Raw genomic sequence first — 57,671 nt, 5'->3', positions numbered from 1 at the left:
CACCGGGCGCGACCTGGATCGATACACCGTCGACCGCGGTCAGGCCGCCGAAACGGACCCGCACGTCGTTCGTCCGCAGCATCGGCCGATCCGCGGGGAGTGGCTCGCGGGGGACGGTCCGGGTAAGTGCCTTGGCCGGGGCGATCTCCGGTTTGCCGGCAGGCTGGGGGCCGAGCCGTTTGTCGGCGAGGCGCAGGAGGGCGTCACGGGCGGCGTAGCCGATCTGGACGAGGCCGCCGGGGAAGTAGAGCAGCAGGATCAGCAGGCCGAGACTGGAGGTGAGCAGCGGGACGATGTCGTTGCCGGGGAAGATCGCCGGCAGGCCGATGACCCAGAGCGCACCGAGCACCGGACCGTAGATCGAACCAAGACCACCGATGACGACGATCGACACGAGGCTCAGCGAGTCAGCCGACAGGAAGTACCTGTCGGAGTACGGCACGTTCTGGACCGCACCGGCAAGCAGGCTGCCCCCGAGACCGGCGATCCCACCAGCCAGCGCGAACGCGCGCAGCTTCACCCGGGTCGCCCCCACGGTGTAGGCCGCGGCGGTCGCCGCGTTGTCCCGCACCCCGATGGTGGTGCGGCCGATCCCGGAACGGCGTAACCGGGCGACGACGGCCAGCACGATGGCCAGCACGGCAAGGACCAGGTAGTAGTAGGCGCGCTGGCTGGTGATGTCGATACCGAACGCGGTGTCACGGGTGAACGACGCCGTGTGGGCGCCCTCGTCCTGGAACACCTCCCGGCGGTAGAGGTACTGCTCGGCGGCGATCCCGAACGCGAACGTACTGACCGCGAGCAGCAACCCGCGTACCCGTAGCGCGCCCGCCCCCACGATGGCGGCGAGCGCGGCGGCGACGAGGCTCGCGAGCAGGACCGCCACCGGGAACGGCAGCGCGTTCAGGGCGAAGGTGCTGCCCCCGATCTGGATCTGCAGGCCGCGGTTCAGCGCCGCGGCGGTCAGCGCGCCGAGCCCGGCGAACGCCATCTGGCCCAGCGAGAGCTGCCCGGCCCAGCCGGTGAGGATGGTGACCGAGGCGGCACAGATCGCATAGCCGAGAATCACCGTGTAGAGCAGCTGCCGCGACGCCTGCGGCACCAGCAACGGCAGGACGATCGCCAGCACGCCCAGGAAGAGGAGCGGCGCGCGCTCCAGCTGGCGGACCCACCACAGATCACGCAGCCGTTCGGGAATCGGCGCGGCCTTCGGGGCGAACGAGAACGACGAGGTCTCGGTGTCGCGGCCGCGGCTGACGAGGAACACCGCCGCCAGGACCAGCAGGAAGATGACGAAGTCGGTCAGACCCGGCTGGGTAAGCCAGTTGAACTGGATGAGCGACTGCAGCAGCCCAAGCACGACGCCCGCGAGCAGCGCGATGCGCATGGACACCATCCGGGCGATCACCGCCGCGGCCAGCGCTCGCACCAGCGTGGTCGGGCCCAGGGTGGTGACCTGGGTGAGGGTCTTGGTCTGCGCGGAGATCAGGATCAGGCAGATCGTCCCGATCAGCCCGGCCAGCGCCCACATCGCCGTGGAGACGATCTTCGGGCTGATGCCCTGCAGCCTCGCCAGCTCTGGGTTGCTGGCCGACGCCCGCACGGTGCGGCCGAGCACGGTGCGGCTCAGGAACAGGCCGAGCAGGAGCGCGACGAGGGGAACCGTGACCAGGACGCTCAGCTGCGCTCCGGTGATCCGCAGGCCGTCGACCGGCGACCATGCCCCACCCCACGGCACCGGATACGACTCGCTCGCGTAGTCGTCGAGGTCGGGAAGGCCGGTGACGATGGTGAGCGCCAGCTGCGCGACGCCGATGGTGGCGACCAGCAGGATCACCCTCGGTGCCTGGAACAGCCGACGGACCACGGCGAGATCGACGAGCGCGCCGAACAGCGTGCCGACGACGAGCGCGATGACCAGGGCGATCCAGTACGGCACGTTCCACCGCACCACCAGCAGCGCGAACAGCACGGAGCCGACAAGACCCATGTTCGCGACGGCGAAGTTGATGACCCGCGTCGAGCGGTGGACCAGCACGATGCCGATCGCGAGCAGACCGATGACCAGGCCACTGACACCGCCATCGAACAGCAACTGGGTAGTAGGCATCTCCATGACCGTCAGCCACCTTCCCGGCCGAGGAACACCGCGCGGGCCAGATCGTCACGTTCGGCCAGCTCACGGGCCGGGCCGGTGAACCGAACCTGCCCCTTCTCCAGGAACACCGCCCGGTCGGCGACGGCGAGGGCGATGTTCAACGACTGCTCGACGACGACGATCGTCAGCCCGTCGGCCTTGAGCCGCTCCAGGATCACCAGCAGGTCCTGCACGACCGCCGGCGCCAGCCCCAGCGACAGCTCGTCGATCAGCAGCACCTCGGGGTCGTGCAGCAGCACCATCGCCAGCGCCAGCATCTGCTGCTGCCCACCGGACAGCGACCCGGCAAGCTGGGACTGGCGGCCGGCGAGATCCGGGAACAGGCCGAGAACGTAGGCGAACCGGCGGTCACGGTCGGCCCGGTCGCGGCGGATCCGGAACGCCGCCATCTCGAGGTTCTCCCGGATCGTCATATCCGGAAACACACCCTTACCGCCCGGCAACAGATGCACGCCGTACTTCCCACGCTGCTCCGGCGCGACATAGGTGATCGTGCGGCCGTTGAGGCGCACCACACCCCGCGACGGCGTGCCGAGCCCGCAGATGACCTTCAGGATCGTCGACTTGCCGGCCCCGTTCGTGCCCAGCAACGCCAGCGTCTCGCCACGGCGGACCTCGAACCCGACGTCGAACAGCACCTGCACCTGGCCATAGGAGAAATCGACGGCATTGACCTGCAACACCGGGACGTTCTCCGGGTCGGCGCGCTGCCGGTCCCGCTCGGCGAGCTCCTCCCGCAGGTCCGCGACCACCAGCGACAGATCGTTCTTCACGAACGACGCGCCCCGGATCATCATCAGCCCGCCGACCAGGGTCGCCGGAATGCCGATGACCAGCACCGCGACCCGGGGGTCGTAGGCGTTGCTGATCAGACCGGACAGCAGGGCGCCGCCCGTGGCGCCGACGAAGAACATGTAGACGGCCGCAAGCGCGATTCCGAGACCGCGCAGCCGGTAGGGCACCACCGACTGCACCACCGGACCGACCATCGAAAACGCCACCGACGCGAAGACCGCGCCCGGAATGCTCAGCAGCATGAACCCGACCCAGCCCGGCATGAACCACTGGACCGGCAGTAGCACCGCGCCCGGTAGCACGCACAGCCCCAGCAGCTTCACCGCCCGCTCGGGGTCGCGATGGTAGAGCCGGTCATAGCGCGGAGCGACGATCGGCAGTGCCACGACCAGGGCGGCGCCACCGAGGGAGCCCATCAGGCCCCGCTGGAAGGTCGACATCCCGTAGTGGTCATCCGCCCACAGGTTCGCCAGGATGCTCGTCGTGAAAAGGCTGAAACCGAGCGCCGAGAACGCGATGATCGCCGTCTTCACCGTGCGGATCCGCATCAGCCGGGCGAACGCCGCCTCGATCGAGATCGGCATCGCCTCGGCGTCCTCGACCACCTCGCCGAGCACCGACTTCATCTCGTGCTGGCCCCGCGGCGGCTCCGGCAGCCGGAACGCCACCACCGCGACCAGCAACGCCGGCAGTCCGAGGATGAAGAACGGCCAGCGCCAGCCGTCGTCCCCGCCCGCCAAGGTCGCGATCCCCGCGACCAGCAGCGGGCTGAGGGCGCCGGCGGCGCGCGCGGCGCCGTATACCGATGCCGACAGCCGGCCGCGCACGCCGATCGGATAGGTGTCCGCGATCAGCGAGCCGTGCACCGTGTTGTTGCTCGACTTCGCCACCCCGACCCCGAACCGGGCCAGGAAGAACAGAAACGCGTTCGCCGCCAGTCCCGACGCGAGCACCATCACCGAGAACACGACGCCGGCCCAGCCGATCACCCGACTACGCCGGAAGTGGTCCGCCATCCAACCCATCGGCAACGCACCCAGCACCAGGAACGCGCCAGCCGCCGCCGAGATGAACACGATCGCGCCGTCGGACAGCCCGAACGCGTCCCGAATGTCGGGAGCCAGCACCGACAGCGCCGCTGACTCCAACTCGTCCAACGCGTTCAACAACACCAAAACCAGGAACGTCAGGGAACCGCCCGCCGCCAGCCCCTGGCGCAGCGACAGCGACTCACCGCCGACGCCCGGCAGTAACTCGTCCGCGAACAGCACCTCACGCCGTGCCTGAGCCTGCTGCTCCTGGCGTTCCGCCTCCGCGTCGATCAGCCCCGCGGCCAGCCCAGCTACCGAGGATGCGGCGCCGGGCGCGGCATCGGTGGGGGTGCTCACGACTGCACCCGGTCGGGGGGCGCTGGCCGGAACTCGAAGATGTCGGACACCATTGGCCTACTTCCGGGCGTTGTCGGCGACGCGGGCGACGCGTCGCGGACGGTCGTGCTGGACAGGTATGAGCGACGGCCCTCGAGGACGGCCACGTCGCCGACGACCTCGAAGGCGCCGCGCAGCCGGATGTCGTCGGACGAGCCGCCCACGAGGACCTGGACGGGCCCGGGCTCCAGCACGAAACGTCCGTCGAGGCCGACGTAGCCGAGCTGGCTCATCGCCACGGCGAACTCGACGGTCACCGCCGCGCCAGGGGCGAGACTGATCCGGGTGAAACCGACCAGCTCCTGCGCGGGCCGGGTGACACCGGTCGCCTGGTCGGTGACGTAGAGCTGCACGACCTCGTCGCCGGAACGTTCACCGGAGTTCCGCACGGTCAGGCGGACCCTCACCGCCGCATCGACATCGACGGCGGCCTCGACGTCCGACGGGCTGATCGCGACATCGGTGTAGTCGAACGTGGTGTAGCTCAGGCCGTGACCGAACGGGAACAGTGGGGTTGACGGCAGGTCCAGGTAACCCTGATGCATGTCCTGGTCGGTGCGCCGGTAGCCCGTGCCGGTCGGCTGACCGGAGTAGACCGGCGCCTGCCCGGAATGGCGGGGAATCGAGATGGGGAGCTTCCCACCGGGGTTGATGTCTCCGAACAGGGCCTCGGCCAGGGCGATGGCGGCGTGCTGGCCGCCGTAGTAGCCGTACAGCAGCGCCGGCAGGTCGTCGACCACCTCGGTCAGCGCCATCGGCCGGCCGGTGAGGACGACGCCGACGCACGGGGTGCCGGTGGCGGCGACCGCCTTGACGAGCGCGACCTGGTTCGCCGGGAGGTCGAGGTTCGCGGTGTCGCTGCCCTCGCCTTCGGTGATGCCCGGCGTGAACCAGCCTCCCCGCCCGCCGAGGGCGAGGATCACCACGTCCGCGTCCCGGGCCGCCGCCACCGCCGCCGGGATGTCGGCCGGTTCCCCGTCCAGGACGCCGCACCCGGCGGTCACTGTCACCTCGGCGCCGGGGGCGGCGGCGCGGACGGCCTCGGCGAGTGACCGCGCTCCGTACATCTCGCGCAGGTAGTCGTCGATCGACTTCCCCAACGGGCCGGAAAGCTCCTCGATCATCATTCGGACGGTGTCGTCCGAGATCGTTCCAGCCATCTGCTCGGTGCCGGGAATGTTGACCCGCTCTCCCCGGAACCGGGAGGCCAGCAGTTGCAGCGCGCCCGGATAGGTGTAGGCCGGGAACGCGACCGCGACGCCGTCCGCGTGCGGGCCGACGACCGCGATCCGCCGATGGTCGCGGGAGAGCGGCAGCAGGCCGTCGTTCTTGAGCAGGGTGACGGACTGCTGGGCGAGACGGCGGGAGAGCTCGACGCCGTCGCGAGCCGTCGCGTTGATGACGACCGGGTCCTCGGGGACGAAGGGCGTGTCGAACAGGCCAAGGGCGAACTTGTCCCGCAGCACCCGCCAGCACGCCTGGTCCAGCTGCTCCACCGGGACCTCGCCGCGATGAACCGCCTGGGCAAGGACGGGGCCGTAGCCGTCGGGAATCGGCAGCTCGACGTCGAGGCCGGCGGCCAGCGCCAGCCGGCCGGCCTCCTCGGCGTCGCGGGCGACCCGCAGCCGCCGGTGCAGGTGACCGATGGTGTCGTAGTCGGAGACAACGGTGCCAGTGAAGCCGAGGCGGTCGCGCAGCAGGCCGGTAAGGATCTCACGGCTCGCGCCGGCCGGGACGCCGTCGACGGTGCTGTACGAGTTCATCACCGACGCCAGCCCGGCCAGCCTGATCGCGGCCTCGAACGGCCGGGCGTACACCTCGTACAGCTCGCGCGGGCCGACGGTGGTCCGGGCCATGTTCTGGCCGCCCTCGGTGGCGCCGTAGCCCAGGAAGTGCTTGCCGGTCGCGATGGCGCCCTCGCGCAGGTCGGTGCCCTGCATACCGCGGGTGAACCCGACGCTCATCGCGGAGACCAGATACGGGTCCTCGCCGTAGGTCTCGTGCACCCGCCCCCAGCGGCCGTCGCGGGCCACGTCCATCACGGGCGACAGGACGAAGGGGTGGCCGATCGCACGGACCTGCCGGCGCAGGACGCCCGCCATCTCCTCGACCCCGGCCGGGTCCCAGGTGGCGGCCAGCCCGATCGCCGTCGGGAACGACGTGAACCCGGGTGACACCACCCCGTTCAGCGCCTCCACGTGGAAGATCGCCGGAATGCCGAGCCGGGTACGGGTGACCAGGAACCGCTGGATCTCGTTGACGGCCTTCGCCACCTGGTCGGGCGTCTTGTGGCCCAGCATTCCGAGCGCCGCGACGTGACCGATCCCCAGCCCCAGGGCGCGCTCCGCCGCGTCCTGGAGCAGGCCGTCGACGCCGAGAAGCCCGGTCGGCATCGTCGAGGTGACCTGCTGCGCCTTCTCCTCGACGGTCATCGTCCGCAGGAGCTCGGTCGCCCGATCCGCTGGACTCGAGGTGGCGTCCAGGCTCATGCGTGGCTCCTTGCCGAGTTCGCCCGGCCGTCCAGAGAGCGTGTCCGTCATCGCGGTTCCTCCGCCCGGCTCGCCGGCACCGCCTCGAGGCGGGCGGCGACGGGTGGACAGCCATCGGCCGTCACGGTCACGGTGATCGCGCCGGGCGCGGTCGGGCGGATGACAGCGAGCGCCCGCCCGTCGAAGGTCGTCCGGATTGTGTCGAAGAAGTTCTCCTCCGACCGCGGGTCCGCGCTGCCGAAACCCGCCAGCACCCCCGGCCCGGCAACCTCCACGACCACCCGGCGGTCGGCCGTGTTGTAAAGGTTGCCTTCGGCATCGACCAGGCTGACGGCCACGAACGCCAGGTCGCGGTCATCAGCCGTGATCCGGGCCCGGTCGACCGTCACGTCCAGCCGGACGTCACCGGTTGCCGACCGCAGGGACATCCGGCCGGTCTCGTGCCCGTCGGCGTAGGCGACGGCGGTCAGCTCACCGGGCTCGTAGACAGTGTCGAACGCGGCGATGAACCGGTTCTTCTCCCCCGCCGGCGCCCTGCCGACCGAACGGCCGTTGACCAGCAGCTCGACCTCGTCCGCGGCCGAGTAGACGTCGACCCGGACCGGCTTGTCCTCCCGGCCGTCCCAGCTCCAGCTGGCGAGGGAGTCACTCCACGACCACCACGTCGCCAGCCGGACCGGCTCGCCATACCGCTCGGGGCGGTGGACGGCGATGAAGGGCTCGGCCCGCAGCCCGAAGACGATCTCCCGGTAGTAGGAGGCCGGACGACGATGACCGGTGATGTCGATGTCACCGCACCACGCCGCCAACCACGGATAGGGGCCCTGATGACCCAGCATCGCGCCGGCCGACGCCTCAGGGTCGCTCTGGTACTCGACCCGGCCGATCCCCGGCTCGCCGAGGTAGTCCCAGCCGGTCCAGGTGAAGTCTCCGATGACGTGGCTGTTGTCCTGGACGAGCCGCCAGTTGCGATCGATGTCCGACGGATACGTCTCGGTACCGACGATCACCCGGTTGGGAAACAGCGTCCGGTCCAGCTGATACCTGGAGTCGAGATAGTTGTAGCCGGCGACATCGAGGTACGCCATGGACTCCGCGGTCCGCGTGGTGACGATCTCGGAGGTCATCAACGTCGGCATGAACTCACGAAAGCGAGTCATCAGGTCGTTGACGTCGCCGGTCGTGTCGCCCGTTGAAGCGGCGTCTGCACTGGGCTTCTCCGCGGACCCAGTTCCGCCGCCGGCCATGACCGAGAACAGGTCCGGCCCGGCGGCCAGCAGGCCATTGACGGCGTTCGTGACGAACCGGGTGCCGTCGAGCTCACGGACCTTCTCGGCGAGCCGGCGACCGAGCACCGCCCCGGGCGCTGTGCCCACCTCTGGAATCTCGTTGCCGATGCAGTAGAAGACGACACAGGGGTGGTTGACGTCCTTCGTCACCATCGCCCGCACGTCCGACTCCCACTGGCCGGCGAAGTCGTCGGCGTAGTCGTGCGCGGACTTCGACCGGGTCCAGACGTCACTCAGCTCGTCCATCACGAGCATGCCGAGCTGATCGCACGCGTCGAGCAACGCCCTGCTGACCGGGTTGTGAGCGCTACGGATCGCGTTGAAGCCGGCCTGCTTGAGGATCTCCACCCGACGCCACTCGGCCCGGTCAATGGTGGCCGCGCCGAGCACGCCGTTGTCGTGGTGAATGCAGGCGCCGCGCAGCTTCACCGGTTCACCGTTGATCCGCAGGCCCCGGCGGGCATCGACCGTCAGCGAGCGGATGCCGAAAGGCGTCGCCTGTTCGTCGAGACGATCAGAGCCGGCGGTGACGGTCGTCCTGCACGTGTAGAGGTAGGGATGCTCCACACCCCACAACCGAGGCCCGACCACGGTCAGCCGCTGGCGCAGGACGGCTTCGTCCCCGGGAAACACGGTGACCGGCGCGACGTCCCTGGCGACGACCTCGCCATCGGCGTCCACGATCTCACTGGCCACCTCGACCGTCCGCGTCACAGCCGACTCGTTCTGGATCTCGGTTGCCACCACCACGATGGCCAGGTCGTCGTCGACGACCGGGGTCGTGACGCGCACGCCGTCGAGCGCCAGGTGCAGTAGGTCGGCGACGATGATGCTCGTGTCGCGGTAGATGCCTCCGCCGGTGTACCACCGGCTGTCGTCCTGGCTGCGCGCCTCTACGCGCACCTCGTTGTCCGCCCCGTACCGCAGCAGATGGTCGGCGCGGACGCGGAAGGTGGAGTAGCCACTGGCGCACTGCCCCGCCAGGTCGCCGTTGAGGTAGACCCGGGCATGGCGGTAGACGCCCTCGAACTCCAGCGTGACCCGCCGCGCGCGGTACTCCACCGGCACAAAGAACGTCTTCGTGTACTCATAGCCATCCGCCGGGAAGTAGCCGCGGTGACCCGCCTCCGGATCCGAACCGTCCCGCTCACGGCACACCATCGCGTCGTGCGGCAGCCGGACCGCCTCCCACCCGTCATTCGCCCGGCCGAGCAGCGCCTGGAACGCGTCGGGCTTGCGGCGGTACGACCAGCCGTCGTTGAACGATCTACGGATCAATCCAGCTCTCCCGGTCGTGTGCCAGGCTTGGCTGCCACGAGAGGTGACAGCCGAAGGCAGGTCGGCCCTACGGCGGGCAAGGGCATGAGGCGGCGAACCTGGCCGGACGACACACCTCGTGCCCAACATCACTAGCGGGTGCTAGTGATGTGGGATGTAAGCTAGCATTGGCGACTAGCGCGCACAAGTCCAACGTGTTTCGGACCAACGTGACGGGAGGGCGGGCGGTGGCCGTGCCAGAGCCGACCACCAGTCGGCGGGTGACCGCCTTGGACGTCGCCCGCGAAGCGGGCGTCTCGCGGGCGACCGTCGGGTTCGTCCTGAACAACACCCCGGGCCAGACGATCCCGGAGAGCACCCGCAAACGGGTGCTACAGGCCGCCGAACGCCTCGGCTACCGACCCAACAGCGCCGCACGCGCCCTCGCCAGCGGACGCAGCCGCATCATCCTGCTCGTCCTGCCCGACTGGCCGGTGGAGTTCCGGATGCAGGACTACCTGGACGAGGTCTCCCTCGCGCTGGACAAGGCCGGCTACTCACTGGTGACCTACACCCGCCACCCCGACCAGGCAGCCCGGCCACTCTGGGAGTCTCTCAGCCCTGATCTTGTGGTTGGTACCATCCCGTTCAACTCACCCGACGTCGCGTCCATGCTCGCGTGCGGAGTCCGGCAGATCTATCCAGATCCCGACCGCCCGGACCCTCCTGATGTCTCACTCGCGATCAGCGCCGGGCCGGAACTCCAGGTCGACCACCTTCACGAACGCGGCCACCGCAATCTGATCTTTACTGCCTTCGCCGAGGCCCGAACATCCTCAATGGTCCTCGCTCGACACCAAGCCGCATCCGACCGAGCGCGCTTTCAGGGTTTGGCGGCACTCGGCCTGGAGCGCATCAACTACCGCGATGACTCCCCTGACGACGCGGTCCGCCGATGGATCGACGCCGGCATCACCGGCGTGGTCGCCTTCAACGACGACGTCGCCGCCGCGATAGCCAGCGCGGCGGTCCGCGCCGGCCTGCGAATGCCCGCGGACATCGCGGTCATCGGCCACGACGACTCCCCGATCGCGACGATGTTCGTACCCGCGCTGTCCACCATCCGGATCGACACCGCCGCCCTGGGACGCGGCTTCGCCGACTTCGTGCTGCACCGGGTCGACCGTCGCCCACTGCCCGCCTCGCTTACCTTGCCGAATCTCACCGTCGTGCGACGTGAGACCACCTAAACCGCCGACGGGCGAAGTCGGGCATCCTGACAGCACGCGGATCCGCACCACGCTTGCCGCCAAGCTGCGCGACACGACCGAGTCTCGCCATCCGCGCGGCCTCGGGTAGTCGCAAGGTCTCCGCCAATCCGGTCACGACCTACGACGGCACGGCCGGAGCGCGAGCCGACAGCCGTGGCAGTCGTCCCCGGTCGACCGACCATCGAGGAACTAGCGCGTGCTAGCCTGAGGCGCCATGAACGTCAATCCGATCCTGCCCGGCTTCCACCCGGACCCGTCGATCTGCCGGGTCGGCGCGGATTACTACCTCGTGACCTCGAGCTTCGAGTACTTCCCCGGGGTACCGATCTTCCACAGCACGGACCTCATCGGCTGGGAACAGCTCGGCAACGTGCTCGACCGCCCCGCCCAGCTGAACGTGGCCCCGGGGCTCGCCTCCGCCAGCACCGGGATCTTCGCGCCGACCCTGCGCCACCACGACGGCAGATTCTGGCTCGTCACGACGAACTTCACCGACGTCCGCAGGGGCCACCTCATCGTCCAGACAACCGACCCGGCCGGCGCCTGGACCGACCCGGTCCACACCGGCGGCGCGACGGTCGGGATCGACCCCGACCTGGCCTGGGACGAGGACGGCACCTGCTACCTGACGTGGTGCTTCCCCGGCAAGATCATGCAGGCCGCCGTCGACCCCGAGAGCGGGAAGCTGCTCTCCGAGCCCCACGGCCTATGGAGCGGGACTGGGCTCGCGCACCCCGAAGGCCCGCACCTGTTCCGCCGGGACGGCTGGTGGTACCTCGTCATCGCCGAAGGCGGCACCGACCGCGGCCACGCCGTGTCGATCGCGCGCTCGCGCTCGATCACCGGCCCCTTCACCGGCAACCCCGCCAACCCGATCCTCACCCACAGCGGCACCGAGCACCCGGTCCAGAGCACCGGCCACGCGGACCTCGTCGAGCTTCCCGACGGCGAATGGGCGATGGTGCACCTCGGGGTACGCCCACGCGGCACGTTCCCCAAGTTCCACGTCAACGGTCGTGAATCGTTCCTGACCGGCATCACCTGGGCCGACGGCTGGCCAGTGGTGGCGGAGGACCGGTTCACGGTGCCGGTCCGGGCCAACTCCTTCGCCGACGAGTTCCTCACGCCGACGCTGCACCCCCGCTGGATCTCCCCCGGGACCGACCCTCAGACCTTCACCCGCCACCGACCCGGCGGCGGCATCACCCTCGCCGCGGGCCGGGCACCCGACGTGGGCGAAGCGAAGCATCTGCTGGCCGTGCGCGCCCAGGACCCGCACTGGCAGGCCACCGCGACTCTCCCCGAGGGTGACGTCTGCCTGACCGTCCGGATCGACGACGCGCACTGGGCCGCCGTCGAACGGCGCGGGGACGTACTCACCGCCAGAATGGTGCTCGGCCCGCTCGACCAGACCCTCGCCACCACCGCCGGGATCAGCGCGGACGACGCACTGGCCGTTCGCGCCGTAGCGCACGCCGACGCCGCCACCTTCCGCGCCGGCCCCGACCAGCTCGAGCTCGGCCACATCACCGGCGGCGAATTCCGACCACTCGCCAGGGTCGACGGACGCTACCTCTCGACAGAGGTCGCCGGCGGTTTCACCGGACGCGTCATCGGGGTCGAAGCGATCGGCACCGACGCCGTACTGGCGCGATTCGAATACCTCACCCTGGAACCGGGCACGCCCTGAGCCGGTCAACCGCGGCTGGAACCGTCGGAGGCGGGCCGCGGAGCGGAGGCGGCCAGGTGGGGGCCTCGCCCTCATCGCCGCCGGCCGCCCCGCAGGACCTCATCTCCTGCTCTATGTCACGCGACTGCCTGCTCGCGGCAGTAGGAGCGGTACGTCGACGACGAACGAAGCAGCGAAGTATGGGTGCCGATGTCGCCGACTCGTCCCCGTTCGACAACCACGATCTGGTCGGCCTTGCGGATGGTGGCGATGCGATGGGCGATGACGAGTGACGTCCGGTTGGCGAGGAGCCGGTCGAGGGCGCCGAGCACGAGACGCTCACTGGTGGCGTCGAGTGCGCTCGTCGCCTCGTCCAGGACGACGATCGCCGGGTCCTTCAGCATCACCCTCGCGATGGCGAGGCGTTGTCGCTGGCCGCCGGAGAGCGTGACGCCGCGTTCGCCGAGCTCGGCATGGATTCCGCTGTCCCACATTCTTACGAACTCCCAGGCGTTCGCCGCCTCCAGCGCCGAAATGATCTCCTCGTCGGTGGCCGTCGGCTTGGCCATTCGAAGGTTGCGTGCCAGCGAGCCGCTGAGCAGGACGGAGTCCTGGAAGACGACACCCACGGCGGCGCGCACCGAGGCCTGGGTGACCTCGCGGAGATCATGACCGTCGATCGTCACGCGGCCGCCGGTCGGGTCGAAGAACCTAAGCAGCAGCTGGGCGACGGTGGACTTCCCCGCGCCGGACGGGCCGACGAGCGCTGTTGCCTGACCGGGTTCGATGGTCAGGTCGAACTGGTCGAGGACCAGGCGTGACTCCCTTCCCGGGTAAGCGAACGAGACCTGTTCGAAGGCGACGCCGCCGCGGGTGATGGCCAGGGCAGGTGCGTGGGGGCGGTCAGCCACCGCGGGCCGTTCGTGAAGCAGCTCTGCTGTGCGTTCGCTCGCGGTCAGGCCGGCGATGACCTCCGGCAGGGTGGTCATGACCTGCGTGAGCGCGTTCGACCCGCGCAGCCAGAAGCCCCAGATGGCGACCACGTCACCGATCTCGAGCGTGCCTGTCGCCGTGCGCCAGGCACCGATGAACAGGAGCAGGAAGGGCGCGACGAACGAGAGGTGGAAGCCGAGGGGGTCGGCGTAACGGTGCTGGAGCCGTGCGAAGATCTCCGAGCCGATACGAATTCGTTCGGTTCCGCCGCGGACCTGGTCCAGGGCGTCGTCCTCGGCGTTGAACGCCTTGAGAAGCGCGTTCACGCCGAGCATTTCGGCGAGTGTCCCGGACGTCCTGCCCAGCTCGTCTCTGATGTCGCGGCTGTGGCGGCGAAGCCGCGGAAGGACCAGCAGCGTCCACACGACGGCCACAGCGAGCAACCCGAGCGCGAGCAGCGCCATCCACAGGTCGACCCACGCGATGAGCCCCACCGAGATGACCAGCAGCGCCGCCGCCCACCACAACACCAGGCCCTGCCAGACCGCCAGCTCCAGGCGCTCGGTGTCCTGGTTGATCAGGGCGGCGACGTCGCCGACGCGCGAGCGGTGGAAGAAGTCCATCGACAGTCGCTGCACATGCTCGTACAGGGCGCGCCGCAGGTTGTTGGCCCACCGCGCGGCTCCGCGGCGGGTCCAGGTATGCGCGAGGTAGGCCGCGACGAGGAAAGTCGTGGCTATGGCGATCGCGCCCAACACGGGTCCCTGCCAACCCGCGCGGACGAACTGGTGCGGATCACGTTGGATGCGGTTGAGCACGACCCGGAACACGGCAGGGGTGAGACTCTGCGCGACGGCGTCGACGAGAATGAGCAGGTAGCCGCCGACGAGGAGCCGCCCGCCGTCACCGGCGTGCGCGAACAATGTGCGCAGCGCGTGCGGTTCCCGCGCGCGGCGGTCAGGTTCCATTGAGGTGTTCGCGGTGCCCTGTCACGGCCGGCCACCTTGTTCGAGAAGAATCCGGGATACCCGTTCACGCAGCTCGGAGAGGGCCCGGGCGCCCTCGGCGTCCGTCTCGCGCCGAGCGAGCGAGAACCCCGTGTACATGACCCGGCGTTCCTGGACGAGCGGCGGCGTCGACTCGTGCAACGTGCAGCTCAGGTGCACCGTGACATCGCCAGGATCGGTCGGGATGGCGACGACGGGCAGGTAGGGCCGGGTTTTGGCGATCTCCACCGGCATCAGCACCCGGTGCGAACCGGCGATGACGCGTAGCTGCCCGTTCGCCTCGCTGCTGGCGGTGACGGCGATGCCCACGACCGTGCTGGAGCACTGGTAGGCGTGCCGGCCGAAGTGGCAGTCGCGGTGGAAGCTCACGTCCGACGCGCCGGCCACGACATGTCGGGGCTTGATGAGCGCTTCCAGTGCACGGCTGTCGTCCTGCTTCTGGACGAGATCGTCGCTCCCGGCCAGGGTGCGACGCAGCTGGTCCCAGCGGTCGCCGCGCAGAATCGACGCGGTCGTCGGGGACCGGCCGACGAACTCCTGGAGCCGGACGCACAGTCGGGTTCCGTCGGCCACGGTCGCCCACCAGGACCGGCCGTCATCCTCGTGGTAGTCGGGGAGTGCCCGGTCCATGTCGTCCGAGACCGCCCGCATGTCAGTCGGGTCCACCCAGCCTCGCAGATGGAGAAAACCGGCCTCGCGCAGGAAGTGCGCGACGTCCGCCGGGTCGTCATCCGGGGTGAAGACACGGCCGAGGTCCAGGGACGCGCCATGACGGTCAAGGAACTCGATCCCGTCGTCGACGAGCGGCCAGCCCTCGAGCAATGCCAGCCACAGCGAGTCCCAGACCGACACGTCCCGCTCGCTGCCGCCACGATAACGCAGCTCACGCGCGACGATCATGGCATTGAACGAACGCTGGTTCTGCACCCAGTCGGAGAACGCGTCCTCGTCGAACGACACGACGAGCGCGCCGTCGGCGATACCCGGCGACACGGCCAGGCCGCCGCCGGTGCCCGAAAACGACCAGGACCGGTCGCCGACCTCGACAGCGAGCGGCGGCGCGTCGAACGCCTCGATCCCTTGCACCACAAGAGCACCGTTACGCGCGGCGAGGTCGGGGAACTCGCTCGCGAGAAAGTCCTCCATCCCCATCTTGCGCACGTCGGCGTCGAACCGGGTACGGCGATCCAGAGCTATTGGCATACGTCTCCCACTCCCACTGTTCTCGGGGATCAAGAATTACCGAATCGTCACCATCCGAGGCGTCCCCCGCCAGGCGTGGCCGGTGTCGCCCGTCAGGACGCCCCTGTCGATCACGTCCGCGCTCAGGTCGGGAAGATGGAGCGCACCAGAGCACGGGACGATCCGGAGGCGGCCACGAGGTCAACATCGCGTCCGCGCCGGCGCGCATACGGCCCAGGCAAACGGATCAGCACGCGGTCTCCCCTCGGCGTTCGGGTCCGGCTGACAGGCGGGGCCCGGCCTGCGCGCCTGGCACACTGAGCCAGGACCGGAGTTCCATCAACATAGATGTATCATCCCTGATGTAAGGATGCCATGGATGGATTCGAGCTGTTTCAGTTGGGTCGCAGGCTGATGAAGCTCGGCGAGCAGTCGATCCCGGAGGTCGGCATCCTGCGCCTGTCCGGCCCCACCCGGGCAGTCGTGTTCGACGTCTTCGAGAACCCTGGCAGCTCCATCTCGGAGATCACCGCCCGCGTCCAGTTCCCTCAGAGCCAGATCTCGGCGTGCGTGGCGCGGCTACGCGAGGCCGGTGTCGTCGAGACGATCAGCGACCCCGAGGACCGGCGCAGGACCCTGGTCCAGCCCACGGCCGACGCGAGGGACCGAGCGCGGCATCGTCCCGTCGCAAAGATCGACCAGGCCATCATCACGGCGATCGGCACCAGCGACCCGTCCGAGGTCCAGCGCGTCAAGGACGCGCTGGATGCCGTGGCGGACCTGCTCCGGAGAGACGATCACGACGGCGCCTCGGCCGCCTCGCATGGGCAGGCGGAACCCTGATGCTCGTCGGCGCGGGTCAACTGTAGACCGGTAAGCGCTTTCCCGAAAGGGTTGACCAAGGGAAGAGCTCTGGTTAGCGTGACGCCCACCCTCGCCGCCGGAGCCAAGGGAGCACCATGCCCGACGCGCTGTTCGCGCTCGCACCTTCATTCCTGCCAGGCCTGTTCCCGCCGCCGGTCCTGCGTCAGCTGCGGGAGGCCGTGCGCATCGACCCGGCGCTGGCGACGATGAACCTCGCCGACCCAGCGGTGGCACCCCTCCTGGCGGAGGCGGAGGTCCTGGTCACCGGCTGGGGCTGCCCAAGGCTCGACGAGACGGTGCTCGCGAGAGCCCCGCGGCTGCGCGCGGTGCTGCACGCCGCCGGGAGCGTGCGCAGCCTGGTGAGCGACGCCTGCTGGGAACGCGGCGTGGAAGTGTCGAGCGCGGTGGCGGCCAACGCGCTGCCGGTCGCGGAGTACACCGTGGCGGCGATCCTGCTCACCGGCAAGAACGCGTTCGGGCTGCGCGACAGCTACCGCGAGGGCAGCTCCGCACCCCACACATCTTGGGCTCGGCCGGCAACGAGCTCGCCCGGCTCGGCCAGACCGTCGCGCGGGAGGCCGCGCGGTTGGCCGCGGGCCTCCCGCTCGCGCATCCGGTGCGGCGCGACGACCTCGCGCGGATAGCCTGACGTACATTCCGACGCGAGCACCCGGTGACGGGCACCCACCCGACATGAGGCCGCCGAACGGAGAGCGTGCTGGCGTGGTCACACTGGCCGATGTCGCCGCCGAGGCGGGCGTGTCGCTGGCCACCGCGTCGCGCGCGCTGAACGGCAGCAGCCGGCGGGTGCGCGAGGATCTGCGGCTGCGGGTCGCCGAGGCGGCGCGGAAGCTGAACTACGCGGCCAACGCCCAGGCACAGGCGATGGCGCGCGGGCGCAGCGAAGTGGTCGGCCTGCTGGTACACGACATAGCCGACCCGTACTTCTCGTCGATCGCCGCCGGGGTGATGCAGGCGGCCGAGGAGCACCGCCTGCTCGTCACCCTGGTGAGCACGCAACGCCGCTACGGCACCGAGGCCGAGCACCTCACCCTGCTGCGCGGGCAGCGCGGCCGGGCGATGATCCTCGTCGGCAGCCGGACCCGCGACCGGGACGTCACGGAGGCGCTGCGGCGCGAGGTCGAGACGTTCACCGAGACCGGCGGGCACGTCGTCGCGGTGAGCCAGCGGGCGTTGCCGATCGACACCGTGGTCGTGGAGAACCGCGCCGGCGCCCGGCAGCTCGGCCAGGAGCTCACCGCGTTGGGGTATCGCCGGTTCGCGGCGCTGGCCGGCCCCCCGGACCTGCTCACCGCCCGCGACCGGCTGCAGGGCTTCAAAGACGGCATCGCCCGCGCCGGGGGCGACCTTTCTCCGGCCGCGGTGGTGACCGGGCCGTTCACCCGCGACGGCGGGTACGCGGCGATGACCGAGCTGATCGCCCGGGACCTGCGGCCGCAGTGCGTGTTCGCGGTCAACGACGTGATGGCGGTGGGCGCGATGGCGGCCTGCCGGGACCATGGCATCGAGCTCCCGGGCGACCTGGCGGTCGCCGGGTTCGACGACATCAGCACCCTGCGCGACATCACGCCGGGTCTCACCACCGTCCGCCTGCCGCTGGAGCGGATGGGCGCGCTCGCGATGGACCTGGTGGTCACCGCCGAGCCCGGTGGGTCCCCGCGTATCCGGCGGGTCCGTGGTGAGGTCGTGGTGCGCGCCAGCACTCCCGGGCGCTGAGGGCCCTCGTCCGACGACGAGGACGGCCAGGACAGCGAGGGGCCGGCAGGATAGGACGCCGGCGGGAGCGGTCAGCACAGCCAGGAGCGCAGCGTGCGGGCGGTCAGTCCGCCGGCCTCGGTCGTCGCTCGCACCGCACGCAGCGCGGGCAGGTCGCCGGGCGGGGCGTGCCTGTCGGCTCCCCACTCCACGACGCCAAGACCCGCCTGGGCGGCGAGCTCCACGACCTGGCCCACCGGCAGGGCACGGTACGTCACGGAGCACGGGCCCACTCCGGCCGCGGACGACGTCACAGGGCACCTCACTTGGCAAGCGCTTCCCAAAGCATAGTCACAGCAGCAAGATCGGACGACTCGGTCGATTGGAGGCGGCCCAGAACACGTTGCCATGCGCCCCCCGGGCGTCTATTTCTTGGAAAGCGCTTTCCCTTGGGGGTGAATGGCCACGCAGCGTATTGGTGTCGTGATGAACGGCGTGACCGGCAGAATGGGGTATCGGCAGCACCTGCTGCGGTCGGTCCTGGCGATCCGCGAGACAGTGAGCCTGGTCGCCCGGCGCTTCGCCGAACATGTCGCCTAGCGCTGCCGGGCCTCAGAGCGCGGGCACCGATGCCGGCTCGAGCCGCAGGCACCCGAGATCCCCGGTCAGCCGTCAAGGACAGGAGGCCGCCGGGCACGTGGCCGGCGTCGTGAACCTGGCCCGTTCACGAAGCCGGTGACACGCCGCCAGCGAGCATCGAGCGGGTCTGGGCGCGGACAGCGCCGACCAGATCGGCATCGTCTGACAGGGCCGGGTCGAGGGCCGCGAGCACCCTCGGCACCGCGTCGGCGAGGCCGCCGGCGGCGGCCAAGGGCAGGAGCTGGGCGGCGCGAACGTCCGTCACTGGGGGGCTCGATCCGCGCAGGTGCGTCACCCAGGCGGCGAGCGCGGTGACGGCGGGGGCGGGCAGCCGGCCGCGCTCGCGCTCGCGGCGTAGCACGGGTAGCAGGCGGGCGGGCAGCTTCTGCGAGCCGTCGGCGGCGATCTGCGCCAGCTCGTGGCGGATCCGCGGGTTGGCGAACCGTTGTAGCAGCGCCTCCCGGTATGCCGCCACGGCCGCCGCCGGCAGCGCCAGGTGGGGAACGCAGGTGTCCCACCACTCCCCCAGCCACCCACGGCAGACCGGGTCGGCCACGGCCTCGGCGACAGTGGTGTGCCCCCGGGCCGGGGCCGCGTAGGCGAGCAGCGAGTGGGCTCCGTTGAGCAGCCAGAGCTTGCGGTCCTCGAACGGGGCGACGTCGTCGGTGAACACCGCTCCGGCGCTCTCCCAGGCAGGCCGCCCGCCGGGGAACTCCCCGGCCAGCACCCACTCCGTGAACGGCTCCGTCACCACCGGCGCGTGGTCGTCGACCCCGGTGGCGGCGAGCACAGCCCGCCGGTCGGCGTCGGTCGGCCGGGGAGTGATCCGGTCGACCACCGTCGACGCCACGTGGACCTGCCCGTCCATCCACCCGGGCAGGTCCATGTCGACGGCGGCGGCCAGCTCCCGCAGCACCGCGGCCAGCACGGATCCGGCACGTGGCAGATTGTCACAGGGCACGAGGGTCAGCGGCCCGGCGTCCCGGGATCGTCGCGCCAGCAGGCCGGCCACGAGTCGGGCGGGCGCCGTGACGACCAGGGCGCGGGGGTCGGCGCGCAGCGCCGCGATGTCGGCGGCGACACGTGGGTCGGCCGTGTCGAGCCCGCCGCCCGCGCCGCGCAGGTAGCCGGCCTCGGTGATGGTCAGGGTGACGACCCGCACGTCCGGACAGCCGAGGTGGCCGAGCCACGCCTCGTGGTCGGAGCCGGCGTGGGCCCTCGAGACCGAACGGACGACCGCGAAATCGTCGCTGCCGACACCGCGGGTGACCACGGTGTAGAGGCCGTCCTGGGCGGCGAGCGCCTCGGCGAGGTCCGGGCGCCGACCGGTGAACGCGGCGATGCCCCAGTCGTCCGCGTCGCTCGCCTGGTCGGTGTACCAGGCCTGGTGGGCGCGGAAGAAGCCGCCGAGCCCCAGGTGCACGAGCCGGACAGGCGCCGCCGGGTCCCGCCTGCGCAGCCGTCCAGCCGGGCTCACAGCCGGAACACCTCCCGCGGCCGGCTCGCCACCAGGTCGGCCACGATTTCGAACGCCTCGTCCTCGTCGAGCCGGTGCTCGGCCACCAGCCGCGCCAAAAAGCCGCTGTCGAGGCGGCGGGACATGTCGTGGCGGACGGGGATCGAGCAGAAGCCGCGGGCGTCGTCGACGAAGCCCGCGGTGCGCGTGAACCCGGCGGTCTCGGTGACGGCGGCGCGGAAACGCAGGACCGCGTCGGGCGCGTCCAAAAACCACCACGGGGCGCCGAGGTAGACCGACGGGTAGAAGCCGGCCAGCGGGGCGAGCTCCCGCGAGTACGTCGTCTCGTCGAGGGTGAACAGCACCAGGCGCAGGTTCGTGTGGGTACCGAATCGTTCCAGCAGTGGCCGCAGCGCGTCAGTGAACTCGACGCGGACCGGGATGTCGTGTCCGGTGTCCGGGCCGTGGACGGCGAGGGTCGGCCCGTGGTGGCCGCGGCGCACCGCCGGGTGCAGCATCATCACCAGCCCGTCGTCGCATGACATCCGCCCCATCTCCAAAAGCATGTGCCGGCGCAGGGCCACGCCCTCCGCCTGCGTGACGTCCCCGGTCAGCGCCGCCCGGTAGAGGCGTTCGGCCTCGGCCGCCGCCAGCGGCTCGGTGCCGACGTCGTCGTGGCTGTGGTCGGTCGACGTCGCCCCGTGCTCGATGAAGTAGGCCCGTCGCCGTTCCATGGCCCGTACCCAGCCGCCATAGCTGCCGGTGTCCACGCCGGCAACCTCGCCAAGGCGGGCCACGGCCGCCGCCCACCCGCACCGGGCCGCCTCCAGGTAACGGTCCGGGCGGAACGCGGGCAGGACCCGGCCCGCGAACGTCGGGTCGGCGGCGAGCCGCGCGTGGGCCGCCAGGTCGTCGCACGGGTCGTCGGTCGTGGCGAGCACCTCTATGCCGAACCGGTCGAACAGCGCGCGCGGGCGGTGCGTATCCCTGGTCAGGCACGCGGCTATCTGGTCGTAGATCGCATCCGCATTCTTGGCGGACGGCCGTTCCTCCACGCCGAAGACCTCGGCGAGTTCCGCCTCGAGCCAGTACCGCACCGGCGTGCCGCGAAAGACCTGCCAGTGCGCGCAGACCCGGCGCCAGACCGTCCGGGACTCCTCGTCCGGCAGTCGGCCACGCCCGACGCCGAGATCGTGCAGCGGCACGCCGCTGGCGTGCAGCAGACGCGTCACGTAGTGGTCCGGCGTGACGAGCAGGGCCGCCGGGTCCGGGAACGGCGAATCGTCGGCGAGCAGGCTGGCGTCAACGTGGCCGTGCGGCGAGAGGATCGGCAGGTCGCGCACGGAGTCATACAGCCGCCGGGCTATAGCGCGGACACCCGGTTCTGCCGGCAACAGTCGGTCGGGGTGCCGAGCGAGGACTACGGAGGCGGACATAGCGGTCATCGTTGGTGCGCGCCGACGTAGGTGGCAATCGATTGCCACCTGTTGCCTCTACCGTGACGGTCCGGTGTTGCCATCTCTTGCCACCACGTCCTTGTCCAGGGCCGGGGTCGGGCGCACGGTACAAGGCATGGCCTGGACCAATATCCCCATCGCGGATGCCGAGGCCGGCCACGTCGCCGGTCCGTTCGCCGACACGGCGGACCAGGCGACGATCATCGGTGGCCCAACCGATCTGCTCGCCGACGACCACGTCGCCGCATTCATCCATGAGCAGCTTGCCGCGCACAACGTCGACGGCCGAAGTGTCTGCGTCATCGTCCCGGACGGGACCCGCAGCTGCCCGCTGCCGCTGCTGCTCTCGGCCGTGCACGGAGCACTGACCGGCCGGGCGAGCCGGCTCACCACGCTCGTCGCGCTCGGCACCCACGCCGCGATGACCCAGACCCAGCTCGCCAGGCACCTCGGCCACCCGGCAGGGAACCCTGGTGCCCGCTACCCGGGCATGGAAATCCGCAACCACGAGTGGCGGGATCCCCGGACGTTCGTCTCGCTCGGAACGATCCCCGCGGAGCGGGTGGCGGAGATCTCCGAGGGTCGGCTACGCGAGAACGTAGCGGTCCGGCTCAACCGCGCCGTCGTCGAGCACGACGTCGCCCTCGTGGTCGGCCCGGTCTTCCCACACGAGGTCGTGGGCTTCTCCGGCGGCAACAAGTACTTCTTCCCGGGAGTCGCCGGCCCGGAGGTCATTGACCTCTCACACTGGCTGGGCGCCCTGATCACCAGCGCCGGCATCATCGGCAGGCCGGGCACGACACCAGTCCGCGCGCTCATCGACGAGGCCGCGGCACTGATCCCGGCCGAGACCCTGGCGCTGTGCGTCGTGGCGCGGTCCGGCAGCGGGGCGCTGCACGCGGCGGCGTTCGGCGAGCCCAGGGCGGCCTGGGCGGCGGCCGCGAAGGTCTCCGCCGCGACCCACGTGAGCTACCTGGACGCGCCGGTCCGGCGGGTGCTGTCCGTCATGCCCGAGAAGTATGACGACATCTGGACCGCCGCCAAGGGCTTCTACAAACTCGAGCCCGTCGTCGCCGACGGCGGCGAGGTCATCCTCTACGCCCCGCACATCACGCAGGTCGCCGGCACGCATCCCGAGATCCTGGATATCGGCTACCACTGCCGCGACTACTTCATGAAGCAATGGGACCGCTATCGGCATGTACACCGCAGCGTGCTCGCTCACTCCACCCATCTGCGGGGTGCCGGCACCTACGACGAGCGCGCCGGAGAACGATGCCGAGTACGGGTGACCCTGGCCACCGGCATTCCCGAGGACATCGTCCGCGCGGTGAACCTCGACTACCTGGACCCGGCCCAAGTGGACGTCGCCGCCTGCCAGGCGGACCCCGAAACGTTCGTCGTCCCCGACGCAGGCGAGATCCTCTTCCGGCTTCGATAGTGTGCGCGGTCGCTGAAAGTGAGCCAGGCCGGTTGGTCATGCGGCGGTCGGTATGGCCGGCCACGCAAGAACCCCGTCGCGTCAGCCCGGCGGATCACCTGGACAGCCGTCGTGCCCCGAGCCGGGCTCAGGGGCGGCAACAGTAGGCGCCCGCCACCGCTTGTGGCAACCGGTTCCCAGCGCCACCCCGAGACGGAGCGCCTCCCAGGCAACTGATGGCAACCGATTGCCCTGGCATACAGACGTGTGACCTACTGCGCAGATGCCGTGGCCGGACGGGCCGGGACTGGCCGTGCCGACCTCGACGCGGACCGGGCACCCGCAGCGGTCCCGAGTCTCCATCCCGGAAGGACACCGATGCTGCGCCCCCAGGACAGTGCCACCCGCGAACGCCGACGCATCGAGGGACTCTGGCTGTTCCGCCTCGACCCCGAGACCCGCGGCCACGAGGACGGCTGGTGGCGCGGCCGGCTGGCCGAGGCGTGGGAGGTTCCGGTACCTGCCAGCTACAACGATGTGTTCGCCGACGCCGCAACGCACGACCATGTCGGTGACGCCTGGTATCAGACGACGGTGCGGGTGCCCCGCGGCTGGGCGGGGCAACGCGTGGCGCTGCGGTTCGACGCGGCCACCCATCGCGCCGTCGTCTGGGTCGACGACGTCGAGGTCGCCCGGCACGAGGGCGGCTACACCCCGTTCGAGGCCGACATCACCGAACTGGCACGGCCAGGCCACGAGATCCGGGTGACGGCGGTGGTCAGCAACGAGCTGACCTGGCAGTCGGTTCCACCGGGCGTCGTCCAGGACACCCCCACCGGCAGGCAACAGGTCTACTTCCACGACTTCTTCAACTACGCCGGCCTGCACCGGCCGGTCTGGCTGTACAGCACCCCACCGGCCCACATCAGCGACGTCACCGTCGTGACGGGCCTCGCGGGCGCCGGCGGCACCGTCGACTACCGGGTCGACGTGACGGACGGCGACGCCCTGGCCGTCCGCGCCGTCCTGACGGATGCCGAAGGAACCGAGGTGGCCAGGGCCGCTGGGACAGCCGGCGTCCTCACCGTGGCCGACGTACACCCATGGCGACCCGGTGAGGGCTACCTGTACGACCTGCTCGTGGAGGTCATCGACGGCGCCGAGGTGGTCGACGCCTACGCGCTCCCCGTCGGCATACGCACCGTGGAGGTGCGGGAAACGAAGTTTTTGATCAACGGCGAACCGTTCTACTTCACCGGGTTCGGCCGGCACGAGGACCTGCCCGTCCGCGGCAAGGGCCACGACGACGTCTTCATGGTCCACGACTTCGCACTGATGGAATGGACCGGCGCGAACTCCTTCCGCACCTCGCACTACCCCTATGCCGAGGAGGTTCTGGACTACGCCGACCGGCACGGCTTCGTCGTCATCGACGAGACCGCCGCGGTCGGCCAGAACACCGCCATCGCCAGCGGCATCGTCGGTGGCGGCCGCTCGTTCTCGACCTTCTCACCCGAGACCATCAACGACGCCAGCCGTGAGGTCCACGCCCAGGCAATCCGCGAACTCGTGGCCCGGGACAAGAACCATCCCAGCGTCGTGCTGTGGTGCGTCGCGAACGAGCCGGAGTCGACCACACCAGCCTCGGTGGAGTACTTCGAGCCGTTGTTCGCCCTGACCCGCAAGCTCGACCCCACCCGGCCGGTCGGCTACGTGAACATGCTGCTCGCCACACCGGACAAGGACCTGCTCAGGCCCCTGACCGACGTCATCATGCTCAACCGCTACTGGGGCTGGTACCTCAACACCGGCGACCTGGCCGGGGCCGAGACCAACTGGCAGGCGGAACTCGAGGCCTGGGCCGCCCATGGCAAGCCCATCATCGTCACCGAGTACGGCGCCGACACCGTCTCCGGGCTGCACACCATGCCAGCGACACCGTGGAGCGAGGAATACCAGGTCGAGTACCTGGAGATGAACCACCGCGTCTTCGACCGGATCGACGCCGTCGTCGGCGAACACGTGTGGAACTTCGCCGACTTCGCCACCAAGCCCGGCATCATGCGGGTCGACGGCAACAAGAAGGGCGTCTTCACCCGCGACCGCCGGCCCAAGTCCGCCGCCTTCGCCCTCCGCCGCCGCTGGCGCCCGGCTACCTGATGCGCGTGCTGGTCGTCGAGGACGACGCGCCGCTCGCCGACGCGGTCGCCCGTGGCCTGCGGCGGGAGAGATTTGCCGTGGACGTGGCGTACAACGGCGAGGAGGCGCTCGACAAGATTGGTGTCGTCGAGTACGAGATCGTCGTACTCGACCGCCATCTTCCCGGTGTGCATGGTGACACCGTGTGTGAAAAGATTGTGGGCGAGAGAGCAGCCACGCGCATCCTGATGCTGACGGCCTCGGACGACGTCTCCGAACGCGTCGAAGGGCTGATGCTGGGCGCCGATGACTATCTTCCGAAGCCGTTCGACATGCGCGAGCTGGTCGCCCGGCTCCGGGCGCTCGGCCGACGTAGCCCACACGCCGCCGGACCCGTATTGGAGTGGCGGGACATCTCCCTCGACGCCGCCCGACGGACGGCCCAGCGCGGCGGTCGCGACCTGCGGCTGACGAACCGCGAGTTCGCGGTACTGGAGACGTTGATGCTCGCGGACGGGGCGTGCCTCAGTGCGGAGCAGCTGATGGAGCGGGTGTGGGACGAACGGCTGGACCCGTTCAGCAACGCGGTGCGGGTCACGATCCTGACCCTTCGCCGCAAGCTCGGGGACCCGCCAATGATCGTGACCACGCCGGCGGTGGGGTACCGCCTGGCATGAAGATCCGCACTCGTATCGCCCTGATGATTGCCTTGAGCCTGGTTGTTGCCGGGTCGTTCACGCTGGTGGTCAACACCTTTGCGTTCCGGAACGTACCGTATCCGTCGGTGTACTCGTTCCACAGCGCGCTGATGGCCGAGATGGGAGTCCGTCAGGAGACAGGCCTCAGCTACATCGAGGCTCATCCCGAACAGCTGTTCTCGACGAAGTTCGACGATACGCGGCTGCGGAACGGCAAGACCGTGGACGAGGTCGCCCGGGAGGTGCAACAACGTCGTCTCGACCAGGCTCTCGGCAACGCGCGCCGCTGGTCGTTCGTCGGGTTGCTGGTGGTGCTTGTCGGCGCGGTGGCCACCGCCTGGATGCTGTCGGGGAGCATTCTGCGACCTATCCGGAAGATGACCGACCGGGCCCGCTCGGCATCCGCGTCCGACCTCGGTGACCGGGTATCCATCGATGGCCCGGACGACGAGGTGAAAGAGCTCGCCGACACGTTCGACGCGATGCTCGACCGGCTGTCCGTGGCGTTCGTCGCCCAGCGCCGCTTCGCCGGACAGGTCGCTCACGAGCTGCGCACCCCGCTGGCCACGTCGCGGGCCGAACTCGCGATGCTGCTCGACGACACGGCCGACGCCGACGTCCAGCGGCGGCTGCGGACCGTCTCGGAGGCCGTGGACCGCAGCCAGCGGCTGGTGTCGCAGCTGCTCGTGCTGTCCCGGACCGACCTGAACGACCTGGAGAAGACGACGTTCCCGCTGGACGAGCTCGTCGGGAACGTGCTGGGCCGGGTCGTCGAGACGCCGTCGTTCACCCGGATCCGACTCGACGTCGACCTGCGGACCGCCGAGGTCGCCTGTGACCGGGCGCTACTGGAGAGCCTCGCGCGCAATCTGCTGGACAACAGCGCGCGGCACAACCGACCGGACGGCTGGGTCACCGTGACCGTCGCCCCGGGCGACGACGGCCGCACGGCGTCACTGTGCGTCGCAAACTCGGTTCCTGACCTGACCGACGACACGGAGTCCGTCCCGGGTAGGCCGGGAGTGGGGCTGTCCATCGTGCAGGCGGTCCTCCAGGCTCACGGCGGCACGATCAGGTGGAGCCGTCGGCCCGGCGAGGTGACCGCCCGCGTCGAGCTGCCCCTCGCTGTGAGCTGACGCCACGCTCGGTGGCTTCTCGCCGGATTCCCCTCAGTGATCCTGGGGACAACGGCCGCCGGGCGTGCGAAGGAAGATCATTTTCGCACGCCCTTTGGCCCTCTAGAAGGTGGCGGTGGGGCGGACGGCTCGTTGGACGTCGAGGAGGTCTCGTGCTTGTCGTTGGAGTCTGGTGCCGAACTCAAGACGTTCGGACTGAAGATCGCCTTCGAAATCAATCCCCGCACCGTTGAGACGGGAACCGGGTTTTGTCAGTCCATCCATGCCGACGGTCAGCGCCCGTGGCGCCTGGTCGGTGATGTCCATGCAGAGGTTCTCGTTGTTGGTGACGGTGACACCCCAGTGCACCATACGGGCGCCGAAATAGGGGCCGGCGTTCAGCGCGCCACCCGGAACCGCGTCCTTGTTGGTAACCGTGATGTTGGTCCGGAGGTTCTCGAAGGACATCGCCCGGTGTGAGTCGAAGGTGCCGGTGTGCAGTGTTCCGCGTCGCCAGACGTTGCCGCTGGAGAGCGCCTCGACGCTGAGTCCGTGCAGGTAGGAGCCCGGGACGGCGGGGATCGTGAAGTCCTCGAGGACGAAGTCCTGGATGAGGTTGTCGTGTGACGCCACACGGGAGATGGTGAAGTGGTGGAGTGATCGACCTCCCGCGGAGATCCCGGTGAGGGTGCAGGATTTCGCGGAGGTCATCCCGTAGGCCATGTCGGCGTTGAGCACGTGGATGTCCTTGGCCCAGCAGTCATAGACGGCCTGGAAACACACGCCGTTGGAGCCCGGATTCTGGTTGTGTTTGGTCTGGGTAAGCAGCGCGTTCTCGATGGTGAGGCCCTCGACGCCGCTGTCATGCACGGTCGGCCCGAGGGTCACCAGACGCGCCGGGGTTGACTGGCGGATAGAGATCCGTAGCGGCTGCTCGATCCGGACCGTCCGTGACGAGAGGACGTCCGTCACGACGACCGGCCAGGTCCAGGTCGTTCTGTTCAGCCCAGGAGCGCGTTTCGCCCAGTCATAGCTGGCCGCTCCGGGCACGTCTCCGGCGATCTCACGGAGTAGCTGGTTGTCGGCCGGATCGTCGACCTCAAGTACCACCATCTGCCCCGGCTTGACAGCGCTGGTGTCGTCGACGAGGAGTACCTGGGTGCCGCGGACGGCGGGCGCGACGTTGGCAAGCCGTGGGCCGGAGAGCCAGCCCTCACCACGGCCCTGGCTTTGGTCAGGTGACCGCAGCGCGGCGAGGCGCTCCCGGGCGAGGAAGAAGATCTGCCCGCCGGTCCAGGACCAGGCGGTGGTGTCCCGGATGGTGTCCCGAAGAGGCCGCTTGAAGAAAAGCGTGGTGCGGTTCTTGCCCGCTCCGGCGAGCACGACGTTCGAGTCGTGCATGAACAGCGGGTTGTCCAGGACATAGCGGCCGGCGTCGAGACTCAACACGCCTCCGCCCGCGGCCCCAAGGTCGCTCAGCGCCTTCTGGAGCCGCCCACTCACATCCTCCGACCCGCCCGGCCTGATCCCGACGGAACTTGCCGCCACGATGTGATCAGGCCTCCGCGGCTCCGCCGCGCCGCGACGGTAGCCGACCCGCCGCCAGTCACCGATGAGCGGATGCGATGACGGTTCCCTCGCCCAGGAGTCCACCACTTTTGTCAGCGACGCGGGCAGGCCCGGCACCCTGTCCTCCGCGTCGTTCCCCACCGCGCGCGCAGGCGTCGACTGGTCGAACCCGCGTGGCACCAGAAATCCGGCGGCGGTTGCCGCCGCGCCCAGCGAGACACCAGCCACCATGCCGCGCCGGCTGAACCGCCTCGGCGCCCCGCCGGCCGGAGAATCCGGCTCCTCCGCCAACGCTGGCGAATTGTCATGCTGCATTCTTGTATCCATTCCCATCGGCCGGCGCCCAGCAATGACGCTCGGTCTACGCCCGGGCACCCAGGACAGAAGGGACCCCCGCCGCACTGTGTCATGGGTTCCTCGCCGACCCGGTCGCGGCTTCGTCCAGAGGCCAGCGGGAACATATCGGGAAGCCGCGTAAGTAGAGCGTTAGCTGGACGCCGACCCGACGCGACGGCGACCACGGTGGTCGCCCACCCACTGGCGCGGCGACAACGCGGAGCCTCGGAGGTCTATTCGGAGTGGACGAGTTGTGGGGCGGGTAGGTCGACGTCGGGCATGCGTGGGTCAGAATCGGGGGGGATGACATCGGCAGTAGTCATCAGCCAGTGCAGCAGCGCCTGGCTCAGGCGGCGTTCCACCTCGGAGTGTTCTGGGCGTCCGGCGAGGTTGTGTCGCTCGTCGGGGTCGGTGACTCGGTGGTAGAGCTCCGGGGGTTCGTACAGCCGCCATACGTAGGTCCATTCCCGGTCACGTACCGCGGTGGCCTTGCCGACCAGGTCGGGCTGGCGGTGTTGCAGTGCCGTCTTCAGGTCGTAAGGAAAGACCGAGTGCTCCAGTTGGGATTCCTCCTCGATGGTGAAGCCCCCCTCCGTGAACGCGTACTCGCGGTGTTCGGAGCCGGGGTCGTGCAGGACGGGCACCAGGCTGCGCCCGAAGTGCCGGTGCGGCGCGGGGATGCCGGCCAGGTCGAGCACGGTGGGCAGGACGTCGACGAGTTCCACCATGCCGTCGTGGACCTGGCCCTCGGGCAGCCCGCCGCCGGCGATGACGAGGGGATCGCGGGTGATGCAGGGATGCATCGCCGAGGGCCATTTCTCGATCAGCCCGAAGTCCCCGAGGTACTCGCCATGGTCGGCGAAGAACATCGTGACCGTGTTGTCGGCCTGCCCGGTCCGCTCGACAGCGGACAGGACCCGCCCGAGATGGTCGTCCATACGCGAGACCATGGCGTAGTAGGTGGCGATCACCTCGCGCCACATCTCCGATGTCACCCGTTCCAGCCCGTGCAGGTCGCGGAGCGCCGGAACGTACCGGGGTTCGGTGTCGCCCGGCGGAATCGGGTCGGGCATCGCGTCGCGGTCATACATCGAGAACCACGGCTCGGGCGCGCGGAAGGGGCAGTGCGGGGCGATGACGGGCACGAACAGCACCCACGGTTTGTCCGGAGGCGCGGCCAGCCTCTGCTCGGCGGTGCGGATCGAGGCTTCGTCCTGGTCGAGGTTGCCCGCCGTCCGGCCGAAGTAGAACAGGCGCGCCCACAGATCCCCGCCGGGCCAGGTCGCCAACTCGGGCCGGTAAGCGCTGACAGGGGGCGGTTCGGTGTACCCGTACTCGTGCACGCTGGTCTCGGTCACCCCCGGGGCGAACGTGTCGCCGCGGCGACCGGCCCAGGTGACGTGATATCCGGCGTCCTTCAGGATGCGCAGCAGGTTCGGCTCGTGCCCCCGCAGCAGGTGGTTCTGGCTGCGATGGCCCGAGGTATGTGGATACCAGCCGGTCAGGAACGAGGCACGGCTAGGAACGCACACCGGATGCTGCACGTAGGCGTTGGTGAACCGGGTACCCCGGGCCGCCAGCGCGTCGAAGTTCGGAGTGCGGACGTGCCGGTTACCGAATGCGCCGAGCGCGTCCGCGCGGAGCTGATCGGGGATGAAAATCACAAAATTCGGACGGGTATCCACCATGAATACGCTCCTCGTGCGTGAACAAGCGTGAGTGGGGTCGAAGCTCGCCGGTAACACGTGTCACCAGTTATAGTGACACGTGTTACCCGCCCGAGGGAAGTCCGTGTCGCCGGGCAGGGCAGGTCCCGGCCGTCCGCACGACCGTAGGAGGACCGCATGAGCGCCGTGTCGCGGCCGACCAGTACCGACGTGGCCCGCCGGGCGGGAGTGTCGCGGGCGACGGTGTCTCATGTCCTCAACGGCACCGACCACCCGATCAGCGAGGCGACCCGGCAACGGGTCCTGGCCGCGGCGCGGGACCTGCACTACGCGCCGAACGCGTCGGCGCGGGCGCTGCGGGCGGGCCGAAGCAATATTGTGCTGCTGCCCATGCCGCGGTCCGGGTCGCTGCCCGGCCAGGACGTGTTTCTGGCCCATCTGGGCCGCGAGTTGGCCGGGATGGGCCTGGACCTGCTGCTGCATGGCGACCACACCGCCTCCGGGGTGGAGGGCGCCCGTATGTGGGCAGAGCTGCGCCCCGCCGCCGTCTTTCTCGACACGTCACGGGGGACCCAGCCGGCTGTCGCGCTGCTACGGCAGGCAGGCGTGCAGGCGGTCCTGCTCAGCGGCGTCCCGGCCGGACCGTACGCCCCGAGCGTGCCGATCGACCCGTCCGCGGTGGCCCGCGTCGCTACCCGGCATCTACTGAGTCAGGGGCATCGTCGGCTGTCCTGTCTGGTGCCCGGGGGCGAATGGGCGGCCCTGGCCGAACGGCGCTTCGAGGCGGTCGTGGAGGCCGCGCAGATTGAGAACGCCCTCGTCGAACGCGTGGACTGCAGCCTCGCGGTCAGCTCCATAGCCCCGGCCGTCGCCCGCTGGCGCAACCCGGCCCACCGGCCCGACGCCGTCTACGCCTACAACGACGAGTTCGCCCTTATGCTCATCTACGCCCTGCGCGAGGCTGGCCTCGACGTCCCGAGGGACATCGCGGTGGTCGGATCCGGCAACCAGCCATTGGGGGCCATCCTTCGCCCCACGTTGACCACCACCCATTTCCTCGTGCCGGACCTCGCCCATGCCGTCGCCTCCTCCCTCCGACGGCTGCTTGACGGCCGCGAGCTCGATCCCGCCCTGGCGGCAGCGGTGCAGCCACGACTGATCGTCCGAGAGTCCGCCTGACATGGCCGGGAGCTCCGTGGGAATGGCGAACGGTAGCCCATGGGGTCGAATGACACCGATGATCCGGGCCTCGTCACGGTAGCCCGCCGGACGCCGGTGAGGGCATGGATGTGTTATCCGCGGTCGCCACGGCAGCTTTTCACGAATGGTCCTCCGTTCGAGGGCGAACTTCCCGCGCGGCCTCGAACTCGGAATGGTGGCCGCGGGCGCGGGCGAGTACGCGTGTGAGCCATCGCTCGCGGGCCGCGAGAGTGTCAACGGTAAGTAGGGCGTTGGGCGCGTAGCCCTCGTAACCGTGGAATCCGCCGGACCAGACATGAAGCTCGGCGTCGCCTCCACACGCCCAGATCGTGGAGGTGAAGGCAACAGCCTCGTCGCGGAACAGGTCGACGGAGCCGACGTCGATGAACGTTGGCGGGAGCCCCGACAGATCGGTCGCCCTGCCGGGCGCCGCATAGGCGGAGACGTCGTCGGTGCCGGCACGGTCCCCCAGCAACATGCGCCATCCGGTCTCGTTGCTGGTCCGGCTCCACGACAGCACGCCGGTCATGTGAGCCGAGGCCGTCTGCATCCGGTCGTCGAGCATCGGGGACAGGAGAAGCATTCCGGCGAGGGTAGGGCCGCCATCGTCGCGTACGCGTAGGGCTGTACCTGCGGCGAGGCCTCCGCCGGCGCTGCCGCCGGCGAGGATGAGCGCGGCCGGATCGATCCCCAGCTCGGCGGCGTGATCCGCGGTCCAGAGAAGCGCGGCGTAACAGTCGTCGACGGGCGTGGGGTCGGGGGCTTCAGGAGGCATCCGGTATTCGACCGACACGACGACGCTGCTGGACGCCACCGCGAGCCGCAAGGCCGACTCCGCCCCGAAACGATGGCCGGCCACCATTCCGCCGCCATGCAGCCAGACGATTCCAGGGCCAGTTCCGGGATGATTCCGCGGCGTGAAAACCGAGACGATGATCTCTGCATCCGGCCCCGGGACTGAACGCTCCTCCTCAGAGACAGGGAATTCTTTGAGCACCGTCTCACGGGTCGGCAGCTTGTATGCGCGGGCCAGCGGGACTATCTCTTCGGTGATCTCAGGGACAACTCCGCCGAACTGCGTGTCGATGAGGAACCGCCAGGTCGCAGCACATTCCTCGTCCATGGGCGGCGCCGGAGAATCAAATTTCCCCATCTTGCCCTCGCATTCCCGACTGTTGATGGCACGCGTCGGGCACTCGACCGCCTAACCGGAGCAGGCTCCGTTTTCGCCTTCCACGGAGCGGCATCACCAACGCGCCGGCCCACTTTCGCCGCGACGCCACTAAAACGATCTTGCGTCTTCGGGTGCAAAACTACCACCACGGCGCTAGCGCGCGCAAGTCAGGAACCCGAGGAAGCTACGGCCGTGGCGTTCGTAGCGGATGGTCAGGCGGCGGTAGCCGCCGAGCCACACGGTCGTCCTCTCGATCTTCTACCTGTGCCGGCCGAGACGGTCGGCGCGCTCCACGCCGCGCCGGGCGATGCGTGGGGTGATGCGTTGTCGGCGTAGGTAGCGGCGTAGGTCCGGGAAGTCGTACGCCCTTGTCGGCCCGCAGCTAACGATGGCCTGATCCGACAGGACAGCCGTGTCGCTGCGGGCTGCCCGCGAGCGAGCGCTCGACCCAGCGTGCACCTGTGTCGATCCTGCCTTGACGCGGGCCGCTCCGTGGCCTCGACCCGTTTCCTACGACATTCCCGTGCCGTTCGTCGGTCGGATCAGCGGCTGGCTCGTGGATTTCTGGCCGCATCGGGGGCGGCGGTCAGGTTTTGGGTTGCTGCCCAGCTGGTGAGGAGGCGCAGGGCGTCGGCGTTGGGCGAGCCGATGTCGGCGTGGAAGGCGATGAGGGTCAGGCCGGGGTCGGCGGGCAGGTCGAGGACCTCGAAGTTCAGGTGAAGGTCACCGATGGCGGGGTGGTGGAGGTGTTTGCGTCCGGTGCGGTGGAGGCGAACGTCGTGGGTTGCCCAGCGGACGCGGAAGGCGTCGCTGCGGGTGCCGAGTTCCCCGACGAGGTCGATGAGGTCTCTGTCGTGCGGGTCGCGGCCGGCTTCGGTGCGCAGGGTGCTGACGCTGTCGTCGGCGGCGCGGTCCCAGTCGAGCCAGAAGTCGCGGGCGTGGGGGTCGAGGAAGGTGAACCGGGCGTGGTTGACGGGCTGGCCGGCCGGGCGGACAGGGCTGGTGTAGACGGGCGCGAACAGCGTCCGGCCCAAGGCGTTGGCGGCCACGGTGTCTAGGCGGGCGTTGTTCACGATCGCGGGGATCTCGGTCATGAGGTCCAGCAGGCGTTGGATGCTGGGCCGGACCTGCTGGGTCGCGGGCCGGCGGCGGGTGCGGGCGGCGGGGCCGGCAGCACGCGCGAGGTCGAGCAGGTGAGCGCGCTCGGCGTCGTCGAGTTGCAGGGCTCGGGCCACGGCGTCGAGCACGCTGTCGGAGGCGCCCGCGAGGTTGCCGCGTTCGAGCTGGGCGTAGTACTCGACGCTGACGCCCGCCAGGTCGGCGACCTCGCTGCGCCGCAGTCCCGGGACCCGCCGGCCGCGGCCGTGGCTGGTCAGCCCGGCCTGCTCGGGGGTGATCTTCGCGCGGCGGGACGTGAGGAACGCCTTGACCTCGCCCTGGTTACCCACCGGTCCAGGCTAGGCACGAACTCGCAGGCGAGGGGTGGGCTGTCAGTACACCTGCCAGCGGTGACTTCTTCGCACGCCCGCGATCGGGTTGCATCAGTGTCGCCACCCGAGGAGCGGGCCGCGACGGACCTCGGGCGGCCACGGGAGACCAGGTCTGACCTGGAAACGGGACCGGGACCGGGAACAGCTGGCCAGGTCCCGAACGACACCGGAAGGACGAACCTGATGAAGAACGCCCACCTCGGGACCCTGGAGGTCTCCCGCATCGGCCTTGGCGCGATGACCATGGCCGGCACTTACACCTCCGAGGGTGCCCTAGATAACGACGAGTCGATCCGCACCATCCACCGCGGGTTCGATCTCGGCGTGACGCACATCGACACCGCGGAGATCTACGGACCGTTCCTCAGCGAGGAGATCGTCGGACAGGCGATCAAGAATCGCCGCGACCAGGTGAAGATCGCCACGAAGTTCGGCCTGTTCTCGCACACGGGCGGTGGCCCTGGTGTCGTCGACAGCAGTGCGGCGAATGTGAAGGCCGCTATCGAGGGATCGTTGCGGCGTCTGGGCACCGACCACATCGACCTCTACTACCAGCATCGAGTGGACCAGAGCACGCCGATCGAGGAGACCGCGCAGGCGGTCGCCGACCTGATCGCACAAGGCAAGGTGCTGCATTTCGGGCTCTCCGAGGCGTCCGCGACGACGATCCGGCGCGCTCACGCTGTGCAGCCGGTGTCGGCGCTGCAGACGGAGTACTCACTGTGGACCCGCGACGTGGAAGCGGAGATCCTGCCGCTGCTGCGCGAGCTCGGGATCGGATTCGTGCCGTACTCGCCGCTCGGCCACGGGCTGCTGACCGGGCAGATCCGCTCCGTCGACGACTTCGCCGACGACGACTGGCGCAAGACCAACCCGCGCTTCACCGGCGAGAACTTCCAGCGCAACCTGGCCATCGTCGACACCGTCACGGCGATCGGCGCGGAGATCGGCGCGACCCCGGCGCAGACCGCCCTGGCCTGGATCCTCACCCGCGGCGACGACATCGCACCCATACCCGGCACCCGCCGCGTCGCCCGCGTCGAGGAGAACACCGCCGCCGACGGCATCGAACTCACCGCAGACCAGATCGAACGGCTGAACACCCTCGACCCTGCCGCCGGGGAGCGCCACGACGAAGCCAACATGACCACGATCGACCGCTGACCCGCCGCACGCGACAAGGAGAACAGCATGGGCAGTCACGGGGGATGACGCGTGCGCCCGGTAGGAAGCGGTTCAGCCCGTCTGGTCGCGTTGGCTGGTGGGGCTGCCGGCCTGCTCCCACCGCGCGACTAGCGTCGCCAACGCAGAGACTGCTTCCTGTCGTTCCGTCTCCGGTCGGCCCCGTCCGCCGAGCGCGAAGGACGACGGTCATCCCGCGCGCTCGGCTACCTAGTCTCCGATTAGGTCCGCAAGCAGAGCAGTGACTGCGTCTGACCAGGCCGACCGAGACCGAGCCGGGTCCGCGTCCTACGGCGCCGCTGGGTCGGCCTGACCATCGAGCGCGAAATGGGTGTCGGTGCGCAGCTGGGTGACCAAGCCGCGGGCGGTGCCGGTGGCGACGGCTGGACATCACGGCCATGGAAACAGCGACTGACCGCATGCGGCGCGTCGAGGACGAGCACGAGATGGCGCGGTGCGATATCGCGTTCCACGACGCCGTCTTCGCCGCCGCCCACCACCGGCGCCTGCGGGAGGCCTGGGAGGCGATCCGGTCCCAGGTCCACCTGTTCCTGCTGACCCGGATCGCCCAGGGCTCCGAGGACTACCTCGCACACATCCCGGACGAACACCGCGAACTCGCCGCCGCCCTGCGCGCCCTGCGACCGAACCGGACAGCGGCTGGGCGCCTCGCGCCGCAGCCGGCTGCCGGTTCTCACCAACCTGGTCGGGTAGCCGCCAAGGCTGTGAGCATCGCCGGCGGGGTCGTCAGGGACGCAACACGATCTTCCCGCGGGTGTGCCGGCGCTCCAGTTCCCGATACGCGTCGCGCACCTCAGCCAGCGGGAAGACCTTCGCGATCGGGATTTCAACGACGCCTTTGTCGATCAGAGCGGCGACTTCCGCGAGCACCTCGGCCGTTCCCGCGGCGGCGTTACCTTCCGTCTTGACGGCGTACCTCTCCGCCGCCGCGAAGTCGATGACTGTGTCGATCCGTTCCGGACGCACCCCGAGGTCGATCGCGAGGTCGACGTAGCCACCGCCGAAGGCGTCGAGGAACGCGTCAACCCGGCCGCCCGAGGCGTCCCGGATTCGGTCCGAGACCCCGTCGCCGTATACGACCGGGATCACGCCGTGGCCGGCGAGCCAGTCATGGTTGGCCGGGCTGGCCAGGCCGATGACGGTAGCGCCGGCGGCAGTGGCCAGTTGTACGGCGATGGAGCCGACCCCGCCCGCCGCGGCCGACACCACGAGCGTGTCGCCGGGCGCGAGGGATACCGCCCGGACGGCCGCGTACGCCGTCGTCCCGGCCACGTAGAGGGAACCGGCCGCCTCCCAGGGGACACCGGACGGGCGAGGCGTGAGGTTCCCCTGCTCGACAAGGACGAACTGGGCGTGGCTGGCACGGTTGTCGGTGAACCCGATCACCTCATCGCCGGCCATGACCCGCGTCACGCCCGGGCCGACTTCCGCCACGATCCCGGCGAGGTCGCTGCCCTGCCCCGAGGGGAACATCGCCGGCCAGCGCTGTGCGAAGGCGCCCGCACGGATGGCCGCCTCGCCTGGGTTGATCGCCGCCGCCTTCACCTCGACCAGGACCTGACCGGACCCGGGACCGGCCGGGGTACCTACACCGCGCCACCCGGCACCGGCGACATCGACCACCTCGAACTGCTGCGAGTCGTGGGCTCCGAGCAGTTCGTACCGGATCGGTAGACCTCCCCTCGCGCAGCCAGAAGGATCAGAAGGCGTTGACGAGGACGACGCAGACGGCAGTGCCGATCCCGACGCTCAGGATCGCGCGCTCCGCGGCCACCATTCGTCACGCTTGCTGGGCGCAGTCGTTCGGGCCCGGAATACCCATCGCCGCGTCCCACCAGGTGGGGTAGACAGGTGCCAGCGCGCTGGCCGCGTGCAGGGCCGCGAGCTCGTCGGCGTCGAGCTCGAGCGTGCCGGCGGCAAGGTTGTCGTCAAGCTGCTCCAGCGTGCTCGCGCCGACGATGACCGAGGTGATGCCCGGTTGCGCCAACACCCAGGCCAGTGCGACCTGCGCCATGGACACGCCACGAGACGCGGCGACCTTGCCGACCGCGTCGAGAGCGCGTGCGCCGAGGCCGGGGGCGACGGGAGGGAACGTATGTGCACTTAGGCGCCCGCCGTCCCCGCCGTCGCGGTAGCGCCCGGTGAGGTACCCGCCCGCCAGCGGGCTCCACACGATGACCCCGACGTTGTCGGCGCGGCACTGCGGGATGAGGTCATGTTCGGCCTCGCGCCCGACGAGCGAGTAGTAGAGCTGGGCGGCGCTGAACGGTGTGCGGCCCAGGGCTCGCTGGTTGGCCACGGCCGCGGCGGTCTCCCAGGCCCGGAAGTTGCTGGTGCCGACAGCGCGGACCAGCCCGCGTGCCACGAGGTCGTCGAGCGCGCGGAGAGTCTCCTCGATGGGCGTCGTGCGGTCAGGGCGATGGAGCTGGTAGAGGTCGATCCAGTCGGTGCCGAGCCGGCGGAGACTGGCCTCGCACGACGCGACCACGGCGTCGTACGCCAACGCCCCTGGTTCGAGGGAACCGAAGCCGACCTTGGTGGCGATCAGCACGTCGTCACGCCGGTGTCGAACACAGGCGCCCAGGATCTCTTCCGACTGGCCGGAGGCGTAGACGTCGGCGGTGTCGACCAGGTTGACACCCGCGTCGAGCGCCCGATCGACCATCGCGCGAGCGTTCCGTTCGTCGACCTTCGTGATCGGCGGCATCCCCGAGCCGAAGGTCATCGCACCGAGCGACAGCTTCGAGACGTCGAGCCCACCCGTGCCAAGGCGTCGGCGTTCCATCGTCTTGTCCTCCCAGGTTCGCGTGGTGGAAACGCGGCATCAGTTGCTTGAGTAGTCCGGAACTCGGCCGTGGTGATGTTCCCGGGATGGCCGGCGGCGGGGACAGAGGCGGGGTGTGGTTCAGCGGCGGCGGTTGGCTGCGTCGAGGGCGGGGTTGACGGCGTGGGAGTCGCCGGCCTTGACCGTGCGACCGGGGGCGACGATGTCGTCAATCCGGTCGAGGACCTCGGCGGACAGCACGCGGTCTCCGCAGGGTAGCTGTGCCTCGAGCTGCTCGATGGTGCGCGGACCGATCAGCGCGCTGGTTACGCCGGGGTGGCTGGTCGCGAAGGCGATCGACATCTCGACGAGTGACATCCCGTGTTCGCCGGCGAGGGTGTGGAGCATTTCCGCGGCCTCGCGCTTGAGCGTGTCGTCGCGGTCGGTGGGGATCGGGCGGCCGGCTCTGAGCTTGTCGCGGTGCGACTGCTCCGCCTCGACGCCGGGCCGGTACTTGCCTGACAGGAATCCGCTCGCCAGCGGGCTCCAGGTCAACACGCCCATGCTGTATTTCTGCGCCGTGGGCAGCACGTCGGCCTCGATGCCGCGTACGAGGATCGAGTACGGCGGCTGCTCGGTGACGAAACGCGCCAGCGCGCGCCGCTCGGACACCCACTGCGCCTCGACCATCTCCGCGGCGGAGAACGTCGACGAGCCGATGTAGAGAATCTTTCCCGCGCGCTGCAGGTCGGTCAGCGCCGACAGCGACTCCTCGATGTCGGTGGCCGGATCCGGACGGTGCATCTGATAGAGATCGATGTGGTCGGTACCCAGACGGCGCAGGCTGTCCTCGACGGCCCTGACGATCCAACGGCGCGACCCGCCCTGCTTGTTCGGTCCGCCGTGCTTGTTCGTCTCGCCCAGCTTGGTGATATCTCCCAGCGGTAGGCGGAACTTGGTGGCCAGTACCACGTCGTCGCGGTCGACGCCCTTGAGCGCCTTGCCGACAAGCTCCTCGGAGACACCGGCGGAGTAGGCGTCGGCGGTGTCGATGATGTTGATGCCCGCGTCCAGGGCGCGGCGGACCATGCCGGTGGTCTCGGCCTCGGCGGTGTTCCCGAACGCTCCGAAGTTCATGGTCCCGAGCCCGAGCGCGCTGACCTGAACGCCGGTGCGACCGAGGGTCCTGAACTGCATGGGGAGCCTGCCTTCGACCAGAGGGACACACCTCGGATGACTGACGCTGAGACCCTACATGACACTCAGTGTCAGTTTGAATGGGGATCCGCTAACCTGGCCGTATGAAGGCGAACCCGGCGACCCCCCGGCCGTCGCTGCGCGAACGGCAGCGCGCCACCGTCCGCGCCGAGATCACCGCCGCGGCCATGGAGTTGTTCCTGGCCAACGGATTCGACGAGACCACCGCAGACCAGATCGCCGAGAAGGCCGGCGTCTCCCGCAGCAGCTTCTTCCGCCACTTCCCCACCAAGGAGGACGTCGTCCTCGGAAGCTTCGCGACCGCCGGCGAACGCGTCCGCGACGCACTCCAGGCTCGCCCGCCCCAGGAGTCCGCCTGGGAAGCCCTGGGTCACGCGGCCGCCCTCCTCCTGAGCAGCTTCGTCGACCACCCCGAACGCAGCCTGCGCGCTAGTGCCATGCTCACCCACACCCCGTCGCTGCGCGCACGACGCATCGAGAAGCAGCTCCTCTGGCAGGAACTACTCATTCCCGACGTGCGCGCACGCCTCGACCACGGCCACGACACCACCCCTGACGCCCGCGCCCGCGCTCTCGTCACCGCCGTCCTCGGCTGCGCCGACGCCGCCATCCACGAATGGGCCCGCTCCGACGGCAACGCCGACATCCACAGCCTGTACGCCAACGCCCTCGCCACGGTTCACACCGCCACGCGGTGACAACCGCCTGCCTCCAACGACGGGACTGTTCCATAGACGGATTCGTGGCCGCGACGACTTCTTATGCGAGCGCTGTTCGCTTTTCGGTCGATGGTCGCCTGCCGCTGGGCGTCGCGGCCGGCGGGACATCTCCGAGCGGATCGAGGAGATCCTCGCCAGCGAGGTGACGCCGTAGCTCTCGCCATCGACGCCGGGCCGATTTTCGCCTACGTCGGTGCTCGCTGGGGTGCGAGGGGGCGGTCGGGCGGGCGGTTACAGGCGGGTTGGCCGTGGCGCCGTCTGCTCCGGTCGGCGGATGCGGATCGGCACTGTCGCGGCTTCGGTGCCGTCCCGTGCGGCGGCCGCCTGGTCGGACGGTCCGCCGACCAGCGGCTGCGTCCAGGCGAGGTCCGGCACGCCCCGGCGCCGGCGGGGGCCGAGCAGGTGGAGGAGTGCGGGCAGCAGCGTCGCGCGCAGTACAAACGCGTCGATGGCGACGCCGGCGGCGAGGCCGCATCCAGTCACTTTCATCAGGCGCGCCGGCTGTGCGGCGACCGCGGCGAAGAGGAACAGCATCACCAGGTTCATCGTGAGCATGACGTGGCCGACGTCCGCATGGCCGAGCCGGACGGGCCCGGAGGCGTTGCGGCGACGAGCCTGTCGGCCCAGTCCGGGGGCGGCGGCAGGCTCCATGAGCCGGGCGAGCAGGCCGAGGTTCAGCCCCGGGAGCAGACCGAACACGGCGACCAGGACGATCACCAGCAGCGACGGTTCGACCGGCCCGGTCGCCAGTCCCAGCACCCGGGTGACCAGGCCGGTCTGGAACAGCAGCGCAAGGACACCGGCCGCGGCGAGCACCGCGAGGGCGCTGGTGAGTGCCAGGGCGGTCGCGATCGTCACCGACCGCAGCATCAGGAGCCCACAGCCCAACATCGCCAGCAGGACCACCGCGAGGAACCCGGTCGTCGCACCGTGGAAGTTCGCCGCCATGTCGGCGAACAGGGCGGTGGAACCACCGACATAGGCCCGCGAACCGGTGCCGGCCAGCACGGGTGGGAGGACCTGGTCACGTAGCCGGTGCAGCAGGGCGGTGGCGTCCGGCGAGCGTGGGCCGGCCGTCGGGAAGACCCGGATCACGGCGACTCCCGCCTGCGCGTTGTTCAGGTTCACCGCCGCCCGCGCGACCCCGGGAGCCTTGGCGAGCGCAGCCACCACGGCGTCCGGGGACACCGCCGCCGGCGCGTGGCCGAGGTCGACGGCGACGAGCATCGGCCCGTTCAACCCGGGAAAGAAATCGGTGCTCAACAGGTCGTAGGCCCGCCGGGTGGTCGACGACGTCGACTCGGCGCCGTCGTCGGCACCACCAAGCTTGAGGGTCAACGCCGGCGCGGCGAGCGCCAACAGCAGGAAGCCCGCCGCACAGGCGGCGACCAGCGGACGGCGATGCACCCAGCCAGCCCACCTCGCCCGCAGCCCCGGCGGCTGGTTCAGGCCACGGCCGCTGGTCGTCAGGTGCTGGCGTTCCGTCCAGCCGAGCAGCCGCGGCCCGCAGATCGCCAGCAGCGCCGGAAGCAAGGTCAGGATCACCAGACCAGTCGCCGCCCCGGCAGCGGCCGAGCCCAGCGCGACCCCGTTGAAGAAGGGCAGGCCCAGCGCCACGACGCCATCCATCGCCAGGGTGACGCAGAAACCGCCGCACGCGATGGCGAACCCGGTCTGCGCGGCGGCCCGCGTCACCGCCTCGAGCGCGCCGCCCCCCTCCCGCAGGCCGGACTGGGCCCGGTGCACGACGACGACCGCACCGCCCAGGCTGGTCCCGGCCGCGACCACGGCCGCGAGCAGCGGCGCGTACACCGTCATCGTCGTCGCGTGGGAGAGCAGCACGGCGATCGCCAGCGCGGTCACGGTCGCCACCGCGGTGGTCACGGCACAGACGGCGACCGCGCCGCGAGAACGGAGGGTGGCCCCGAGCAGCAGCAGGGCGGCCGCGAGGGCGATGAGGATCGGCCACCAGGAGATGGCGGTGGCGTTGACCGCGGCCGCATCCGGGCCGGCGATCTCGACCTGCAGGTTGGGCCCGTCATAGGACCGCACCGCGGCGACGAGGCGCTGGGCGGTGGCCCGGTCAGGGTGCAGCGCCGAGCCCTTCACGATCACCGAGACGACCGCGGTGTGCCGGTTCGCGCTCACCGGGTCGACGCCGAGGACGACCGCGCCGCCCGGCGAGAACGGGTCGACGACGCCGGCGACCTTCGGCACCTTGCCGAGCTGCGCCAGCATCGCGGCAATCTGCGCCCGCACCAGCGGGTCGTCGACCGTTCCATGGCGGGCGTGCAGCACCACCGTCTCGGTGTCCGGAAGATCCGTCCCGCCCAAAGCCCGGCCGGCGAGGTCGAGGGCACGCGCGGAGTCACTGCCCGGGACGGCGACATCGGTGTCGAAGCGGGCGCCCTGTGCGCGTGCGAGGAGAACGAGCGTCACCAGGCAGACGGCCCACAGGCCGACGACGACCCAGCGGTGACGGGCGCACAGCGCGGCGAGAAGCGTTCGCCCGGCGGAGGTGTAGCTGCGATTTCGCCTCATTCGCGACAAACTAACCCCAATGGTTGGCGTCGAACCAGGGTTTCGGACTCCGAGCGTGGCCGCATTCGCACGATGTGTCGGCCCGTGCCCACCAAGGGGCACGCCAGATGAGCGGCGGGTGCTCGCGGCCGGCGCGAGGCACGGCACTCCCTCGTCCGGCCGGCTTCGCGGACGCCTCGATCAGAATCCTGCGCGCGGTGCGGAGGGTTCGCTTCGTGCCGTTGCCGGGCCCGTCTGACCCGGTCCTGCGGGCCGCGGGCCTGGGAGGGACGTCGTAGGAGGGAAGCCGGCGAGACTCCGGCACTGCCCGCGGCGGTCAAAGGGACAGACCGTCGTCACGACGCGCTGGGCAGGTCTGGCCGCTCGGGTCGGCGAGGCGGGGCCGCCAGGCCTGTCTGGTAGGCGATGACGACGAGCTGGGCCCGGTCGCGGGCGTGGAGTTTGGCCATGGCCCGATGGACGTGGGTGCGGGCGGTGAGTGGGCTGATGACGAGGCGGGCGGCGATCTCGTCGTTGGAGTAGCCCTCGGCGACGAGTGCTACTACCTCTCGTTCGCGGGTGGTCAGGACGCTCAGCGTGTCGGAGGTCGCGCGGGTCATGGTGGGTTCGGGCACGGCGAGGAAGCGGGTGATCAGCGCGCGGGTGGCGGTTGGTGAGAGCAGGGCGTCGCCGGCGGCCACCAGCCGGATCGCGGAGAGGAGCTCCTCGGCCCCGACGTCCTTGCCGAGGAATCCGCTGGCGCCTGCTCGCAGTGCGTGGGCGACGTACTCGTCGAGCTCGAAGGTGGTGAGGATGAGGATCCGCGTGGTGGCCAGGTCCGGGTCGGCGCAGATGGTGGCGGTCGCGGTCAGGCCGTCGGTCCCGGGCATCCGGATGTCCATGACGACGACCTCCGGGTGGTGTTGACGGGTGCGGGTGGTCGCCTCTCCGCCGTCGGCGGCCTCAGCGACGACGGTCATGTCCTCCTGGGAGTCGATCAGCATCCGGAAGGTCGCCCGCAGTAGAGCCTGGTCGTCGGCGAGTAGCACGCGGATCGTCATCGGTACCTGCCTTCGTGGCGGAGGTGGGCTGCAGCGGGAGCCAGATGGCGACCTGGAAGCCGCCGTCGGGCCGGGGACCGGCGGTCAGCTCGCCGCCGACCGAGCGGGCGCGTTCGCGCATGCCGATGAGGCCGAATCCGCCGGTCGCCCGGCCGCCGGCCGCCTGTCCGTGGCCGCTCGCGGTACCCGCCTCCTTCTCATCCACGCCGGCCGCTGTGGAGTGGGGCCGGCCCGTCGCGCCGCCATGGTCGGTGACGGTCATGGTGAGCATGTCGCGGAAGTAGGTGATCTGTACGTGCGCGGTGTCGGTGGCCGCGTGTTTTGCCACGTTGGTCAATGCCTCTTGGGCGACGCGGAACGCGGTCAGGTCCACCCCGGGGGACAGCGGCCGCGGGTCCCCGGCCACGTCGACGGTGACCGCGAGACCAGCCTCGGCGAACGCGGCGGTCAGGTCGGGTAGCCGGCCCAGCCCGGGGGCTGGTTCCAGCGGCGCGTTCGGGCTGTCGTCGGCCCGGAGCAGGCCGACGGTGGCCTTGAGGTCCCGAAGCGCCGCCGAGGTGGTCGCGGCGAGGCCGGCCAGGATCTCCCTGGTCTGCTCGGGCCGGGTCACGGCGAGGTGGGCGGCAGTACTGGCCTGGGCGTTGGCCAGGGTCATGTGGTGGGCGACGACGTCATGCAGTTCGCGGGCGATCCGGGTGCGCTCGTCGATCACACGTCGGCGGGCCTCCTGCTCCCGGGTGTGCTCGGCGTGCTCGGCACGGGCCCGCTCGGCGGCCAGGTAGGCGCGGCGTAGCCGCGCGGTGTTGCCAAGCGCGGCGGGGAGCATCAGCCAGGCGATCGGGCCGATGGTCTTCAACACCAGCGGGTAACTGGCTGGATCACCGATCAGTGCGGCCGTCACGACCAGGGTGGCGGTGGCGCCGGTGAACACGATCGCGGTCGTCCGGTCGGTGTGGTCGGCCAGCCAGTAGAGCGCGGCCATGGCCGGGGCGATCAGCAGCATGCTAAGGAGGTAGCCGTGCAGCGCTATGCCGGCGGCGCAGATGGCGGCTACCGTCACGACCGTGCGTGGCCGGCGTTCGTGCCACAGCAGAGTGACGCAAGAGATCGCGGCGAGTATCACCGCCGGCCAGGCGGAGTCCGGGCGGGTGGCGTTGCCGGGAGCGATGCGGCTACCAGGCCCGGCCGCGGCGAACATCAGCAGTGCGACCACGGCGGTGGTCGCCCCGCGGTGGTCGCTCGCGAACCGTCGCCAGACCGTCGCTATGATCAGGAGTTCCCGTCGGGTGCTGTAACCGTGCCGCCCACGGTACGTGTTCGCCGGCCGGTGCAGCACGGCGTTGCCGGGATGGCCGGCCGGGCGGGGGCTCCTCATCGGACCGAGGCGGACTCGGCGGAAGCGGGACCAACGGCGACGGCGGCCGGCGGCGGCGGCGCGGGCTGGTCGCCTGCCGCCTGGTGCGCGATCTCCGGCCGGTGCAGCGCCCGCCCCGCCGGGGCTACGAAGGCGATCCGAGCAAACGCCCCGTTCGCCGTCGTCCCCGGAAAGCGCTCGTCCAGGAGATCAAACGCCTTCTCGGACTCGGTACCGGGAATGGAGAACGCTTCGTCGGGAGCCGGCGGTGCTTTCGCCGCGGCGAAGGCAAGAGCGGCGAGGGCTGCCACCCACAGCACGACGACATACCGTCGCCGCCGATAGGCAAGTCGGCCCAGCCGATACAGGACACTCGCCACGAGCGGTCTCCGTCTCTATCTCGGGTTCCGTTCCAGGCTGCCCTGCCGACCCCTGCCCGGTCGTCGTCCCTGCGCCGACATTTCCGCGTACGACGAGCGCAGTACGTGCCGCCTGGCCGCGTCGGCCCGCAGGAGCCTCGCCGGCTCACGATCAGCCAGTCCAGCCAGTCACCCCAGCGCACCGCTCGCTACCCACCCGATTGGCTGGTTGGGCCCGCCGGGCCTCAGTTCCGCTCCGCCTGGCCGCCGCGCCACGACGCCACCGCGGAGTACCACGGAATACGTAGGGGGAATGTCGGCGTGCGCACGACGACAAGCCGAAGGACTCCGGACAGGATGACGAAAAGGCGAAACCGACGCTGGCGCATGACAACCCGCGCCGCCGGAATTCCGTGCGCCGTCGGACCGCTTCTAGCGCGGACAGGAGCGTGGAGAACGTGGATAGCAGGCTAGCCAGTCCCGGCAACACCGTACCCAAATGGCCCGAGACCGATACCGCGCCGCCAGTGTGGACCGAGGGCTCCGTCCCGCCGCGGCCCGAGATGCTCGGGCAGGCCAGGGTCAGGCCGGAGCCGAAGATCGCCGAACCAGCCGATCCCCGAAAGCACCCGACGCAGCCCTCGATGACCGACCCGGTCGGCGGGCCGCCGCCCCGTCGCCACCGGTGCCGCCGCCGGTGGCGACGCGTTCTGCTCGTCCTCCTGGTCGGCCAGCTGGTATCGAGGCGCGCCGCGCTGCCCGCCGCGACGACCTGATGACGGCCCTCGCGCGTCGGGGGCCGCGTGAGGTACGGCCTCTCGCCTCGCTGTCAGCCGTCGGGTGGACGAATCCTCCGGCCAGCACATCACCGTCAGCAACGCCGTCGGCGGTTCGTGCTCAGCCATGCGGAAGGCATTTCGTCGGGGCCCGGTCGCCCCGAAGCGCCCGCGGCCGGGCGCGACCTATGGGCGGGCATGAGTGGGACTATTCCGTCCGGCCGTCGCCGTAATCCCCCTCGGGGTCTCACCGCCGAGCCAAGGTGCACATCGACGGCGGACACATCGAGGTCAGGCCTTGGCATCGGACCAGCGGTCGACGACGGCGATGTCGACGACGAAGCGGACCGGGCTGCCGGCGGCCCAGTAGGCGGCGGTCGCCGCGAGCGCGTGCCGGGTCGCGGCGACGGCCCGGTCGGCGTGCTCGGCGGGGACGTGCAGGAGCAGCTCGTCGTGCAGGCAGAGCACGATCTCACCGCCGAGCGGCACCAGAGCCTGGCGGACTGTCACCGCCCAGGCCTTGAACAGCTCGGCGGCGGCACCCTGGACGACGGCGTTACGCGCGAACCGGCCCCAGGCCGCGCTCGCCCGGCCAAGGTCCAGGTCCACGGCCGGGTTTGCGGTTGCGGCCGGGTTTGCGGTTGCGGCCGGGTTTGCGGTTGCGGCCGCGTCCGCGGTGATGGCGCGCAGCGGGATCCGCCGGCCACCGAACGTCCGCAGCGCGCCCTCGGCCGCCTCGCCCGCTCGGGGAGCGGGCATGTCCGGCGAGGCCCGCTCCGGAGATGCCGGACCGTTCCGGTCCGGGACGGGCGGGGGCGACGGATGTCCGGCCGCCGTCCCGGCAGGTGAGGCTGTGTCAAGCGGACGGCCGAGGGCGGCGGCGCGGCCGGCGGCGTCGGCCGCGTCGAGATAGGCCAGCGCCACCGGGTAGGTCTCGCGCATCTGGCGCAGCGCCTGTCCGGCGGCACCGGTCGTCTGGCCGTACATCGCGGCGAGCACCGCGATCTTCGCGGTCGGCCGGTCGACCGCGAGCCGGGCCGCGACCGGGGCGTACAGGTCGTCCTGCGCCGTGGCCTTCGTGAGCTCCGGGTCGCTGGAGACGACGGCCAGCACCCGCGGCTCGATCTGGCCGAGGTCGGCGCGCACGAACCGGTACCCAGGCTCGGCGACCACCAGGACCCGCAGGTCGGCGGGCAGGTTGTGCAGCCCGGCGGCGGCGGTCATCCGCCCGGCGGCGCCGTCGCTGCCGTGCCACTCGCCGCGCAGCCGGCCGTCGGCGCCGACGTGGGTGTCCAGCCAGCGGAAGCCGTAGGTCGTCGCGATCCGCTCGGCCTTGCGCCAGGCCAGCAGCGCGTCGACCACCGGATGCGTCCCGCGCAGCGGCGTCAGCCGGCCCGCCCTGGTGTCCGGCACGTCGATCCCGAGCGCCGCCAGGCCCGCCCGGATCGACGCGGGGTTGCGCAGGTCGACCGACGCGCCCAGATGCCGCAGCACTGGGGCGTCTCGTTCCCGTCTCGACGCCGCCTCGCCGGCCGCGTCCCGCGACCGCGGCCCGACGATCTCGCGGATCGTCGACTCGGCCGTCGCGCGGTCGACGGGCAGGCCGTCACGCCACAGCTCGTGGGCGAGCAGCTCGGCGGCCGACTCGGCCCGCGCCGTCAGCACCGCGAGCGGAATCCGGGCCGGCCGTGCCCGCGGGTCGGGCAGAGCCCGCAGCGCCTGTTCCTGCGCGGCCATCACGACCAGCGCGAGCCGGGCGAACCGCCCCGCCCTGACCAGCCGCTCACCCAACCCGCCCGTAGCAGTGCCGCGCAGCGTCTCCTCGACCCAGCCGGTCCGCAGCTGCCCGTCTGGCCCGACCGGATCGTCCGCGTCGCCGGCCTCCGGGCCGTCCGCGTGGTCGTCGACGACGGCGAGCAGGTCGAGCTGCCCGTCGCGGCGCGGCCGGTGCGGCGGCGGCGGGAGCGGGAGGCCGCGAGCGGCCGCCCACACCGCTCCCGGATCGTCCCGATGCCCGCCGCGCAGCACCCGGTGCACCGCCGCCAGATCCCAGCACAGCGCCGGCCCGCCACCGCCGGTGGCCACGGTCAGGGGCGATCCCTTCCCCCGCGTCGACCACCACACCCAGCGGGGCCCGACCGCGCCCTCCACCTCCGCCAGCACCCCGCCGGCCTCGGCCGCCTCGGCCCACCCGCCGCCGTCCCACGCCAATGCCGTCCCGACTCCGGCGACCGCGACCACGGCCACCGCGCCACCGCGCCCCACCCCGGCCGCGCGCAGCGCCTCCACCGCGCGCACGGCGCCACCCGATGCCGTCGCACCGGGGGGACGCGCTGCCGAGGCCACACCCGCATGCTGCCGCACACCACCGACAAACCGCCCCCGCCCCCGCCGGCGGCCGCCCGGCGGCACGCGACCGGCTGATCACCGCCCCGCGTTGTCGCCGTCGCGAATGGGGCTAAACCAAGGCCGTGACAACACGCCCGCGACGGTCATGAGCGATCGCCGGCTGGAAGTAGTGGTCCATCACCGACAGCCAGCCCACCCCGGCCGCCTCCGCCGCGGCACCGACGTCGGCGAGCCGCGGCCCAAGCCCCGCGGCCCCATCCGGATGATCGAACGAGATGATATGTGTTCCCAACCGCATGTCAGCCTCCCGCCGGAGCATAGGGACAGTTGGGTTGTCGCGCCGTCCAACCACCGCCGATACCATCAAGCGAACCCCAGCGGTTGCTCCCATCGTCGCGCAGCGGCTGGATTCCTCCGTCGGTGCCCGTATCGTCGGCCCACATCTGGCCTTTCGCTGGGCCGCTGACCACGAGCGCCTCCCACGACGAACAGCCGCAATGACAGAGGTACAGCAGCCCAGCTTCCGGCTGGTCGGAGTCGTACTGCTTCAACCAGGCGTCCTCAGCCGCGCTGGCGGATCGCGCGGTGCAGGAAGGCCCGGTTCTGTTCGGCGGCGATCCGCGCACCGGGGTTGAGCTCCAACGCCCTTTCGGCCCGGTGGGCCGAGGTCGAGGACTCCTGTCGCGGGCTGCGCGCGTTCGTCGAAGACCAGGCTCGCGCCGATAGCAGGCGGGCTGTTCGGATGTGGTAGAGCCAGGTATACCCCGCGGGCCCAGAATGCTTTACCACGGCTGCTGGCGTCCACGCCATCGCGTTCCGAACGGGTGTTTTCTACGGTCGGCACATGGGATTTCGAGGGCTCACGACGATCGTCGTCGCCGGTGTACTGGTGCTTGGCGCGGCATCGTCTACGACCTGGGCGGCGGCCGGGAGCACCCGCCAGCCGTCGGTGAACTGGCATGGCTGTCATACCGGCCCGGCCGACGAACTGGGAGCGGCTCTCGACGCCGAGGGTGCCCAGTGCGCCGAGGTGACCGTACCGGTCGACTACAACCACCCTCACGGCCGGAAGATCTCGGTCGCGATGGCCCGGATCAAAGCGACTGATCCGGTCCGGCGTCGCGGCATCCTGATGCTCAACCCGGGCGGCCCGGGCGGCAGTGGAATGGAGACGGTGCTCATCAACAAGCTGATGCCGGACGTCGCGGCCCGCTACGACCTGATCGGGATGGACCCGCGGTTCGTGGGCCGCAGCAGCCCGATCGAGTGCCAGTGGAAGACCGACACCTTCCTGCGTTCCGCCGGCCCCGACCGGCGCACTTTCGACGAGAGTGTCACGCTGGCGAAGGAGCTTGCCGCCGGATGCGCCCGGGGCAACCTCGACCTCCTGCCGTACGCGTCGACCCGGAACACCGCCCGCGACATGGACCTCGTCCGCCGTGCCCTGGGCGAACAGAAGCTCTCTTACCTCGGCTACTCCTACGGCACATACCTGGGCGCGGTCTACCTGCAGATGTTCGGTTCCCATGCCGACCGGGTGGTGCTGGACAGCCCCGTCGACCCGGACGTCTTCGGCCCCGCTCTGATCTCCCGCGCCGCGCCGGCGACCCAGGCAGCACTGGAGCACTGGGCCACCTGGGCGGCCGGCCGCGACAGCGAGTACGGCCTCGGCGGCACCCCCGGCGAGGTGCTGGCCACGGTCGACCGCATCAACCAGGCAAGTGCGCGCAGCCCCCTCAAAGTCGGGACGTACACCGTGGACTCGCATGTCCTGCCGTACTTCCTGTTCGCCCACCTCTACGACGACAGCACCGCGGGCTACGCGGACCTCGCCGAGCAACTGCGGGTGTTCGACGCCGCCGCGCGCGGTGGACCGGCGACGCCCACATTCTCGCTGGAGACGTTTCTCGCCGGCCTGTTCACCGGCGCCGGTTACGCTGCCGACCGGGCCGGGACCGCCGTCATCTGCGCCGATCGCGCCGCCTCCCGCGACCCGGACACGTATTTCCGCGACATCGAGAGCCACCGTCATGACGAGCCGCTGTTCGGGCCCCTGGCCCACAACATCACACCCTGCGCGTTCTGGCCGACGCGGCCGGCGGAAAAGCCTACAACGATTCGCACCGACGTGCCGGCGCTGATCGTCGGTGCCGACGGCGACCCGGTCGCCCCGTATCCGGGACAGCAGGCGATGCATGGGGCACTGACGGGCTCGCGGATGGTGACTCTGCGCGGCGGTTTCGCGCATACCGAGTACCTGGCCGCGGAAAATGCCTGCGTCGACGGCACCGTGAACCGGTATCTGGTCGACGGGGCTTTCCCGACCCGCGACACAGACTGCGTTGTAGGGTCCTGAGAATGGCGGCCAGCGTGTGGCGGGCGATGGCGGGCAGTCCGGTCCGTTTCCTGGTGTCCACGTGGCCTTGGCGAAGCCTCGCCTACGTCGGCAGCACGGTGGCGGTCAGCCTGGGTGCCTGGGTCGCCGTCGTCCCCTTGCTGCTGTTCCCTCCGTCGCTCCCGCTGATCGGGGTGCCGATCGGCGCGCTGGAGCGTCACCGGCTCCGCCTCCTGGCGTCGGACCCGCTTCGCGGCCCGCACAGGCCGATCAGTGGGGGCGCGCTGACGTGGGCGCGGCGCCGGGTACGCGAGGCCGCGACCTGGCGGGAACTCGGCTATGCCGCCTGCCTGTTGTCGCTCCTGCTCGTCCTCGACGCGGGCGCGCTGCTCGCCCTGTTCGTCTGCGCCGTGCTGCTGGCTCTGCCACTGTTCGTCGCGACGGTCCCGGACCTGGTCCAGATCCAGCTGGGTACCTGGTCGGTCCACACGGTTCCCCAGGCATGGGCGGCGGCCGGCCTGGTCGGGGTGCCCGCGACGCTTCTCACGCTCTACGGCCTGGCCGTTCTCGCCGGTGCCCAGGCGGGACTCGCCAGGTGGCTGCTGGCGCCGTCCAGCACGGAGATGAACCGGCAGGTGGACGAACTCCTCCAGTCGCGCACCCGGCTGGTGAACGCGTTCGAGGCCGAACGCCGCCGCATCGAGCGCGACCTGCACGACGGCGCCCAGCAGCACCTCGTACTCCTGACGATGAATCTGGGCCTGGCCGAAGTGGAACTCGCCGGCGACAGCGGACGGGCAGGGACGCTCGTCGGTGAGGCGCAGCAGCAGGCCCGGATGGCGCTCGCCGCGATCCGAGAGCAGATCCGCGGCATCCATCCCCAGGTTCTCACCGATTTCGGGCTGGCCGAGGCGGTGGGCGAACTCGCCGAGCGGTGCCCGATTCCGGTCGAGGTCGACGTCGTGTTGCCCGGACGCCTGCCGCCCGCGGTCGAGTCCACCGCCTACTTCGTCGTCTCCGAGGCCCTGACCAACGTGGTCCGGCACGCCGCGGCAGACCACATCCGGGTCAGCGGCGTGGCGGCGAACGAACGCCTGACACTGACGGTCGTCGACGACGGGCAGGGCGGCGCCGACCCCTCGCTGGGCACGGGTCTGCGCGGCCTGGCCGACCGCGTCGCTGTCATGGATGGCACTCTGCAGATCAGCAGCCCGCGAGGAGGGCCCACCACAGTGCGGATCGATCTTCCGTGTCGCTACGAATAGTGCTGGCCGAGGACGCCACCCTCATGCGTGCCGGTCTCGTCAGCCTGCTCGAAGGTCTCGGCCATACGGTCGTCTCGGCGGTCGGTGACGGTGACTCGTTGCTGAGGGCCGCCCGGGAGCACCGGCCCGACCTCGTCATCACCGATGTCCGTATGCCGCCCACTCTCACTGACGAGGGGCTGCGCGCCGCGGTGGCGCTACGGGCAGGCGACCCGGGCGCGGCGGTCCTGGTGCTGTCGCAGTACGCGGCCACCGCGTACGCCGCCGAGCTGCTCGGCCCGTCCGGCCAGGCCGGGGTCGGTTATCTGCTCAAGGACCGCATCGGCGAAGTCGCCGACTTCACCGACGCGGTGTCCAGGGTCGCCGGCGGCGAGACCGTCATCGACTCCGACGTGGTGCGCCAGCTGCTGAACCGGCAACGCTCGACCAACCCACTTGACCGGCTGACGCCGCGGGAACGTGAGGTGCTCGCCCGGATGGCCGAAGGCCGCTCCAATCCGTCGATCGCCCGCATGCTCGGGATCAGCGAGGCCGCGGTGGCCAAGCACATCGGCAACATCTTCATGAAACTCGACCTCCCCACGGAGGACGGTCACCGCCGGGTGCTCGCCGTCCTGACCTACCTGCGGAACTGACCGACCGCTCCGGACCCCGGTATCCGACATGGGTGTTGTCCTTGTGGTGTTGGGTACGTAAATCGTCAACCCAGGAAAGTCACCAAAAGCGGGGTCATGCGATGCCGACCATCGGTTATAGGCTGGTTGGGATGGCACGGTTCGGGACTCAGTGCCGGCGAGGCGGCACCGCTGCCGCCCGCCTGGCGGCCCGGCTATCACCCCGGTCGCCTCGGGAACGGGCCTCCACGGCCCGTACAGCCGTGCCCGTCTTGTCGCGCATTGTAGTGGCGGTCTAGGGCAGGTCGCCTGCCAGCCGAGGTGCCCGGTCGGTCAGTCTCGCGGCGGCGTGGGGACGGCCGCCGGGGCGGCGGGCCGGTGGCGCAGGGCCGAGCGGATCAGGAGGCCAGCGGCGAGTGCCCAGAAGGCGGCACCGACACCGGCAAGGGTGATGCCGCTGGCCGCGACGACGAAGGTGACGATGGCGGCCTGGCGGTCGTCCGGGTCGGCCAGGGCCGAGGTCAGCGACGACGCGAGCGTGCCGACGAGGGCGAGGCCGGCGACGGCCGTGGTGACGCCGGCCGGGGCGGCGGTCACCACAGTCACCAGGATCGTCGAGACCAGGGCGAGGACGAGGAAGGTCCAGCCGGCGAGGTGGGCGACGACCCAGCGCCGCCTCGGGTCGGGGTGCGCCTCCGGGCTCGCGGCGAGCGCCGCGGTGATCGCGGCCAGGTTGATCGCGTGGCCGCCGGCGAACGCGCCGACGACGGTGCCGACACCGGTCACCGTCATCGACTCCCGCCACGGGACGGCGTAGCCGTAGGAGGACAGCACCGCGACGCCGGGGACGTTCTGCGACGCCATCGTGACGATGTAGAGCGGGATGGCGAGCGAGAGCACCGACGCCCAGGTCAGCGTCGGCGCCGTCAGCTCGACGCGCGGCAGCAGCGGACCGTCGAGACCGCCGTGGCGGCCGAGCCAGATCCCGATGGCTACCACCGCGGCGGCGAACGCCACCGGCACCGCCCAGCGCGGCGCGAGCCGCAGCAGCACCAGCCACACCACGACCGCCGGCGCGACGAGCGCCGGATGGTCGACCAGCCCGTGGACGGGGGCCAGGCACAGCGTGAGCAGGACGCCGGCGAGCATGGCCTGCGCGATCGGCGCGGGGATCGACGCGATGAGCCCGCCGAGGCGTGGCCACAGCGCCGTGAGCAGGATCAGCCCGCCGACGACGAGGAAGGCCCCGACGGCGGCCGGCCAGCCGCCGTCGACCGCGCCGGTCGAGGCGAGCAGCGCCGCGCCCGGCGTCGACCAGGCGAGCAGCACCGGCATCCGGTGCCGGCGGCTGAGCCACAGCGTCCCGAGTGCCTGGGTGACGGTGACGGAGAGCAGGCCCGAGGCGGCCTGCGCCGGGCTCGCCCCGGCTGCCCGCAGCCCGGTGAGCACCACGACGGACGCGCTCGCGAACCCGACCAGCGCCGTGACGACGCCCGCGCTGACCAGATGAGCGGCCCGGACCCCCGAGGCCGCCCCAGCTCTCGAGGGGGCCTCAGTTCCCGAGGCGGTCTCAGTTCCCGAAGCGGCCCGAGTTCCCGAAGCGGCCTGGTCGCCCGGACCGGCCGCGCCGGGCGGGCCGCCCGCCACGCCTGCCATGGCACCCGCCGTGCCGGCTGCCGCGTCTGTCGCGCCGGCGGTTGCGTCCGTCGCGCTGGCCGTTGCGTCCGCGCCCGAGGCGTCGAGTGTGTCGGCCGCGGCGTCCGGCGAGTCGAGATGGCGCTGTTCCACATACAGAACATAGGAGCGACCAAGCCCCGGGTGGCCGGGCCTCGACTGGCCCGACCACCCGGAGCATCATCCGAGCCTTGCTCGCCGTGCTTCAGCCGGTGAGGGAGCCTCGCCTGCGGGCGAGAAGGAGTGCGGTGGCGGCCGCGGCGACGGCGACGGCGGCCAGGGCCCATCCGGTGGCGTACTCGGCGTGGCCGGTGGAGTGGCTGTTCTCGGTGACGGTCAGGAACACGGTGCCGACGGTGGCGATGCCGGTGACCTGGCCGAGCTGCATGACGGTCAGCAGCAGGCCGCTGGCGTCCGGCGCGTTCTCGACCGGGACGTGCTGCAGGGCGAGGGTCATGACGATCGGCATCACGCCGAGACCCAGGCCGATCACGGCGGTGATCAGCTCGTAGCCGACGCCGCCGCCGGCGAGCGGGCCGATCCACAGGTAGGAGACGGCGGCCAGCGCGAACCCGGCCGGGACCAGGCGGCTGTGCCAGCGACCCGGCATCCGCTGCCAGTTGAGGCTGACCAGGGCGAAGGCGGCGACGCACGGTATGAAGGCAAGCCCCGAGCCGAGTGGGCCCATGCCCAGGTCACCCTGCAGATGCAGCGTCGTGGTGAACAGGAATGCGCCCCAGGTCGCCGGCGCGAGCAGCAGCACGCCGACCGCCGGCAGCAGGCCGGGCGCGCGCAGCACCGGCCCGGAGATCAGCGGCTGCCCGCCGCGGGCGGCGACGCGGCGTTCCACCGCGGCGAACAGGCCGAACAGCGCCACGCTGGCGATGAGTGACGCGATGCACCACGCGGGCCAGCCCTCGTCGTGGCCGAGGATCAGGGGCAGCACGAAGAGCAGCACCGCGGGGCTGACCACCAGCAGTCCCGGCACGTCGAGGCGCACGCCGTGCCCGCCGCGGTCCTTGGGCAGGACGCGGGGGCCGATCGCGAGCAGCACCGCGCCGATCGGCACGTTGAGCAGGAACACCGGCCGCCAGCCGGAGCCGAACAGGTCGGCGCTGACCAGCAGTCCGCCGGCCGCCTGGCCGACGACGACGCCGCCGGCGACCACGGCCGTGAAGAGGCCCAGCGCCCTGGCTCGCGCCGGCCCGGTGAAGGTCCGCTGGATCATGCTCATGACCTGCGGCGTCATCAACGCGGCACCGGCGCCCTGGACGAACCGGAAGCCGATCAGTGTGCCGGAGCCCGGCGCGAGGCCGCAGGCGCCGGAGGTGATGGTGAACACGGCGAGCCCGGCGAGGAACGTCGCCCGGTGCCCGATCATCCCGCCGAGGCGCGCGCCGGTGATCAGCAGCACCGCGTAGGACAGCACATAGCCGGCGACGATGAGCTGCAGGCCGGCGTCGGACGTGCTCAGGTCGGCGCGCAGCGTCGGCAGGGCGACGTTGACGATGCTGACGTCCAGGATCGCCATGAACTGGCCCAGCAGCAGGACCGCGAGAGCGAGCCCGCCGCCGCGTCCTGCCGGGGCCGGGGCCGGGGCCGCCGCCACAGCCGCGACCTTGCCGGCCCGGGTGCCCGGGGCCGGTCGTGCGGCCGAGTCGGTGGGCCGCGGCTGGGTGGGCACCACCACGCGGGGCACTGCCTCGGCTGGCGCCGTCTCCGCCGTCTCCGCCGTCTCCGCCGTCTCGGCCGTCTCCGCCGTTTCTGTTGTTTCTGTTGTTTCCGGCGGTTGGGAACGCGGCTGGGCCGTGGGTTGCTGAGGTGTGCGGGGGATGACGCGGTGCAGGTCGGTGGGAGTGCGGGCCTCGACCGGCCCGCCCGCGGCCGGGTGGGGCACGTGATGCCCGGCCATCTCGGTCGTCTCTGTCATGGTTGTCAGCCTGCGCCATCACGGATACCGGTAAAGAGAGCCTGTCCATACTGGTACTGTCAGCACCAGGCACAGCGGGCCACCGTCGGGCAGTCTGGAGGGCGTGACCATGGCGCAGCCGACGGAGATCGAGTACGTGCCCGCGCCGCGCCGGCCGAGGCAGCCGCGGCCGGCGGAGCGGCCGCCCGGTGAGGCGAGGTCAGGCGCGCGGGCGAGCGAGCGCCGCGCGGAGCTCGCGTCGTTCCTGCGTAGCCGCCGGGAGCGAGTCAGCCCGGAGGACGTCGGCATGCCGCCCGGCCCGCGCCGGCGCACCCCCGGCCTGCGCCGGGAGGAGGTCGCCCAGCTTTCCGGGGTCGGCGTCACGTGGTACACGTGGCTCGAGCAGGGGCGGCCGATCAACGCCAGCGCCCAGGTGCTCGGCGCGGTGGCGCGGACGCTGCGGCTCGACGTCGCCGAGTGCGAGCATCTGTTCCGGCTGGCCGACGTGCCACAGGCGGCGGCCGCCCCCGACGAGCCACAGGAGGCGACGCGGGACCTGCGCGTCATCCTGGACGGCCTCGACCCGCTGCCGGCCTCGCTCGTGAACGCCCGCTCCGACGTGCTCGCCTGGAACGACGCGTACGCGGCGATGTTCCCGCACGTCGTGAACGCCCCGGCCACCGAGCGGAACTCGTTCTGGTTCATGTTCACCGCCCCGCCGGAGATCAACCCGATCGTGAACCTTGACGAGCAGGCCCCCGAGGGCGTGGCCGTGTTCCGCTACCGCTACAGCCAGCACCTGGGCGACCCGGAGTGGCAGGACTTCGTCCACCGTCTCTGTGCGGCGAGCCCCCTGTTCGCCCGCCTCTGGGCGACGCACAACGTCGCCCCGCCGCGCCCCTGCAACAAGCGGTTCCGCTTCCCGGAGGTCGGTGAGATCGCGGCGCGGACCACCCACCTCGACGTCGGCGCGCTGCCCGGCGTCCGGCTGGTGGTCTACACACCGATCGACGACGCCAGCCGCGACCGCCTGGCCGAGCTGCGAGCTCGTGCCACGGCCGCGGGCCGCCTCCAGGGCTGACCCGCGCACGTGGCCCCCCCCCCCCCGGCGGGGGGGGCCCCGGCGCGGGGCAG

The 57,671-nt window shown here is 70.7% G+C and carries 42 protein-coding genes and 1 pseudogene (1 of these 43 running past the window's edge); 18 read left to right on the top strand and 25 right to left on the bottom strand.

Annotated features, from left to right (window positions below; all coding sequences use genetic code 11):
- The 4 genes in view from QOZ89_RS06090 to QOZ89_RS06075 are tightly spaced (at most 47 nt apart) and all read right to left on the bottom strand, a layout consistent with a single transcriptional unit that may run on beyond the window.
- A protein-coding gene (locus QOZ89_RS06090) for an ABC transporter permease subunit (RefSeq protein WP_312623220.1) crosses the window boundary here: on the bottom strand, nt 1-2,116 show its 5' portion. 767 nt of this gene lie to the left of the window's left edge; the window shows 2,116 of its 2,883 coding nt (coding positions 1-2,116); the start codon lies at nt 2,114-2,116; the stop codon falls past the left edge of the window.
- Between the two features lie 5 nt (nt 2,117-2,121).
- On the bottom strand, nt 2,122-4,341 hold the full coding sequence (locus QOZ89_RS06085) for an ATP-binding protein (protein ID WP_312623218.1): 2,220 nt from the start codon (nt 4,339-4,341) through the stop codon (nt 2,122-2,124).
- Nucleotides 4,338-6,869, bottom strand: coding sequence for a beta-glucosidase family protein (locus QOZ89_RS06080; RefSeq protein WP_312623216.1), 2,532 nt, complete (start codon nt 6,867-6,869; stop codon nt 4,338-4,340). The genes QOZ89_RS06085 and QOZ89_RS06080 overlap by 4 nt, the downstream gene beginning before the upstream one ends.
- A gap of 47 nt (nt 6,870-6,916) precedes the next feature.
- Nucleotides 6,917-9,436, bottom strand: a complete 2,520-nt coding sequence (locus QOZ89_RS06075) for a DUF4982 domain-containing protein (protein WP_312623214.1) — start codon at nt 9,434-9,436, stop codon at nt 6,917-6,919.
- A 227-nt stretch (nt 9,437-9,663) separates the two neighbouring features.
- Between QOZ89_RS06075 and QOZ89_RS06070 the strand changes: the two genes are divergently transcribed.
- On the top strand, nt 9,664-10,665 hold the full coding sequence (locus QOZ89_RS06070; protein WP_312623212.1) for a LacI family DNA-binding transcriptional regulator: 1,002 nt from the start codon (nt 9,664-9,666) through the stop codon (nt 10,663-10,665).
- A gap of 235 nt (nt 10,666-10,900) precedes the next feature.
- Nucleotides 10,901-12,376, top strand: coding sequence for a glycoside hydrolase family 43 protein (locus tag QOZ89_RS06065; protein WP_312623211.1), 1,476 nt, complete (start codon nt 10,901-10,903; stop codon nt 12,374-12,376).
- 116 nt (nt 12,377-12,492) lie between these two features.
- Here QOZ89_RS06065 and QOZ89_RS06060 read toward each other — a convergent pair whose 3' ends face one another.
- A complete protein-coding gene (locus QOZ89_RS06060; protein ID WP_312623209.1) occupies nt 12,493-14,256 on the bottom strand; it encodes an ABC transporter ATP-binding protein in 1,764 nt (587 codons plus the stop codon).
- Between the two features lie 21 nt (nt 14,257-14,277).
- The gene (locus tag QOZ89_RS06055; protein WP_312623208.1) at nt 14,278-15,498 is read right to left on the bottom strand and encodes a phytanoyl-CoA dioxygenase family protein; all 1,221 of its coding nucleotides are present in this window, start codon (nt 15,496-15,498) and stop codon (nt 14,278-14,280) included.
- A 354-nt stretch (nt 15,499-15,852) separates the two neighbouring features.
- Between QOZ89_RS06055 and QOZ89_RS06050 the strand changes: the two genes are divergently transcribed.
- The 3 genes from QOZ89_RS06050 (at nt 15,853) to QOZ89_RS06040 (ending at nt 18,078) form a co-directional block, all read left to right on the top strand.
- Entirely contained in the window at nt 15,853-16,320 is a 468-nt protein-coding gene (locus QOZ89_RS06050; protein WP_071052376.1) for a helix-turn-helix domain-containing protein, read from the top strand.
- A 116-nt stretch (nt 16,321-16,436) separates the two neighbouring features.
- Nucleotides 16,437-16,985 (top strand): Rossmann-fold NAD(P)-binding domain-containing protein, encoded by a 549-nt coding sequence (locus QOZ89_RS06045; protein WP_312623207.1) that lies wholly within the window; start codon nt 16,437-16,439, stop codon nt 16,983-16,985.
- Nucleotides 16,986-17,064: 79 nt separating this feature from the next.
- The gene (locus tag QOZ89_RS06040) at nt 17,065-18,078 is read left to right on the top strand and encodes a substrate-binding domain-containing protein (protein WP_312623206.1); all 1,014 of its coding nucleotides are present in this window, start codon (nt 17,065-17,067) and stop codon (nt 18,076-18,078) included.
- 71 nt (nt 18,079-18,149) lie between these two features.
- On the opposite strand, the gene QOZ89_RS06035 is transcribed toward QOZ89_RS06040, so the two are convergent.
- The 3 genes from QOZ89_RS06035 to uxaC all read right to left on the bottom strand — a co-directional run bounded on the left by QOZ89_RS06035 (nt 18,150) and on the right by uxaC (nt 21,588).
- Entirely contained in the window at nt 18,150-18,371 is a 222-nt protein-coding gene (locus QOZ89_RS06035; RefSeq protein ID WP_312623205.1) for a hypothetical protein, read from the bottom strand.
- Nucleotides 18,372-18,781: 410 nt separating this feature from the next.
- The gene (locus QOZ89_RS06030; RefSeq protein WP_312623204.1) at nt 18,782-20,173 is read right to left on the bottom strand and encodes a mannitol dehydrogenase family protein; all 1,392 of its coding nucleotides are present in this window, start codon (nt 20,171-20,173) and stop codon (nt 18,782-18,784) included.
- The gene (uxaC, locus tag QOZ89_RS06025; protein ID WP_312623203.1) at nt 20,170-21,588 is read right to left on the bottom strand and encodes a glucuronate isomerase; all 1,419 of its coding nucleotides are present in this window, start codon (nt 21,586-21,588) and stop codon (nt 20,170-20,172) included. The genes QOZ89_RS06030 and uxaC overlap by 4 nt, the downstream gene beginning before the upstream one ends.
- Nucleotides 21,589-21,724: 136 nt before the next feature.
- Between uxaC and QOZ89_RS06020 the strand changes: the two genes are divergently transcribed.
- The 4 genes from QOZ89_RS06020 to QOZ89_RS06005 all read left to right on the top strand — a co-directional run bounded on the left by QOZ89_RS06020 (nt 21,725) and on the right by QOZ89_RS06005 (nt 27,002).
- Nucleotides 21,725-23,050 (top strand): lactate racemase domain-containing protein, encoded by a 1,326-nt coding sequence (locus QOZ89_RS06020; RefSeq protein ID WP_312623202.1) that lies wholly within the window; start codon nt 21,725-21,727, stop codon nt 23,048-23,050.
- A gap of 357 nt (nt 23,051-23,407) precedes the next feature.
- The gene (gene uidA / locus QOZ89_RS06015) at nt 23,408-25,189 is read left to right on the top strand and encodes a beta-glucuronidase (RefSeq protein ID WP_312623200.1); all 1,782 of its coding nucleotides are present in this window, start codon (nt 23,408-23,410) and stop codon (nt 25,187-25,189) included.
- On the top strand, nt 25,189-25,845 hold the full coding sequence (locus tag QOZ89_RS06010) for a response regulator transcription factor (protein ID WP_312623199.1): 657 nt from the start codon (nt 25,189-25,191) through the stop codon (nt 25,843-25,845). Before uidA ends, QOZ89_RS06010 begins: the two co-directional genes overlap by 1 nt.
- A gap of 23 nt (nt 25,846-25,868) precedes the next feature.
- Nucleotides 25,869-27,002 (top strand): sensor histidine kinase, encoded by a 1,134-nt coding sequence (locus QOZ89_RS06005; RefSeq protein WP_312623231.1) that lies wholly within the window; start codon nt 25,869-25,871, stop codon nt 27,000-27,002.
- A 102-nt stretch (nt 27,003-27,104) separates the two neighbouring features.
- Here the strand turns inward: QOZ89_RS06005 and QOZ89_RS06000 are convergent, their stop codons facing one another.
- On the bottom strand, nt 27,105-28,865 hold the full coding sequence (locus QOZ89_RS06000) for a glycoside hydrolase family protein (RefSeq protein ID WP_131804148.1): 1,761 nt from the start codon (nt 28,863-28,865) through the stop codon (nt 27,105-27,107).
- 254 nt (nt 28,866-29,119) lie between these two features.
- Nucleotides 29,120-30,574 (bottom strand): sulfatase family protein, encoded by a 1,455-nt coding sequence (locus QOZ89_RS05995; protein WP_312623198.1) that lies wholly within the window; start codon nt 30,572-30,574, stop codon nt 29,120-29,122.
- Between the two features lie 156 nt (nt 30,575-30,730).
- On the opposite strand from QOZ89_RS05995, the gene QOZ89_RS05990 reads away from it, so the two are divergent.
- Nucleotides 30,731-31,732 (top strand): LacI family DNA-binding transcriptional regulator, encoded by a 1,002-nt coding sequence (locus QOZ89_RS05990; RefSeq protein ID WP_071052386.1) that lies wholly within the window; start codon nt 30,731-30,733, stop codon nt 31,730-31,732.
- 139 nt (nt 31,733-31,871) lie between these two features.
- Here the strand turns inward: QOZ89_RS05990 and QOZ89_RS05985 are convergent, their stop codons facing one another.
- Nucleotides 31,872-32,906 (bottom strand): alpha/beta hydrolase, encoded by a 1,035-nt coding sequence (locus tag QOZ89_RS05985; RefSeq protein WP_071052387.1) that lies wholly within the window; start codon nt 32,904-32,906, stop codon nt 31,872-31,874.
- A 563-nt stretch (nt 32,907-33,469) separates the two neighbouring features.
- A complete protein-coding gene (locus QOZ89_RS05975) occupies nt 33,470-34,375 on the bottom strand; it encodes a helix-turn-helix domain-containing protein (RefSeq protein WP_312623196.1) in 906 nt (301 codons plus the stop codon).
- 225 nt (nt 34,376-34,600) lie between these two features.
- On the opposite strand from QOZ89_RS05975, the gene QOZ89_RS05970 reads away from it, so the two are divergent.
- A complete protein-coding gene (locus QOZ89_RS05970; protein WP_312623195.1) occupies nt 34,601-35,581 on the top strand; it encodes an aldo/keto reductase in 981 nt (326 codons plus the stop codon).
- A 416-nt stretch (nt 35,582-35,997) separates the two neighbouring features.
- Nucleotides 35,998-36,192: pseudogene (locus QOZ89_RS05965) on the top strand (FCD domain-containing protein); the annotation flags it as partial.
- Between the two features lie 154 nt (nt 36,193-36,346).
- On the opposite strand, the gene QOZ89_RS05960 reads toward QOZ89_RS05965, so the two are convergent.
- The 3 genes from QOZ89_RS05960 to QOZ89_RS05950 all read right to left on the bottom strand — a co-directional run bounded on the left by QOZ89_RS05960 (nt 36,347) and on the right by QOZ89_RS05950 (nt 39,581).
- Nucleotides 36,347-37,243, bottom strand: coding sequence for an NADP-dependent oxidoreductase (locus QOZ89_RS05960; protein WP_312623194.1), 897 nt, complete (start codon nt 37,241-37,243; stop codon nt 36,347-36,349).
- Nucleotides 37,244-37,400: 157 nt separating this feature from the next.
- Complete coding sequence (locus tag QOZ89_RS05955) at nt 37,401-38,405, bottom strand: aldo/keto reductase (RefSeq protein WP_071052391.1); 1,005 nt, start codon at nt 38,403-38,405, stop codon at nt 37,401-37,403.
- 120 nt (nt 38,406-38,525) lie between these two features.
- A complete protein-coding gene (locus QOZ89_RS05950) occupies nt 38,526-39,581 on the bottom strand; it encodes an aldo/keto reductase (protein WP_071052392.1) in 1,056 nt (351 codons plus the stop codon).
- A 104-nt stretch (nt 39,582-39,685) separates the two neighbouring features.
- Here QOZ89_RS05950 and QOZ89_RS05945 point away from each other — a divergent pair, with 104 nt between their 5' ends.
- Nucleotides 39,686-40,300 carry a TetR family transcriptional regulator gene (locus QOZ89_RS05945; RefSeq protein ID WP_312623193.1) on the top strand — a complete coding sequence of 205 codons (615 nt, stop codon included), beginning with the start codon at nt 39,686-39,688 and terminating at the stop codon, nt 40,298-40,300.
- A gap of 252 nt (nt 40,301-40,552) precedes the next feature.
- Here the strand turns inward: QOZ89_RS05945 and QOZ89_RS05940 are convergent, their stop codons facing one another.
- The 4 genes from QOZ89_RS05940 to QOZ89_RS05925 form a co-directional block, all read right to left on the bottom strand.
- Complete coding sequence (locus tag QOZ89_RS05940) at nt 40,553-42,862, bottom strand: MMPL family transporter (protein WP_312623192.1); 2,310 nt, start codon at nt 42,860-42,862, stop codon at nt 40,553-40,555.
- A gap of 335 nt (nt 42,863-43,197) precedes the next feature.
- A complete protein-coding gene (locus QOZ89_RS05935) occupies nt 43,198-43,902 on the bottom strand; it encodes a response regulator transcription factor (protein ID WP_071052395.1) in 705 nt (234 codons plus the stop codon).
- Nucleotides 43,805-45,277, bottom strand: coding sequence for a sensor histidine kinase (locus QOZ89_RS05930; RefSeq protein WP_083419587.1), 1,473 nt, complete (start codon nt 45,275-45,277; stop codon nt 43,805-43,807). Before QOZ89_RS05930 ends, QOZ89_RS05935 begins: the two co-directional genes overlap by 98 nt.
- Complete coding sequence (locus tag QOZ89_RS05925; RefSeq protein ID WP_071052396.1) at nt 45,274-45,636, bottom strand: hypothetical protein; 363 nt, start codon at nt 45,634-45,636, stop codon at nt 45,274-45,276. The genes QOZ89_RS05930 and QOZ89_RS05925 overlap by 4 nt, the downstream gene beginning before the upstream one ends.
- Before the next feature lie 428 nt (nt 45,637-46,064).
- On the opposite strand from QOZ89_RS05925, the gene QOZ89_RS05920 reads away from it, so the two are divergent.
- Nucleotides 46,065-46,391 carry a hypothetical protein gene (locus tag QOZ89_RS05920; RefSeq protein ID WP_131804149.1) on the top strand — a complete coding sequence of 109 codons (327 nt, stop codon included), beginning with the start codon at nt 46,065-46,067 and terminating at the stop codon, nt 46,389-46,391.
- Between the two features lie 291 nt (nt 46,392-46,682).
- Here the strand turns inward: QOZ89_RS05920 and QOZ89_RS05915 are convergent, their stop codons facing one another.
- From QOZ89_RS05915 to QOZ89_RS05905, 3 genes are all read right to left on the bottom strand, one after another.
- Nucleotides 46,683-48,689: a DNA polymerase gene (locus QOZ89_RS05915; protein WP_312623191.1), complete on the bottom strand. Its 2,007-nt coding sequence runs from the start codon at nt 48,687-48,689 to the stop codon at nt 46,683-46,685.
- A 160-nt stretch (nt 48,690-48,849) separates the two neighbouring features.
- Complete coding sequence (locus QOZ89_RS05910) at nt 48,850-49,038, bottom strand: hypothetical protein (RefSeq protein ID WP_198543497.1); 189 nt, start codon at nt 49,036-49,038, stop codon at nt 48,850-48,852.
- A gap of 1 nt (nt 49,039) precedes the next feature.
- Complete coding sequence (locus QOZ89_RS05905) at nt 49,040-49,291, bottom strand: hypothetical protein (protein ID WP_131804150.1); 252 nt, start codon at nt 49,289-49,291, stop codon at nt 49,040-49,042.
- Nucleotides 49,292-49,584: 293 nt separating this feature from the next.
- On the opposite strand from QOZ89_RS05905, the gene QOZ89_RS05900 reads away from it, so the two are divergent.
- From QOZ89_RS05900 to QOZ89_RS05890, 3 genes are read left to right on the top strand one after another with little or no spacing between them, the layout of a single operon-like run.
- The gene (locus tag QOZ89_RS05900) at nt 49,585-51,096 is read left to right on the top strand and encodes an alpha/beta hydrolase (RefSeq protein ID WP_312623188.1); all 1,512 of its coding nucleotides are present in this window, start codon (nt 49,585-49,587) and stop codon (nt 51,094-51,096) included.
- A 2-nt stretch (nt 51,097-51,098) separates the two neighbouring features.
- Nucleotides 51,099-52,340, top strand: coding sequence for a sensor histidine kinase (locus tag QOZ89_RS05895; RefSeq protein ID WP_312623187.1), 1,242 nt, complete (start codon nt 51,099-51,101; stop codon nt 52,338-52,340).
- The gene (locus QOZ89_RS05890; protein ID WP_083419588.1) at nt 52,325-52,975 is read left to right on the top strand and encodes a response regulator transcription factor; all 651 of its coding nucleotides are present in this window, start codon (nt 52,325-52,327) and stop codon (nt 52,973-52,975) included. Before QOZ89_RS05895 ends, QOZ89_RS05890 begins: the two co-directional genes overlap by 16 nt.
- Nucleotides 52,976-53,287: 312 nt before the next feature.
- Here QOZ89_RS05890 and QOZ89_RS05885 read toward each other — a convergent pair whose 3' ends face one another.
- The gene (locus QOZ89_RS05885; RefSeq protein WP_312623186.1) at nt 53,288-54,742 is read right to left on the bottom strand and encodes a benzoate/H(+) symporter BenE family transporter; all 1,455 of its coding nucleotides are present in this window, start codon (nt 54,740-54,742) and stop codon (nt 53,288-53,290) included.
- Nucleotides 54,743-54,833: 91 nt separating this feature from the next.
- The gene (locus QOZ89_RS05880; RefSeq protein ID WP_312623185.1) at nt 54,834-56,558 is read right to left on the bottom strand and encodes an MFS transporter; all 1,725 of its coding nucleotides are present in this window, start codon (nt 56,556-56,558) and stop codon (nt 54,834-54,836) included.
- Between the two features lie 109 nt (nt 56,559-56,667).
- Between QOZ89_RS05880 and QOZ89_RS05875 the strand changes: the two genes are divergently transcribed.
- Complete coding sequence (locus QOZ89_RS05875) at nt 56,668-57,618, top strand: helix-turn-helix transcriptional regulator (RefSeq protein ID WP_083419607.1); 951 nt, start codon at nt 56,668-56,670, stop codon at nt 57,616-57,618.
- Nucleotides 57,619-57,671 lie beyond the last annotated feature (53 nt).

Origin of the sequence: Pseudofrankia coriaricola (genome assembly GCF_032027725.1) — a bacterium.
Classification (GTDB): domain Bacteria; phylum Actinomycetota; class Actinomycetes; order Frankiales; family Frankiaceae; genus Pseudofrankia.
The sequence above is the reverse complement of the archived record's forward strand: the minus strand, read 5'-3'. Positions and strand labels throughout refer to the sequence as shown.

Bases quoted from the DNA above. Each gene is read 5' to 3' on its own strand.
- QOZ89_RS06080 (WP_312623216.1), bottom strand. From the start codon at position 6,869: ATGAGCCTGGACGCCACCTCGAGTCCAGCGGATCGGGCGACCGAGCTC.
- QOZ89_RS06065 (WP_312623211.1), top strand. From the start codon at position 10,901: ATGAACGTCAATCCGATCCTGCCCGGCTTCCACCCGGACCCGTCGATC.
- QOZ89_RS06060 (WP_312623209.1), bottom strand. From the start codon at position 14,256: ATGGAACCTGACCGCCGCGCGCGGGAACCGCACGCGCTGCGCACATTG.
- QOZ89_RS06055 (WP_312623208.1), bottom strand. From the start codon at position 15,498: ATGCCAATAGCTCTGGATCGCCGTACCCGGTTCGACGCCGACGTGCGC.
- QOZ89_RS06050 (WP_071052376.1), top strand. From the start codon at position 15,853: ATGGATGGATTCGAGCTGTTTCAGTTGGGTCGCAGGCTGATGAAGCTC.
- QOZ89_RS06045 (WP_312623207.1), top strand. From the start codon at position 16,437: ATGCCCGACGCGCTGTTCGCGCTCGCACCTTCATTCCTGCCAGGCCTG.
- uxaC (WP_312623203.1), bottom strand. From the start codon at position 21,588: ATGTCCGCCTCCGTAGTCCTCGCTCGGCACCCCGACCGACTGTTGCCG.
- QOZ89_RS06020 (WP_312623202.1), top strand. From the start codon at position 21,725: ATGGCCTGGACCAATATCCCCATCGCGGATGCCGAGGCCGGCCACGTC.
- uidA (WP_312623200.1), top strand. From the start codon at position 23,408: ATGCTGCGCCCCCAGGACAGTGCCACCCGCGAACGCCGACGCATCGAG.
- QOZ89_RS06010 (WP_312623199.1), top strand. From the start codon at position 25,189: ATGCGCGTGCTGGTCGTCGAGGACGACGCGCCGCTCGCCGACGCGGTC.
- QOZ89_RS06005 (WP_312623231.1), top strand. From the start codon at position 25,869: ATGATTGCCTTGAGCCTGGTTGTTGCCGGGTCGTTCACGCTGGTGGTC.
- QOZ89_RS06000 (WP_131804148.1), bottom strand. From the start codon at position 28,865: ATGCAGCATGACAATTCGCCAGCGTTGGCGGAGGAGCCGGATTCTCCG.
- QOZ89_RS05995 (WP_312623198.1), bottom strand. From the start codon at position 30,574: ATGGTGGATACCCGTCCGAATTTTGTGATTTTCATCCCCGATCAGCTC.
- QOZ89_RS05990 (WP_071052386.1), top strand. From the start codon at position 30,731: ATGAGCGCCGTGTCGCGGCCGACCAGTACCGACGTGGCCCGCCGGGCG.
- QOZ89_RS05985 (WP_071052387.1), bottom strand. From the start codon at position 32,906: ATGGGGAAATTTGATTCTCCGGCGCCGCCCATGGACGAGGAATGTGCT.
- QOZ89_RS05970 (WP_312623195.1), top strand. From the start codon at position 34,601: ATGAAGAACGCCCACCTCGGGACCCTGGAGGTCTCCCGCATCGGCCTT.
- QOZ89_RS05955 (WP_071052391.1), bottom strand. From the start codon at position 38,405: ATGGAACGCCGACGCCTTGGCACGGGTGGGCTCGACGTCTCGAAGCTG.
- QOZ89_RS05950 (WP_071052392.1), bottom strand. From the start codon at position 39,581: ATGCAGTTCAGGACCCTCGGTCGCACCGGCGTTCAGGTCAGCGCGCTC.
- QOZ89_RS05945 (WP_312623193.1), top strand. From the start codon at position 39,686: ATGAAGGCGAACCCGGCGACCCCCCGGCCGTCGCTGCGCGAACGGCAG.
- QOZ89_RS05940 (WP_312623192.1), bottom strand. From the start codon at position 42,862: ATGAGGCGAAATCGCAGCTACACCTCCGCCGGGCGAACGCTTCTCGCC.
- QOZ89_RS05935 (WP_071052395.1), bottom strand. From the start codon at position 43,902: ATGACGATCCGCGTGCTACTCGCCGACGACCAGGCTCTACTGCGGGCG.
- QOZ89_RS05930 (WP_083419587.1), bottom strand. From the start codon at position 45,277: ATGAGGAGCCCCCGCCCGGCCGGCCATCCCGGCAACGCCGTGCTGCAC.
- QOZ89_RS05910 (WP_198543497.1), bottom strand. From the start codon at position 49,038: ATGCGGTTGGGAACACATATCATCTCGTTCGATCATCCGGATGGGGCC.
- QOZ89_RS05900 (WP_312623188.1), top strand. From the start codon at position 49,585: ATGGGATTTCGAGGGCTCACGACGATCGTCGTCGCCGGTGTACTGGTG.
- QOZ89_RS05895 (WP_312623187.1), top strand. From the start codon at position 51,099: ATGGCGGCCAGCGTGTGGCGGGCGATGGCGGGCAGTCCGGTCCGTTTC.
- QOZ89_RS05880 (WP_312623185.1), bottom strand. From the start codon at position 56,558: ATGACAGAGACGACCGAGATGGCCGGGCATCACGTGCCCCACCCGGCC.
- QOZ89_RS05875 (WP_083419607.1), top strand. From the start codon at position 56,668: ATGGCGCAGCCGACGGAGATCGAGTACGTGCCCGCGCCGCGCCGGCCG.